The organism is Nocardiopsis sp. ATB16-24, assembly GCF_030271535.1.
Taxonomy (GTDB): domain Bacteria; phylum Actinomycetota; class Actinomycetes; order Streptosporangiales; family Streptosporangiaceae; genus Nocardiopsis.
Genome location: NZ_JASCXJ010000003.1, coordinates 112,414 through 169,348, shown reverse-complemented (window position 1 = coordinate 169,348; position 56,935 = coordinate 112,414). Strand labels below are relative to the sequence as shown.

52 protein-coding genes and 1 riboswitch (2 of these 53 running past the window's edge) are annotated in these 56,935 nt (G+C 69.5%); of the genes, 27 read left to right on the top strand and 25 right to left on the bottom strand.

Annotation, left to right across the window (positions count from 1 at the left end):
* The 8 genes in view from PFX91_RS05045 to PFX91_RS05010 are tightly spaced (at most 59 nt apart) and all read left to right on the top strand, a layout consistent with a single transcriptional unit that may run on beyond the window.
* Positions 1-34, top strand: the 3' portion of a protein-coding gene (locus PFX91_RS05045; RefSeq protein WP_285729764.1) for a hypothetical protein. 266 nt of this gene lie to the left of the window's left edge; 34 of the gene's 300 nt are visible here — the last part of the coding sequence; its start codon lies off the left edge, out of view; the stop codon is at positions 32-34.
* A 22-nt stretch (positions 35-56) separates the two neighbouring features.
* Complete coding sequence (locus PFX91_RS05040; RefSeq protein ID WP_285729763.1) at positions 57-824, top strand: DUF8175 domain-containg protein; 768 nt, start codon at positions 57-59, stop codon at positions 822-824.
* A gap of 59 nt (positions 825-883) precedes the next feature.
* Positions 884-2,383: a TrbL/VirB6 family protein gene (locus PFX91_RS05035; RefSeq protein ID WP_285729761.1), complete on the top strand. Its 1,500-nt coding sequence runs from the start codon at positions 884-886 to the stop codon at positions 2,381-2,383.
* Positions 2,367-3,872, top strand: a complete 1,506-nt coding sequence (locus PFX91_RS05030) for an SCO6880 family protein (protein WP_285729759.1) — start codon at positions 2,367-2,369, stop codon at positions 3,870-3,872. The genes PFX91_RS05035 and PFX91_RS05030 overlap by 17 nt, the downstream gene beginning before the upstream one ends.
* A complete protein-coding gene (locus PFX91_RS05025) occupies positions 3,869-5,470 on the top strand; it encodes a putative type IV secretion/conjugal transfer ATPase (RefSeq protein ID WP_285729757.1) in 1,602 nt (533 codons plus the stop codon). Before PFX91_RS05030 ends, PFX91_RS05025 begins: the two co-directional genes overlap by 4 nt.
* Positions 5,467-7,167 (top strand): type IV secretory system conjugative DNA transfer family protein, encoded by a 1,701-nt coding sequence (locus PFX91_RS05020; RefSeq protein ID WP_285729755.1) that lies wholly within the window; start codon positions 5,467-5,469, stop codon positions 7,165-7,167. The genes PFX91_RS05025 and PFX91_RS05020 overlap by 4 nt, the downstream gene beginning before the upstream one ends.
* A 24-nt stretch (positions 7,168-7,191) precedes the next feature.
* Positions 7,192-8,526: a hypothetical protein gene (locus PFX91_RS05015; RefSeq protein ID WP_285729753.1), complete on the top strand. Its 1,335-nt coding sequence runs from the start codon at positions 7,192-7,194 to the stop codon at positions 8,524-8,526.
* A 55-nt stretch (positions 8,527-8,581) separates the two neighbouring features.
* The gene (locus tag PFX91_RS05010) at positions 8,582-8,944 is read left to right on the top strand and encodes a DUF4913 domain-containing protein (RefSeq protein WP_285729751.1); all 363 of its coding nucleotides are present in this window, start codon (positions 8,582-8,584) and stop codon (positions 8,942-8,944) included.
* 54 nt (positions 8,945-8,998) lie between these two features.
* Here the strand turns inward: PFX91_RS05010 and PFX91_RS05005 are convergent, their stop codons facing one another.
* The 3 genes from PFX91_RS05005 to PFX91_RS04995 form a co-directional block, all read right to left on the bottom strand.
* Complete coding sequence (locus PFX91_RS05005; RefSeq protein ID WP_285729750.1) at positions 8,999-10,399, bottom strand: hypothetical protein; 1,401 nt, start codon at positions 10,397-10,399, stop codon at positions 8,999-9,001.
* Positions 10,400-10,473: 74 nt separating this feature from the next.
* Entirely contained in the window at positions 10,474-11,235 is a 762-nt protein-coding gene (locus PFX91_RS05000) for a MinD/ParA family ATP-binding protein (RefSeq protein WP_285729749.1), read from the bottom strand.
* Between the two features lie 1,816 nt (positions 11,236-13,051).
* Positions 13,052-14,110 (bottom strand): hypothetical protein, encoded by a 1,059-nt coding sequence (locus PFX91_RS04995; RefSeq protein ID WP_285729748.1) that lies wholly within the window; start codon positions 14,108-14,110, stop codon positions 13,052-13,054.
* Positions 14,111-14,201: 91 nt separating this feature from the next.
* Here PFX91_RS04995 and PFX91_RS04990 point away from each other — a divergent pair, with 91 nt between their 5' ends.
* The gene (locus PFX91_RS04990; protein ID WP_285729747.1) at positions 14,202-14,927 is read left to right on the top strand and encodes a 3-keto-5-aminohexanoate cleavage protein; all 726 of its coding nucleotides are present in this window, start codon (positions 14,202-14,204) and stop codon (positions 14,925-14,927) included.
* Positions 14,928-15,077: 150 nt separating this feature from the next.
* On the opposite strand, the gene thpR is transcribed toward PFX91_RS04990, so the two are convergent.
* The 3 genes from thpR to PFX91_RS04975 all read right to left on the bottom strand — a co-directional run bounded on the left by thpR (position 15,078) and on the right by PFX91_RS04975 (position 18,873).
* Positions 15,078-15,668, bottom strand: a complete 591-nt coding sequence (gene thpR, locus PFX91_RS04985; RefSeq protein WP_285729746.1) for an RNA 2',3'-cyclic phosphodiesterase — start codon at positions 15,666-15,668, stop codon at positions 15,078-15,080.
* A gap of 67 nt (positions 15,669-15,735) precedes the next feature.
* Positions 15,736-17,211, bottom strand: coding sequence for an MFS transporter (locus PFX91_RS04980; RefSeq protein ID WP_285729745.1), 1,476 nt, complete (start codon positions 17,209-17,211; stop codon positions 15,736-15,738).
* A 204-nt stretch (positions 17,212-17,415) separates the two neighbouring features.
* Complete coding sequence (locus tag PFX91_RS04975; protein ID WP_285729744.1) at positions 17,416-18,873, bottom strand: NCS2 family permease; 1,458 nt, start codon at positions 18,871-18,873, stop codon at positions 17,416-17,418.
* Positions 18,874-19,093: 220 nt separating this feature from the next.
* On the opposite strand from PFX91_RS04975, the gene PFX91_RS04970 reads away from it, so the two are divergent.
* Together PFX91_RS04970 and PFX91_RS04965 are read left to right on the top strand one after the other, a co-directional pair.
* Positions 19,094-19,348 carry a DUF2530 domain-containing protein gene (locus PFX91_RS04970; RefSeq protein WP_285729743.1) on the top strand — a complete coding sequence of 85 codons (255 nt, stop codon included), beginning with the start codon at positions 19,094-19,096 and terminating at the stop codon, positions 19,346-19,348.
* A 53-nt stretch (positions 19,349-19,401) separates the two neighbouring features.
* Positions 19,402-20,898: a DUF7059 domain-containing protein gene (locus PFX91_RS04965; RefSeq protein WP_285729742.1), complete on the top strand. Its 1,497-nt coding sequence runs from the start codon at positions 19,402-19,404 to the stop codon at positions 20,896-20,898.
* Between the two features lie 47 nt (positions 20,899-20,945).
* Here the strand turns inward: PFX91_RS04965 and PFX91_RS04960 are convergent, their stop codons facing one another.
* The 3 genes from PFX91_RS04960 to PFX91_RS04950 are packed head-to-tail and all read right to left on the bottom strand — an operon-like array spanning position 20,946 to position 22,490.
* Positions 20,946-21,587 (bottom strand): SRPBCC family protein, encoded by a 642-nt coding sequence (locus tag PFX91_RS04960; RefSeq protein WP_285729741.1) that lies wholly within the window; start codon positions 21,585-21,587, stop codon positions 20,946-20,948.
* A gap of 15 nt (positions 21,588-21,602) precedes the next feature.
* Positions 21,603-21,956 carry an ArsR/SmtB family transcription factor gene (locus PFX91_RS04955; RefSeq protein ID WP_285729739.1) on the bottom strand — a complete coding sequence of 118 codons (354 nt, stop codon included), beginning with the start codon at positions 21,954-21,956 and terminating at the stop codon, positions 21,603-21,605.
* Between the two features lie 51 nt (positions 21,957-22,007).
* Positions 22,008-22,490, bottom strand: coding sequence for a hypothetical protein (locus tag PFX91_RS04950; RefSeq protein WP_285729737.1), 483 nt, complete (start codon positions 22,488-22,490; stop codon positions 22,008-22,010).
* A gap of 127 nt (positions 22,491-22,617) precedes the next feature.
* On the opposite strand from PFX91_RS04950, the gene PFX91_RS04945 reads away from it, so the two are divergent.
* The gene (locus tag PFX91_RS04945; protein WP_285729735.1) at positions 22,618-23,481 is read left to right on the top strand and encodes an MOSC domain-containing protein; all 864 of its coding nucleotides are present in this window, start codon (positions 22,618-22,620) and stop codon (positions 23,479-23,481) included.
* An 11-nt stretch (positions 23,482-23,492) separates the two neighbouring features.
* Here PFX91_RS04945 and PFX91_RS04940 read toward each other — a convergent pair whose 3' ends face one another.
* The 4 genes from PFX91_RS04940 to PFX91_RS04925 form a co-directional block, all read right to left on the bottom strand.
* The gene (locus PFX91_RS04940) at positions 23,493-26,621 is read right to left on the bottom strand and encodes a sacsin N-terminal ATP-binding-like domain-containing protein (protein ID WP_285729734.1); all 3,129 of its coding nucleotides are present in this window, start codon (positions 26,619-26,621) and stop codon (positions 23,493-23,495) included.
* Positions 26,622-26,733: 112 nt separating this feature from the next.
* Positions 26,734-27,489, bottom strand: a complete 756-nt coding sequence (locus PFX91_RS04935) for a DUF3027 domain-containing protein (protein ID WP_285730078.1) — start codon at positions 27,487-27,489, stop codon at positions 26,734-26,736.
* A gap of 420 nt (positions 27,490-27,909) precedes the next feature.
* Positions 27,910-28,293, bottom strand: a complete 384-nt coding sequence (locus PFX91_RS04930) for a cold-shock protein (protein WP_285729732.1) — start codon at positions 28,291-28,293, stop codon at positions 27,910-27,912.
* Positions 28,294-28,848: 555 nt separating this feature from the next.
* The gene (locus PFX91_RS04925) at positions 28,849-29,640 is read right to left on the bottom strand and encodes a hypothetical protein (RefSeq protein WP_285729731.1); all 792 of its coding nucleotides are present in this window, start codon (positions 29,638-29,640) and stop codon (positions 28,849-28,851) included.
* Positions 29,641-29,804: 164 nt separating this feature from the next.
* Between PFX91_RS04925 and PFX91_RS04920 the strand changes: the two genes are divergently transcribed.
* The 4 genes from PFX91_RS04920 (at position 29,805) to PFX91_RS04905 (ending at position 35,199) form a co-directional block, all read left to right on the top strand.
* Positions 29,805-32,255, top strand: coding sequence for a helicase-associated domain-containing protein (locus PFX91_RS04920; protein WP_285729729.1), 2,451 nt, complete (start codon positions 29,805-29,807; stop codon positions 32,253-32,255).
* A 107-nt stretch (positions 32,256-32,362) separates the two neighbouring features.
* Complete coding sequence (locus PFX91_RS04915) at positions 32,363-32,770, top strand: CD225/dispanin family protein (RefSeq protein ID WP_285729727.1); 408 nt, start codon at positions 32,363-32,365, stop codon at positions 32,768-32,770.
* 222 nt (positions 32,771-32,992) lie between these two features.
* Entirely contained in the window at positions 32,993-33,334 is a 342-nt protein-coding gene (locus tag PFX91_RS04910) for a hypothetical protein (protein WP_352231628.1), read from the top strand.
* Positions 33,335-33,552: 218 nt separating this feature from the next.
* On the top strand, positions 33,553-35,199 hold the full coding sequence (locus PFX91_RS04905; RefSeq protein WP_285729725.1) for a DNA repair helicase XPB: 1,647 nt from the start codon (positions 33,553-33,555) through the stop codon (positions 35,197-35,199).
* A gap of 98 nt (positions 35,200-35,297) precedes the next feature.
* Here the strand turns inward: PFX91_RS04905 and PFX91_RS04900 are convergent, their stop codons facing one another.
* Complete coding sequence (locus tag PFX91_RS04900) at positions 35,298-35,534, bottom strand: hypothetical protein (RefSeq protein WP_285729723.1); 237 nt, start codon at positions 35,532-35,534, stop codon at positions 35,298-35,300.
* Positions 35,535-35,806: 272 nt separating this feature from the next.
* On the opposite strand from PFX91_RS04900, the gene PFX91_RS04895 reads away from it, so the two are divergent.
* Complete coding sequence (locus tag PFX91_RS04895) at positions 35,807-36,832, top strand: R2-like ligand-binding oxidase (protein ID WP_285729721.1); 1,026 nt, start codon at positions 35,807-35,809, stop codon at positions 36,830-36,832.
* 74 nt (positions 36,833-36,906) lie between these two features.
* On the opposite strand, the gene PFX91_RS04890 is transcribed toward PFX91_RS04895, so the two are convergent.
* Together PFX91_RS04890 and PFX91_RS04885 are read right to left on the bottom strand one after the other, a co-directional pair.
* On the bottom strand, positions 36,907-37,980 hold the full coding sequence (locus PFX91_RS04890; protein ID WP_285729719.1) for a zeta toxin family protein: 1,074 nt from the start codon (positions 37,978-37,980) through the stop codon (positions 36,907-36,909).
* Positions 37,981-38,154: 174 nt separating this feature from the next.
* Positions 38,155-39,471: a glycoside hydrolase family 6 protein gene (locus PFX91_RS04885; RefSeq protein WP_285729718.1), complete on the bottom strand. Its 1,317-nt coding sequence runs from the start codon at positions 39,469-39,471 to the stop codon at positions 38,155-38,157.
* A 186-nt stretch (positions 39,472-39,657) separates the two neighbouring features.
* On the opposite strand from PFX91_RS04885, the gene PFX91_RS04880 reads away from it, so the two are divergent.
* A complete protein-coding gene (locus tag PFX91_RS04880; RefSeq protein ID WP_285729716.1) occupies positions 39,658-40,080 on the top strand; it encodes an NUDIX hydrolase in 423 nt (140 codons plus the stop codon).
* A gap of 183 nt (positions 40,081-40,263) precedes the next feature.
* Here the strand turns inward: PFX91_RS04880 and PFX91_RS04875 are convergent, their stop codons facing one another.
* Complete coding sequence (locus tag PFX91_RS04875) at positions 40,264-40,458, bottom strand: hypothetical protein (protein ID WP_285729715.1); 195 nt, start codon at positions 40,456-40,458, stop codon at positions 40,264-40,266.
* Positions 40,459-41,217: 759 nt separating this feature from the next.
* On the opposite strand from PFX91_RS04875, the gene PFX91_RS04870 reads away from it, so the two are divergent.
* Positions 41,218-42,072: a DUF5753 domain-containing protein gene (locus tag PFX91_RS04870; RefSeq protein ID WP_285729714.1), complete on the top strand. Its 855-nt coding sequence runs from the start codon at positions 41,218-41,220 to the stop codon at positions 42,070-42,072.
* Between the two features lie 10 nt (positions 42,073-42,082).
* Positions 42,083-42,283, top strand: coding sequence for a DUF397 domain-containing protein (locus PFX91_RS04865; RefSeq protein WP_285729712.1), 201 nt, complete (start codon positions 42,083-42,085; stop codon positions 42,281-42,283).
* 104 nt (positions 42,284-42,387) lie between these two features.
* Here the strand turns inward: PFX91_RS04865 and PFX91_RS04860 are convergent, their stop codons facing one another.
* Positions 42,388-42,630: a hypothetical protein gene (locus tag PFX91_RS04860; RefSeq protein WP_285730105.1), complete on the bottom strand. Its 243-nt coding sequence runs from the start codon at positions 42,628-42,630 to the stop codon at positions 42,388-42,390.
* Here PFX91_RS04860 and PFX91_RS04855 point away from each other — a divergent pair.
* The 4 genes from PFX91_RS04855 to PFX91_RS04840 all read left to right on the top strand — a co-directional run bounded on the left by PFX91_RS04855 (position 42,565) and on the right by PFX91_RS04840 (position 46,744).
* Positions 42,565-42,717, top strand: a complete 153-nt coding sequence (locus tag PFX91_RS04855; RefSeq protein ID WP_285730075.1) for a Scr1 family TA system antitoxin-like transcriptional regulator — start codon at positions 42,565-42,567, stop codon at positions 42,715-42,717. The two genes, PFX91_RS04860 and PFX91_RS04855, sit on opposite strands and share 66 nt — an antisense overlap.
* Positions 42,718-42,731: 14 nt before the next feature.
* Positions 42,732-42,923 carry a DUF397 domain-containing protein gene (locus PFX91_RS04850; RefSeq protein ID WP_285729711.1) on the top strand — a complete coding sequence of 64 codons (192 nt, stop codon included), beginning with the start codon at positions 42,732-42,734 and terminating at the stop codon, positions 42,921-42,923.
* Between the two features lie 258 nt (positions 42,924-43,181).
* Positions 43,182-44,924 (top strand): ABC transporter transmembrane domain-containing protein, encoded by a 1,743-nt coding sequence (locus PFX91_RS04845; RefSeq protein ID WP_285729710.1) that lies wholly within the window; start codon positions 43,182-43,184, stop codon positions 44,922-44,924.
* Entirely contained in the window at positions 44,921-46,744 is a 1,824-nt protein-coding gene (locus PFX91_RS04840; RefSeq protein WP_502888249.1) for an ABC transporter ATP-binding protein, read from the top strand. The genes PFX91_RS04845 and PFX91_RS04840 overlap by 4 nt, the downstream gene beginning before the upstream one ends.
* A gap of 55 nt (positions 46,745-46,799) precedes the next feature.
* Here the strand turns inward: PFX91_RS04840 and PFX91_RS04835 are convergent, their stop codons facing one another.
* From PFX91_RS04835 to thrC, 5 genes are all read right to left on the bottom strand, one after another.
* On the bottom strand, positions 46,800-47,066 hold the full coding sequence (locus tag PFX91_RS04835; RefSeq protein ID WP_285729707.1) for a Uma2 family endonuclease: 267 nt from the start codon (positions 47,064-47,066) through the stop codon (positions 46,800-46,802).
* Between the two features lie 570 nt (positions 47,067-47,636).
* On the bottom strand, positions 47,637-49,268 hold the full coding sequence (gene groL / locus PFX91_RS04825; RefSeq protein WP_285729705.1) for a chaperonin GroEL: 1,632 nt from the start codon (positions 49,266-49,268) through the stop codon (positions 47,637-47,639).
* Between the two features lie 351 nt (positions 49,269-49,619).
* The gene (locus PFX91_RS04820; protein WP_285729703.1) at positions 49,620-50,105 is read right to left on the bottom strand and encodes a GNAT family N-acetyltransferase; all 486 of its coding nucleotides are present in this window, start codon (positions 50,103-50,105) and stop codon (positions 49,620-49,622) included.
* A gap of 117 nt (positions 50,106-50,222) precedes the next feature.
* Positions 50,223-50,501 (bottom strand): ubiquitin-like small modifier protein 1, encoded by a 279-nt coding sequence (locus PFX91_RS04815; protein ID WP_285729701.1) that lies wholly within the window; start codon positions 50,499-50,501, stop codon positions 50,223-50,225.
* A gap of 79 nt (positions 50,502-50,580) precedes the next feature.
* Complete coding sequence (gene thrC / locus PFX91_RS04810; protein ID WP_285729699.1) at positions 50,581-51,840, bottom strand: threonine synthase; 1,260 nt, start codon at positions 51,838-51,840, stop codon at positions 50,581-50,583.
* A 13-nt stretch (positions 51,841-51,853) separates the two neighbouring features.
* Positions 51,854-51,995, bottom strand: a riboswitch (SAM riboswitch).
* A 269-nt stretch (positions 51,996-52,264) separates the two neighbouring features.
* On the opposite strand from thrC, the gene PFX91_RS04805 reads away from it, so the two are divergent.
* Positions 52,265-53,701: an alpha,alpha-trehalose-phosphate synthase (UDP-forming) gene (locus tag PFX91_RS04805; protein WP_285729698.1), complete on the top strand. Its 1,437-nt coding sequence runs from the start codon at positions 52,265-52,267 to the stop codon at positions 53,699-53,701.
* A gap of 93 nt (positions 53,702-53,794) precedes the next feature.
* On the opposite strand, the gene PFX91_RS04800 is transcribed toward PFX91_RS04805, so the two are convergent.
* Together PFX91_RS04800 and PFX91_RS04795 are read right to left on the bottom strand one after the other, a co-directional pair.
* Positions 53,795-54,385 (bottom strand): GrpB family protein, encoded by a 591-nt coding sequence (locus PFX91_RS04800; protein WP_285729696.1) that lies wholly within the window; start codon positions 54,383-54,385, stop codon positions 53,795-53,797.
* A 287-nt stretch (positions 54,386-54,672) separates the two neighbouring features.
* Positions 54,673-55,785, bottom strand: a complete 1,113-nt coding sequence (locus PFX91_RS04795) for a S8 family serine peptidase (protein WP_352231627.1) — start codon at positions 55,783-55,785, stop codon at positions 54,673-54,675.
* Between the two features lie 298 nt (positions 55,786-56,083).
* Here PFX91_RS04795 and PFX91_RS04790 point away from each other — a divergent pair, with 298 nt between their 5' ends.
* On the top strand, positions 56,084-56,368 hold the full coding sequence (locus PFX91_RS04790) for a DUF3263 domain-containing protein (protein ID WP_285729693.1): 285 nt from the start codon (positions 56,084-56,086) through the stop codon (positions 56,366-56,368).
* A gap of 152 nt (positions 56,369-56,520) precedes the next feature.
* Positions 56,521-56,935 carry the start of a trehalose-phosphatase gene (otsB, locus tag PFX91_RS04785; RefSeq protein WP_285729692.1) on the top strand. It continues 416 nt past the right edge of the window, so 415 of the gene's 831 nt are visible here — the first part of the coding sequence; its start codon is at positions 56,521-56,523; its stop codon lies off the right edge, out of view.

Here is a 56,935-nt window from a genome sequence, read left to right as displayed (position 1 = left end):
GGCCACCAGCCTCGTGTCATTCCTCATCAGTTGATTCATCCGCAAAAGAGGCTGGCATGAGCGAAAAAAATCCCCTGGGATCGGTCTCGTTCATCGTATCGGCGACCTTTCTCGGCCTGATCACACTCGGCGCCCTGTTCATCGCCTTGTGGCCGGAGGACGAAAAGGGATCCCCGCCTTCCGAGCAGAGTCCCCCTTCCGCCTCCCCTTCCGTCGACCCGACCATCGAAACCGGGAGCGACGACGTGGACGCCGAGGAAGCCTCCCTCACTCCTTCCGCCAGTGGCAGCCTCTGCGGCCTCGAACGACACGAGACCGAGTTCCATGTGCTCTTTCCCGAGGCGGAGACCACGTGGACGATGATCAACGGCATGCAGGCCCCCGGCTCTCCTGTGAACGGGCCCGGCGTGGTGGAGGAGAACGTTCGCTACTGCTACTCCCGGACCCCGGAGGGTGCCGTGCTGGCGACCGCGAACTTCCTCGTCCTCACGAATACCGGACGCGACAGGATGACGGGAGAGTGGGAGCGACTCGTGGCGCCCGGCCCCGGCCGTTCTCCCTTCATCGAGAGCATCGAGTCCCGGGAGGGCACTTCCGAGGTTCCCGGGCAGGTCTCCGCCGCCAAAGTCGTCTCCTACTCGGAGGACGACGCACGGATCAGTATCGGTCTTCTTGCGAGTGACGGTCTGCGGGCCAGCATGACCTTCGACCTCACCTGGGCCGAAGGCGACTGGAAGATCGTCGTCGACGAGAACGGAGAAGGCGACCCCAGTTTCACTCTTCTGGACGATTTCGCCGGATTCACACCCTGGGCGGCCATCTGATGCCGGATAAAAAAGACTGTGACTGGTGGGATGCCGGCTGCCATGTGGAGAACGCAGTCATGAGCGTTATCGACCGCTGGTTGGAAGACTTCCAGGAAGCCGTCGAATCCATCGTCACAGAGATGATGACTTTTTGGATCAAGTCCGAGACGCGAAGTATCGAGACATCCGGCGACGGAACCACCATCAGCACGAGTTCGACCCCCGTCGCCCCGCACGGTACGTCCTCTCAGGTCGGCGAGATACTCGGGTGGGTCACATGGGTCGGTTTCGGCGTGGCCGTGCTGTCCCTGATGATCCTCGGCGCCATGTTGGCGATCGCGAGATCGCGAGGCGAGGGCGGTCAGTACCTGGGGAGGATCGTCATCGTCATCGGGGCGGTCATCCTCATCTCGGGTGCGGCCTCCATGATCTCCTTCCTCCTCGGCACGATCGAGGGCCCGTCCGCCGGGGGCGCCGCCGGATTCCTCCAGAGCAGACTCTTCTTCTATGTCGGCGCCATGGCGATCGTGTCGGTGATCATCGCCGGAATCAAGATGGCCTGGGAACAACGCGCCGATCCGGGCAAGGAGCTTCTCAAATCGCTCCTCACCCTCCTCGTCGTGGCGACCGCCTCGGTGGCGTTCATCAACGCCGCGATCACCCTGGCCGACGAGTTCTCGCTCTGGATCATCGAGGAGGCCGTGGGTGAGAGCGATATCGGAGTGATCGTCACGTCATTCCTCGCCGTGACCGGAATGGCTGCCCTCAAGGGCGCCCCCGGCGGCTTCGTCGTGGTCATCCTGCTCGGCCTCATCATCGTGATCGCGGGTCTCCTACAGATGGTCGTGATGATGATCCGTGACGGGATGCTGATCCTCCTGGCAGGAGTGCTTCCTCTGACCGCGGCGTTCACCAACACGCAGATGGGAAAGCAGTGGTTCCAGAAGGCGATCGGCTGGCTCGTCGCGTTCCTGCTCTACAAACCCGTGGCGGCGATCATCTACGCCCTGGTCTTCGTCCTGCTCGGCTACGACCAAGATGCGCCCACCCAGGCGGAGCTGTACGACATCGTCCTGGGTCTGACCATGATGCTGCTCGCCATCTTCGCGCTCCCCGCCCTCATGAAGTTCGTGACACCCATGGTGGGCGCCACCGCGGGCGGGGCCATGGGTGCCGGCGTGGCGTCCTCACTGGCCGACAACATGCCCTCCGGTTCCAGCGGTGGCGGTTCCAGCGGCGGTGGTGGCGGTGGCGGTGGCGGTAGTGGCGGCGGCAGGCCGACCGGTAACAGCGGCGGAGGGTTCGGTTCCAGCGCGGCGGGCGGTATGAGTGGCGGTGCCGCTGCCGGGGGCGGCTCCGCTGCGGGTGGCGGCGCCGCTGCGGGTGGTGGCGCCATGGCCGGAGGCGGTGCGGCCGTGAGCGGTGCCGGTTCCGCCGCCATGAAGTCCAATCCGAAGACCGCGGCCATCTACGCGGCGGCCAAGGCCGTGAAGGCGGTGGCGCAGAAAACCCAACAGGGGATGAACGACGCCGTGGGCGGCGAAGGTGGTGACGGCCCCAGTGGCAGCAAACGCTGACCTGGCCCGTTCAGTACGGACCTACGGCAACTGGAGACGCCCCACCTCCGCCGGGATCATGGGGCTGGGAACCATCGGAACGGCCTTCCTTCTCGGTTCTCTCATCATCATCGTCTTCGTGGTGATGATCGGCGGAATGCTGAGGGGCGCCATAGCCGCCGCGATCCTCTCCGTCGTCCTGCTGGGAGTACTGACCAAGGACAAACACGGCAAGAGCACCATGTCGAAGATCGGAGTACGGATGCTCTGGTGGAAAGCCCGGATGTTGGGGGCGCACCTGTACCGATCCGGCCCCTTGGGCCGCTCCCCCTGGGGCCGCTACCAGCTTCCCGGGATCGCCGCACCGATCCGTCTCAGTGAGCAGCAGGACTCCTACGGCCGTCCGTTCGCGTTGCTCCACATGCCGGTGGGCACCCACCACTACACGGTCGTCATCGCCACCGAGCCCGACGGCGCCGCGCTGGTGGACATGGAACAGGTCGACTCCTGGGTCGCGGAATGGGGCCACTGGCTGGCCAACCTGGGTGACGAACCCGGCATGGTCGCCGCCTCCGTCACCCTCGAAACCGCGCCGGACACGGGCACCCGTCTGAAGCGGGAGGTCCTGGGACAGATCGACGAAGAAGCCCCCGAGTTCGCCCGACAGGTCCTCCTGGAGACGGTCGAGGCCTATCCACACGGCTCCTCGACCGTTCGCGCCTACATCGCCCTGACCTTCACAGCGGGCAGGGACAAGAAATCGAACCCCGAGGAGATGGGGCGGGAACTCGCCAGCCGACTGCCGGGACTCACGCAGAGCCTCTCCGCCACGGGTGCCGGCGCGGCCCGACCTCTGGACGCCCAGGAACTGTGCGAGGTCATCAGGATCGCCTACGACCCGGCTTCCGCCGTGCTCATCGAAGAGGCCCGTGCCGCCGGAGACCCCTTCGAGATCGCCTGGCCCGACGTCGGCCCGACCGCGCACCAGGCCGGTTGGGACAAACTACGCCATGACAGCGCCCTCTCCGTGTCATGGACGATGACGAGCGCGCCACGCGGCAACGTTCAGTCGAGCATCCTCACCCGGCTTCTGGCCCCGCACGGGGACATCGCCCGTAAGCGCGTCACTCTGCTCTACCGGCCGCTCGATCCCGCCAGGACGGCGGCGATCGTGGAGTCCGACCTGCGCTCCGCGCAGTTCCGTGCCACGTCCAACGCCAAACCCACCGCCAGGGACCTCATGGAAGCCCGCTCGGCACAGGCGACCGCCGCCGAGGAGGCCGCCGGAGCAGGGCTGGTCAACTTCGGCATGATCGTGACGGCGACCGTGGACGATCTGGACAAGGAGATCGACGCCCGGGCCGCGATCATGAACCTCGCCGCGGCGTCGCGTCTACGCCTTCGCCCGGCGTACGGATCCCAGGACTCGACCTTCGCCGCAAGCCTGCCGCTGGGCATCGTGCTGCCGATGCACCTGCGGATTCCCGTGGAGATCAGGGAGCAGATGTGAAACGCCGCAAGACCGGGAGGGGCGTCTCCGACAAGCCCCCGAAGGAGTCCGCCACGGAGATCAGGCCCAAGAGACCCGGCCCACGAGGCTGGTCCATCTTCGGCGGTGGGGAGTCCACGATCGTGGAGATGGCCGACGAGTGGCGCGGCACCACCGTCCAGGTCTGCGGTCTTTGGCCGTTCTCCGTGGGCACCGGTACACCGATGGTCGGGGTTCCCATCGGACGCAACATCATGTCCGGAGCCACCCTCTGCTGCGATCCGATCTCCTGGTTCCAGCGGGCGAACCTGATCTCGAACCCGTCGATGTTCGTACTCGGCAAGCCGGGTCTGGGCAAGTCGACGATCACCCGCAGGATGGCCACCGGACTGGCCGGATACGGGGTCCAGCCCTTCATCCTCGGCGACCTCAAACCCGACTACGTCGATCTCGTCGAAGCGCTCGGTGGCCAGGTCATCACCTTGGGACGCGGTCGCGGGCACATCAACGTCCTCGACCCTGGACAGGCCGGCGACACGCTCGGGCGCCTCCCCAAGCAAGCCCGCTCACAGGTCCTGGCGGACGTCCACGGCCGACGACTCACCATGGTCACCGCCCTTCTGAGCATCATGCGCTCCGCTCCGGTGACCGACCGCGAGGAGACCATCCTCGACCGTGCTCTGAAGGTTCTGGACGACCGGCACAAAGGGACCCCCGTGCTGAAGGACCTGCTCCAGTGCATCCAGGACGCTCCCGATCCGGTGCGCCAGGTGGCGCTGGACCGTGGCGACCTGAGCAGGTACCAGCAGATCACCGACCACCTCGAAGCCTCCCTGATCGGCCTGGTCGGCGGTGGTCGGCTCGGAGAGATCTTCTCCGAACCGACCACCACTCCGATGCTCCGCGACCGACCCGTGGTGTTCGACGTCTCCAACATCGACGACTCGGAGATGGATCTCCAGGCCGCCGTCCTACTCGCCTGCTGGTCCACCGGTTTCGCCACCATCAACCTGTCGCACGCCCTCGCGGACGCCGGTCTGGAGCCCCGCCGCCACTACTTCGTGATCCTGGACGAGCTGTGGCGCGCGCTCCGCGCCGGACACGGCATGGTGGACCGCGTGGACGCGCTGACCCGGCTCAACCGCCAGCGTGGTGTGGGCATGGCGATGATCTCCCACACGATGAGCGACCTCATGTCCCTGCCCAACGAAGAGGACCGCAACAAGGCGAAGGGGTTCGTCGAGCGTTCCGGCATGGTCGTGTGCGGAGGCCTTCCTCGGGCCGAGATGCCCATGCTCTCCTCCGTCATCCCCTTCTCCGAAGCGGAACAGGAGATGCTCGCCTCCTGGCAGGACCCGCCGGCCTGGGACTCCCACAGCGGTGCGGAGACCGCTCCCCCCGGACGCGGCAAGTTCCTGGTCAAGGTGGGCGGACGTCCCGGTATCCCGGTCCAGGTTCAGCTCACCGAGGCGGAGAAGGGCATCAACGACACCAACAAGCTCTGGCACACCACCTCCCGGACCGGTCGAGCCACCGATCATGGCTCCGAAACGACCGCCGACACGGACACCCCCGACCCCGTTCCCTCGCAGGAGTCGACCGAGGAGGCCACGACATGAGCCGCGCGAGTAAAACGCCCACGGGTATGAACACCGAGGCGATCGTCATCTGGGTGGCGATCGTGTCCGTGGTCGCCCTGGTCTCCACCCTGTGCGTCTCGGTCCAGGTCGGCGCCTGGTGGAACGGGACCTCGGCCCCCGTCCCGTACAACCCCTTCGACCAGGTCTTCGGCGTCCTCGGCGGTGACATCCCCTGGACCCCGGTACACACCCTCACCATGGTCTTGCAGTGGCTGCTCATCCTCGGCCTGCTCGTCCTCGCCCTCACCTACCGGCGAGGAGGAAAGAAGGTGGACAGGTCGGCTTCGCACATGGGCACCGGTGAGGATCTGGAGAAACTCACCGAGAAGGGCGCCCGGGAGAAGGCCGAACGCCTTGGTGTGACCGGATCGCCAGGAGTGCCGATCGGCAGGACGGTGCACAGCCGCAAGATGCTGTACGGGTCCTGGGAGGACATGCACGTCGACATTTGGGGGCCCCGTACCGGTAAGACGACGTCACGGGCGATTCCGGCGATCCTGGCGGCTCCGGGCTCCGTCCTCGTCACCAGCAACAAGCGGGACGTGGTCGACGCCACCCGCGGCGTACGCGAGACCTCCGGGGACGTGTGGGTCTTCGATCCGCAGGGCATCGCCCTCGAAGAGCCCACCTGGTGGTGGAACCCCCTTTCGTACGTCACCGACGAGGTCAAGGCGGCCAAGCTGGCGGGACACTTCGTCGCGGGTTCACGTGACGCGGACGCGCAGACAGACGCCTTCTTCGACGGTTCGGCGCAGGACCTTCTCGCCGGCCTGATCCTGGCCGCGGCATTGGACGAGCGCTCCATTCTCCAGGTCTACACCTGGCTCACCCGCCCCCACGACGACGAGGCCGTGGGGATCCTCTCCCGACACGGGTACGAACTCGTGGCCGACAACGTCTCCGGGGTGGTCAACTCTCCCGAGAAACAGCGTGGAGGTGTGTACGGCACCGCCATACAGATGGTCTCGTGCCTCATGAGCCGCCAGATCGCCCCCTGGATCACCCCTCGAAAAGGCGACGGCCCCGATCCGCGCAGGCACTTCGACCCACGCGAGTTCCTCGCGGGGAAGAGCACGCTCTACTCCCTGTCGAAAGAGGGCAAGGGCAGCGCGGGACCTCTCGTCACCGCTCTGACGGTCGCCGTGGTCGAGGCCGCGGAGGAACTCGCCACCACCCAGAAGGGAGGTCGCCTGGCCACACCGCTTCTCGGTGTCCTGGACGAGGCCGCGAACGTGTGCCGCTGGAACGACCTCCCCGCCCTCTACTCCCACTACGGATCCCGCGGCATCGTCCTGATGACGATCCTCCAGTCATGGTCACAGGGAGTGGACGTATGGGGGCAGAGCGGCATGCGCAAGCTCTGGTCCGCCTCCAACATCAAGATGTACGGGGGCGGCGTGTCCGAGGTGGAGTTCCTCAACGAACTCTCGCAGCTCATCGGTGACCACGAGGTGGAACGTGCCTCGATCTCGTCCGGTCGGCAGAGCGGACGCTCCGTCTCCTGGCAGGTCGACACCGAACGCACGATGGACGTGGCCGCTCTGGGAGCCATGCCGCCGGGACGCGCGGTCGTCATCGCCTCCGGAACCCCGCCGACCCTGGTGGAGACGGTCCCCTGGATGTCGGGTCCCATGAAAGAGGCCGTGATCGCCTCCCTCGAACGCTACGAACCCTGACCCTCTCTAAAGAAAGTGGACAGCATGCGTCGTTCTCCCAGAAAAGGTTCTCTGACATCGGGGGTCGCCCTGTCCCTGGTGCTCCTGGCCACGGCCTGCGGCGGGGAAGGCGGGGAAGGCGGGGAGTCGGACGGGGGAAGCGGTGCCGGGGAGCGGTCGGCGTCCGAGCCTCTGGAAGGTGACGGCTTCCTCGCCCTTTCCTGCGGCGAGGGGTCCATCACCGTGACCCGCTTCTCCGACGAGGACGGAAGCCTCCAGGCCCAGCACGTCTTCACCGCGGCCGACGCCACCGGTGGGGGAGAGCCCGTCCTCCCGAGCGGCCGGGCCGTGGACGCCCTCAAGAGCGTGGAGCTTCCCGACTGTGAGACCGGTGCCGTCGAGGAGGCGGGTACCAGCGATATTCCGCTGACCCGTAACCAGGCCCACGAACTGGCCGGACTCGTCATCCCCGACGAGTCCCTCCTCCTTGTGACACTCGTGGAGGAGATCGACGGCGCGGACGTGACGACCATCGGTGCGATGTCGTCGGAAGGACACGTGGAGGCGCTCCTGCCCGCGGAGGACGCGTCGGGTTTCAGTGGCGCCTCCAGCAAGGCCTCACCCCGCTACCACCACTCCGACGGAACCGTCTTCTACCTGGACTCGGGCCCTGACGGCTCCCGGACGGTGATGTCCGTGGACCCCACGAGCGGCGACGTCCAGGAGGTCGGTCCCTGTGACGAGAGCTGTGAGCGCATCATCGTGGACCCCTACTCGGGCGTCGTCTACGGAACGGCCGTCGACACCGAGCAGTCGATCATGTCGGCTTCCAATAGCAACAAGTACTTCCGGTACTTCTCCCATCACGACGCCAGTGTGGTGTCCTTCGCCAGTATCGGCGACTTCGGCTGGATCAACTTCCACATCCCCGAGGGTGGGGGGACGCCGATCGTCTCTCAGCCCCTCAACTCCATGGGCCTCGGCGGCGACGGTTGGGAGGGCGTCACTCACAACTCCGGAGTGAGCAAGGAGTACCAGGACATGCGCCCGGTCTTCATGGTCGGTGAGTACGAGGTGATGCTCGACGACGCCGCCTTCACCGTCCGTGCCTTCGACCCAGAGGAGGTCTTTCCTCCTGAGGGTGGACAGACCTCCGATCACGGGCCTCAGTCCGAGGACCGACAGATCCTGCCCGGCAACACACGCACCAACGAGCACCCCGTGCTCTCCGCGGACCGTAGCCGGATCCTCTTCCGCTCGACGGACGACTCCGGCAACACCTCATGGTTCTCCGTCCCCGTCGCGGGCGGTGCGGAGCCGACGGAGATCGGCCCGGTCGGGAACGAGCATGGCCCGATGGTGCCCATCCACTGGTTCTAGGATGCGGCCGCGAACACGGCCGGACCACAACGACGACGGACGGGAGCCGTACGACGTGACCACCTCTGCCGAAGAGACCAACGACGAGGCGTCGCAAGAAGCGGTCCACGCGGACGCGATCGACTTCTTCGAACGGTATTTCCGCCACGTGTACAAGCGCCGTGTGGGCGTCCGCAACCAGTACCGCTGGTCGGCACGCTGGTGGGAGATCCCCGAAGCGCTCATCCGCGTCGACGCCATCTGGCGGGCCTGGGAGAGCCTGAGCGCGGACCCGTCCACCGGCATGAGCTCCTGGTTGAGGGATCACGCCGACTACCACATGGCGATCCTGCTCTCACCTGACGGGCCCATGGCCAATGCCGAGGACAGCAACGAACACGGCGACCCCCTGCCCCACGAGGTTCCTTCCGGAAGCTGAGCGGGCGCCTGGGGTGGGGACGCGGTCCCCACCCCAGGCGCCAGAGGTCGCGTTTCACCTACCGCCGATGCCCTCGCTCTTTCCGGCGAGCCTCTCACGCCCTGTGTTCAGATGACTCGAACGCGGCGGGCTCCCGTTCGCGGCACCGCTTCCGCCACGTGTCGGATCCCCACCACGGGCTCCCATCGTGAGCAGAGTGCCAGCATCGTTCTTCCCCTCCGGGGGTCCGGGCCGTTCCGTGCTGGCACCTTCCTTTTCCTGTGTCGGTGTCGGCGTTCCGGCATCAGGAGAAGCCGCGGTCTCCCCTACCTGCTGTTCCCCTTGCTCCTGTTCGGGACCCTCGACCTCAGAACCCTCCGCCTCAGAACCGGCATCCTCGACCTCAGCACCCTCCGCCTCGGCTTCAGGCTCCCCCACCTCAGAGCCCTTCACCTCAGAGCCCTCGACCTCAGCACCCTCGACCTCGGCTTCAGGCTCCTCCACCTCAGCGTCCTCCGCCTCAGCCTCAGAACCCTCCACCTCAGCACCCTCCGCCTCGGCTTCAGGCTCCCCCACCTCAGAGCCCTTCACCTCAGAGCCCTCGACCTCAGCACCCTCGACCTCAGAACCCTCGACCTCGGCTTCAGGCTCCCCCACCTCAGCGTCCTCCGCCTCAGCCTCAGAACCCTCCACCTCAGAACCCTCCACCTCGGCTTCAGGCTCCCCCACCTCAGCGTCCTCCGCCTCAGCCTCAGAACCCTCCACCTCAGAACCCTCCACCTCGGCTTCAGGCTCCCCCACCTCAGCGTCCTCCACCCGCTGTTCCTCCTGAGACTGCTGAGGGATCCTGTCCCTGACCGAGTGCACCAGGGCAGGGTCCAGCCAGGGGTTGAACACCTGGACGGGAACCGGCACCAGCACGAACTGCTGGTTTCTGAAGTCCTGGTTCAGCGACATCTGCGCGCGTTGGTCCTGGAGCTGGGAGATCGCCTGAGCCTCCTGGGAGTTCTGTCCCCTGAGATTCTGGATCCCGTGGTCCAGACGCTGGATCGCCTGTTCCCTGTTCGGAGCCTGCGGGCCGAAGGTGTCGAAAGTGCGGTCCAGGTCGACGCCGAAGCGCTTGTCGCACTGGCGTTTCAGACGCCAGTAGAGGAAGCGGGCCAGAAGGCTCCTCCCTCGGTGCTCACGAAGGTTCGCGGCGGCGTGGGCGACCTTTGCCGGACTGGCGTCCTGCCACCATCCGTCCCGGCCGACACCTCTCATGTTCCTTCGAGCCTGCCGCAGATGCCGTCGTGCCTCTCTTCTTCCTCCGCGCGGCGAAGGCATCGGACCATTTCCGCCATGCTCAGGGGCGTAGATCTGGTTCATGAAGTTTCGGCCGGCCGCGGAACCCAGGTTCCGCCCAAGGCTCATTCCCGCGTGCAACGCCTGGAGAACGAACTGGTCGACACCGTCATTCTGCTGTTCGATATACATACGTCACCTGTCAGTTTGCCGGGGGGAGCCCTGAGGGGGCAGGACTCTGCGCGACCGGGACACGGATTCGAGCGTCAACCCAACCGGGCCAACCCTTCGACGCTGAGCAGTGCCAGCTTCCGGTAGGACGACCGGGTTCTTTCTCGGAGTTTTTCGAGACGCACGACCCCACCCTTCGCCAGATGCTCGTCAAAGGGAACGCGCACCACGCCTCCGGCACGATCGCCGAACTGGGCCTCCAGTTCGGCGATCTCCTTGTCGCCCGCGCTCTTACGGTCGACTCGGGAGACCACGACGATCGCCTTGTCCGCCAGATGCCGGTATCCGTTCTGTGACAGCCAGGACAGCGTCGAGTGAGCGGACCGGGCAGCGTCGAGAGCGGGTTCGAGCACGATGATCACCTGGTCTGTCAAAGACAGCACGCTTTCCATCCCAGGTAGGTTCAAGCCCGTCCCACAGTCGGTGAGAGCGATGTCGTAGTACTGCTCCAGCAGTCCCGCCACCGCTTTGTAGCCGTCGGCCTCCGCCCCGATGGGACTCGTCGGGGTATCGGAACCGGTCAGGACGTGCAAGCGGGATTCGTTCACGGAGACGTACTGGCGCAACTGTGTGTAACGATCGATGCTCGCGGCACTGTCGGCCAGGTCCCGCAACGTGAGATCGCTCTGGAGCACGAGTCGGTCCCGCAACGTTCCGCGGTCCGGGTTCGCGTCGACGGCGATCACCCGGCTCTCCCGCTCGGAGGCGAGCACCGAGCCGAGGAGCACGGCCGTGGTGGTCTTACCCACCCCGCCCTTGAGGCTGAGCACCGCTATTCGCCGATGTGTCGGAATCATCGCCTGGATCCTGGAGGAGAATTCCGCTTCCCCGACATCGTTCGAACCGGAGCCCCCCGGTACCAGGCGGCGGAACACACTGACCTTGGACTCCCCCCTCCGAGACGGTCCGGTGACCGATACCGGGGAGGCCACGAGTGTGATGGCCGCGTGGGCTCCTGTCGGGTCATGCCTTTGGTTGTTCTCCTGGATCGCGGCCTTCCAGGCGTCAGCGGCCTCGGTCGGCCTCAGCATGGGCTCCGGCTTTTCTTCGTTCGGGTGCCCGGTGGGGGTTCCGGCGGGCTCCTTGGCCGAGGGAGAGGGGATGTTCCCCGAAGAAGTGGAGGAGGGCCGGCCACCCGTCCCGGGCCCCCGCCCTTCAGGAACCGTCACATCGGCGGGGGACGGAGGAGTCGTTCCCTCTTGGACGGACACCCCATGCCCGCTTCCGGGTCCAAGCCGCCCCGGAGGCGGATTCTCCGGCACCGACTGCCGCCGTGCGAATCGGCTGACCGGCGGCCCCTCCACCTCTCCCCGACCCTCGGGAGGAACGTCCCCGGCGGTGCCGACTGGTCCGAGTCCCGACTTCGGGGGGAGCACGTCACCGTCCGACTCCCCGTTTCCCCGGCCGGGCCCTGGGGCCGCGACCGCCGACGGTGTCCGGATGACTCGATCCGCCTCACGGAGAGGCCTCTCCCCTTGCCGACCTGTCGTCGCGGGCGCCGCCCGGTCCTCCCCACGTGAAGAGGCATCCTCCGGGATCTTCGTCGGGGCAGGCCTTCCCTCCATGCGAGGGGCCGGCTCCGACGGCACGGGAACCGTCCGTGCCGAAGCCGGGGGCCGCGGCTGGGGCGTGCCCTCGTCCTCTCCGGTGGAGGACACGGACTTCGCGGCTCCCCCGAACCACCTGATGACCGACCTCTTCGGCTTGTTACTCCGTGACTTCGCCGGGGTCTTCTTGCTCTTCGCCTTGGGCGGCTCCACTGACGTGTCGCTCTCCACCAGGCCGTCCTGGTAGACGATCAGGTGCCACTCGCCCATGGCGTCCACTGTTCGGACCCGCACCGGCCGGCCCAGCCTCTCGGCCGTGCCGGCGATGAAGCCGATGACCGCTGACCGGGTGTCCGACGGACCGTCCCCGGTGATCGGGTGTTCGACACCGTTGATGGTCACCGTGGCCGTTCCGTCTTCCGCTACCTTGGCGAGGACCTTTGGAAAACCCGGCACTTGTTTGTGGTCTGTTCTCATGAGATCTTCCTTTGCGGGAACAAGGCTACACGCGGTACCTAAGGTTCAATACGGTGACGGGGACCTTCCAGAGAATGCCGAGTACCTGACGACCATCCCAGTTCGGATAGACGGCTTTATGCTCTATGAGACTGCTGTCATCGGGGTTTTGGTTCTCACCGGGACAGAACATTCTCTTCCCTGTTCAGGGGCGCATTCTTCCGCCGGTCCGGCGCCTGCCCGAACCCGACACGGTGTTCTGGAGCGCACGCGAAGCATGGTCTTCGAGCTCGTCCGAGCACAGCACACACACCGACCGCCACGTCGAACCGCCCGTAGAAGAGGTGGACGCCACACGCGGCCGATATCGCCTCCGACACCCTCTCCAGGTCCTCACAGCGGAAGCACCGGATCCCGTCGATCTCGTAGAAGCCGGCCTGGGATGTCATACCGATTCTCGATGAGTCGAGCCGTTCTCTCTGAGCCGTATCGAGCAACGTCTCACCGTTCATCGGATACCCGCGCGGCCGAAATCCCGCTACTTCACGCCAACGCTCTTCCGATCGGCTCCGAAAACCTCCTCATCCGAGCAGGTCGAGGCATATCCCATTCAGCCCCGGCGGGCCAGGAGGACGATCCCGGTGATGACGAGCGCGGCCACCAGGGCACCGCCCGCGATGAGGGGCAGCGCGTTCGCGGCTTCGGACTCGCCCGTGTCCGCCTCCTTCTCCTCGGACGGTTCCTCCTCGGAGACGAGCTCCACCTTCTTCCCCTCGTCCAGATACCGCTCCTCCAGGGGGACCCGCCAGACCGGCGCGTTCACTCCCTCGGTCCCGGCCATGAGCGCGGTGCCGTCGGGGGTGAAGGCGATCGATTCGCCCTGATCGGACTCGGGAAGGTCGAAGGAGCCGAGCGTGGGGCCGGGGACGCCGTCGGTGGAGTCATGGACGGTGACACCCCAGTAGGTGCGGATCGCGTAACGCGTGCCGTCCGGCGCGAAGGCGGCGTCGGTGGCGAAGAGCGGCGCCGAGTCGATGCGCTCCAACGTGTTCTCGGCCTCCGGATCCAAGGTCTGCGGCGCCGCGTACAGCCCGCCGGCGAACTCCTTGGAGACCACGTACAGCCGTCCGTCGCGGGGGTCGATCATCATCGACTCCGCGTCACGCCCGCCGTCCTCGTAGACGAGGGTGAACGTCACGGGTTCGACCACCGCGTCGACGAGCGTCGCGGGCTCCGCGAACCGGTACACCCGCACATGGGGCCAGCTCCCTCCGAAGTTGTCGCCGATGTCGCCCACGAAGACCGACGGAGTCCCGTCGGGCGCCTCGGCGACGGAGATCGCCTCCCAGTCGCGCCGCTCCAGGGGGAGGGAGAGGGTGGCGAGCGTTCGTCCCTCCTCGTCGACCGCGTACACCTCGCTGGGATGGTCACCACTGTCGTTGTGCGTCCACCACACGCCCTCGTGGCGGAGGGAGGGCGCGATTCCACTGGACTCTGAGATGCGTGGATCCTGGAACTCGAAGGCCACCTCCGAGCCCTCCGGCCCCTTTCCTCCTCGCGGGTGGTCGAGACCACCGGACTCGCCCGACTCCTCGGGAGAGGCCTGCGCGGGAGCCGCGGGGAGGAGCGCGCAGAGCACGGCGGCGGCAGCGGCGAGAGGAGTTCTCATGCCCACATCCTGCCAGGGAAGCGCTCGGATGGCTTGTATCCGGGTAGTAACGGGCACATGGGGCTTACGGAATACCGTAAGGAGGGCCTTCATGAGGATCGTCGCCTGTCTGAACGGAGACCGCCGTCCCGAGGCGCACCCCGCCCTGCCCGTGTCCGTGGACCAGCTGGTGACGGACGCCCACGCGGTGGTGGCCGCGGGAGCCACCGAGATCCACGTCCACCCGCGTGATTCCGACGGCGCCGAGTCCCTGGAACCGCAGGTGGTCGCCCCCCTCATGGAGAAGCTGCGCGCGGAGGGCCCGTCGGTGCCGGTGTCCCTGACCACGTCGTTGTCCGCGGAGTCCGACCCCTGGCGGCGCTATGACCTCGTGCAGAGGTGGGCGGCCTCGGCCCTCCCGGACTCGGTGACGGTGAACCTGCACGAGGCGGGTTCGGTGGATCTGGCGCACCTGTTGGAGGACCGTCGTATCGCCGTGGAGGCGGGGGTGTGGACCGTGGAGGCCGCACGGATCCTGGTGGCCACCAAGCTGAACGCGGCGGCGGTCCTGGTCGAGCCCACCCAGGTCGCGTTGGAGGACGCCGAGCGCAACGCCACGGCGATCCTGTCCCTGTTGGACAGGGCGAGGGTGCGGCAGCCCCGCCTGGTGCACGGGGCGGACGCGACGGCCTGGCCGATCCTGGAGTCCGCGGTGTCGTCGGGACATGACATCCGCATGGGGCTGGAGGACACCATGCGTCTGCCCGACGGCGAGAACGCGCGGGACAACGCGGCGCTGGTCGCGCACGCGGTGAGTCTGGCCTCCACCGCGGCCTGAGTCGCGCCCGATCCTCCCTGCCGTGCCTCGTCCCCGTCCCACCGGGGGCCGGGGCTCAGCCCAGGAGCGCGCCCAGGACCACGATGAGCATGATGGAGCCCAGCACCACGGGCAGCAGCCAGCGCTGCTTGCGGTTGTTGGTGAGCATGCTCATGGCGTGTTCCACTCCGAAGACGAGATGATGTCCGATTCCCAGCCTAATGCCCATGTCCGTACGGTTCGGTAGCGGTCCGGGCTCCCCGGACGGCTCTCCACCAGGTGTACCCGGTCCACGTGCCACCCGTGCTCGGGCGGTGTTCCCAGAGCGCGCACGGTGTCGGCGAGGTCGCGTGCGGGGCGACTGCGTGCGACCGTGATGTGCGGTACGTAGGCGCGGTCCTCCACCGGCACGCCGACCCGTGCCGAGGCCGCGCGCATCCCGTGGGCGAGGGCGCCGAGGGTCTCGGTGTCCCCGGCGAGTCCCGCCCAGAGCACGGAGGAGCGGGGACCGCCGCGTGGAAAGGTGCCCCAGCCGTCGACGGTGAGGTGGAAGGGCCCATGCTCGCGGGCCTCACGGCCCAGGGCCTCGGTGATCCTCGGGAGCAGGTCCTCGCCCACCTGGCCGAGGAAGACCAGGGTGAGGTGCCACTCGTCGGGTCCCGCCCAGCGCAGGTCCGGATCGTTCCTCCGTCCCCGGGTGACGGCCGCACGCAGCGACTCCCTCACGTGGGGAGGTGGTTCCAGCGCGACGAAGAGCCTCATGTCTCCATCCTGCCCCTCCCCGGCCTCCCAGGGGGAAGGACGGTGGGGGCGTCGCCCCCACCGTCGCTCATCGGGGGCTCAGGCGTGAGGTGGCGGCTCTCTCCGAGGGGCGGGGGTCCTCTTCCTCGGCCACGATCCTGACCTGGACGGAGCCGTTCGGATGACGTCGGACCCGGGCCCGCTCGCACTCGTTCTCCGTCTCCGGGGGTCGGGGGTCCTTCGAGGCGACCGTGGCCGGGGACTCGTCGGAACGCACCGCTTCGCCCTCGTCGACCGTCTCTTCGGTCGTGCTCCTTCGCTCGGCCCTTCCTCTCGCGGGGAGAAGGTCGCGCACTCGCACGCCCTTCTCCCGGAAGAGCAGGGTGGACAGGACGGCGACCACCAGGATGGTCACCGTTCCGCCGATCACGAAGCTGACCCGTGGGCCGAACGTGTCGGCGAGCATGCCCACCACCGGTGCGCCGATGGGTGCCACGCCCATGAACACCAGCAGGAACATGCTCATGGCCCGACCACGCATCTGCGGGTCCACACTGAGCTGGAAGGTGGCGTTGAGCGTGGTCACGTAGGTCATGAAGGCCATGCCCATGGGCACCAGGACCAGGATGAACGGCACGTAGCCGGGCATGAGACCCGCGACCACCTGGCTGGCGCCGAAGACCATCGACCCGATGAGCACGAGCCTGAGTCGGGGGCGCTCGCGGCGGGCCGCCAACAGGGCGCCCGCCAACGCGCCGATGGCCAGGAAGGCCGCGGCCACGCCGAAGGCGTCGGCCCCGGTCTCGAACACGTTGTTGACCACCAGCGCGATCTGGTTCTGGCTGTTGGCTCCGAAGAACTGGGTGGAGGCGGCCAGGATCAGCAGGAGGACGAGGTCCCGTCTGCCGCCGATGTAGCGCAGGCCCTCACGGATCTGTCCCTTGCCCCGCGGTGCCCGCTCGGGGGTGTTGAGCTCCGCGACGCGGATCATCGTCAGGGCGAGGATGGTGAACCCGAACGAGGCTCCGTTGATGAGGAAGACCGGACCGCTGCCGAAGGCCGCGATGAGCAGCCCCGCGATGGCGGGTCCGGTGACCCGGCCCAGCTGGAAGCTCGCGCTGTTGAGCGCGATGGCGTTGGACAGGTCGTCGCGTCCGACCATCTCCGGAACGAAGGCCTGGCGCGCGGGGTTGTCGAGCACGGTGATCATGCCGAGCCCGAAGGCGAACAGGTACACGTGCCACACCTGCGCCGCCCCGGCCGTGGCCAGGATCCCCAGTCCCACGGCCAACACGCCCATGGCGCTCTGGGTGAAGGTCAGCAGCCTGCGCTTGTCCAGGCGGTCGACCAGCGCACCGCCCCACAGCCCGAAGAAGAGCATGGGCAGGAACTGGAGGGCGGTGGTCATGCCCAACGCGATGCCACTGCCGCCACTGAGCTGGAGGACCAGCCAGTCCTGGGCGATGCGCTGCATCCACGTGCCCGGGTTGGACAGCAGTTGCCCGAGGGCGTACAGCCGGTAGTTACGGTTCGACAACGAGCGGAACATGGTGGGAAGCCGCATCAGTCCCCTTCCTCGGGTCCATGGGAAGGGACCGGCTCGGTCCCTGACCGACCACTGCGGGGGTGACGGATCGGACGAAAAAGTAAACGGCGTTGACTCATCATGAGGGTCAACGCCGTTCACCACCCCGGGAATTCCCGGGGAGCGGGAAGGTGACGCATCACCCGTTCGGAGCCCCGCTCCCCGTCCCCCCGGGTCAGGGCCTCAGCCGATCAGGGCGTAGATCGGCGCCTCGGCGAAGTGGATCAGGAACACCACCGAGATCAGCCACAGCAGGGGGTGGACCTGACGTCCCTTGCCCAACACCAGACTGACGAAGGCGTAGGTCAGCAGGCCGAAGCCGATGCCGTTGGCGATCGAGTAGGTGAAGGGCATCATGATGATGGCCATGAAGGAGGCCAGACCCAGGGCCGGGTCCTTGAAGTCGATGCCCGTGACCTGGGTCATCATCATGAATCCCACGATCACCAGCACCGGCGTGGCCGCTTCGAAGGGCACCAGGGTCACCAGCGGGGTGAACAGGGTGGCCAGCATCATCATGGCGCCGGTGACGATCGGCGCGATACCGGTGCGGGCGCCCTCACCGACGCCCGCGGCGGACTCGGCGTAGAGGGTGGCCACCGAGGACGAGGCCACACCGCCGAGGACGGTGCCGAGGGAGTCGGCGGCCAGTACCTCGCGCGTGCCCTCGATGTTGCCGTCCTCGTCGGCCAGACCGCCCTGGTGGGCGACACCGACCATGGTGCCCATGGTGTCGAAGAAGTCGGCCAGCAGCAGCGTGAAGATCAGCATGATCACGGTGGCCAGGCCGACGTCGGACCAGCGGTCGAACAGGTTGAAGCCGCCGTCGGCGAACAGACCGATGAGTGAGAAGTCGGGGGCCGCGATCAGATCGGTGGCACCGGTCGGCAGGGTCGGAACGGTCAGGCTCCAGCCCAGGCGGTTGTCACCGCCGCCGAGCGCCACCTCCACCGCGATGGCCGCGATGGTCGAGACGAGGATGCCCAGCAGCATGGCGCCCCGCACCTTGCGCACGTACAAGGCGATGGTGACCAGCAGACCGATGACGAAGATCAGGATGGGCCAGCCCTGGAGCCCGCCGTTGCCGAGCTGGACCGGGGTGCCCTCGCCCGCCTGGACGAAGCCGGCGTTGACGAGGCCGATCAGGGCCAGGAACAGACCCACGCCGACCGCGATGGCGATCTTCAGGCCGGGCGGGATCGCGATGAAGACCGCGGTGCGGAACCCGGTGAGCACCAGGATCAGCAGGACCACGCCCTCGATGATGATCAGCAGGAAGACGTCGGCCCAGGGCATGAGGGGCGCGATGCCGTAGGCGACCACCGCGTTGAGGCCCATGCCCGCGGCGATGGCGAAGGGGTAGCGGCTGACCACGCCCATGAGCAGACATGAGATCGCCGCGACCAAGGCGGTGACCGCGGCGACCTCGGGGATACCCAGGGTCTCGCCGTTGACGTCCTCGGCCGTACCGATGATCAACGGGTTGAGGACGACGATGTAGGCCATGGCGAAGAAGGTCGCCATGCCGCCGCGGATCTCGGTGCCGAGGGTGGAGCCGCGCTCGGAGATACGGAAGTAGCGATCGAGGGGCCCGGTCGGGCGTTCGCTCGTGCTACTGGGGGATGAACTTGGAGAATTCACTTCGACAGCCTGACCTGGTCGTGTTATTGGGCAACAAGGACTTTGCGCCAGATTAGTTGCATCTTCGCACAACATCCGCCCTGTGGCTCACACCGCATTTCAGAGAAAACACCATAGGATCGGATGGTCCGACCAGGGGATGTGACGAACCTGTCTTCGGCGGACCCGGTGATTCCGAGCACACAGTCCTTCCTGGTCGGCGAGCGGATAGCCTGGGGGCGTGCGCAAACCTCGTCAGCCCGACCCGGACGTCCACGAGAGCGACTACCGCGTGCCCGCCTCGATCGGCACCCTGGCGTGGACGGTGGCACTCGTCGTCCTCCTCGCCATGGGAGACGACCTGCCCTCGTCCGAACGTTGGTGGATCGGGGTGTGCGTGACCGGGATCGCGCTGGGCGTGTTCGGCTTCCTCTACATCCCGCGTCTGCTGCGCAAGCGTCCCGCGTCCGCCGCGCCTCCCTCCGATACCCACTGAGCCCGACGAGGACCGACCGGCACGGCACATCCCTCCTGCCCGATAATGGGCGGGTGTCTGAGACGAAATTCCCTCGCGGCCTGGCCGAGCGACTCCGTGGCATCCTCGTCGACGCCGACTACACGGTGTCCGGCGTCCGTGACCGACTCGGCGACGCCGCCGCACGGGCGTTGGCCCGCGAGGAGCTCGTGCCCGCGCTGCGCGCCACCGGCGGTGAGGAAAGGCTCGGGCTCCTGCTCCGCCTATGGTGGCTCCGCTCGCCCATTCCCGTCAAGGCCGCGCGCTCCATCCTGCCCGTGGACGAACTGGCCGAGGCCGGGCTGGTCACCGTGGAGGATGGAGCGCGCGGTCCCGTCGTACGGTCCCTGGTGCACCTCGGGCCCTGGGAGATGGAGGACGGCGGCGCCGGCTTCGTGGTCTCCGACCCCAAGGTGCGTCCCGGTAGCGGTGAGGTCCCTCGACACGATCACGTGGTCGGCGCGGGCGGGGCCTCCTCCACCCTCTCCCAGTTGATCGTGGACGGACCCGTCGGACGCGCACTGGACGTGGGCACCGGGTGCGGCGTGCAGGCCCTGCACCTGGCCTCACGGGCGCGCGAGGTGGTGGCCACGGATCTCAACCCGCGTGCGGTGCGCCTGGCCGGGATCAGTCTGGCGTTGTCCGGGGTGCCCGACGTCCGTCTGGAACAGGGGTCGCTGTACGAACCGGTCCGGGGAGAGCGGTTCGACCTCATCGTCTCCAACCCGCCGTTCGTGATCACCCCCGACTCCTCCCGGTACACCTACCGGGAGTCGGACCTGCCCGGCGACACCGTGTGCGCCGAACTGGTGCGACAGGCACCGGCGTACCTGACGGAGGGCGGCTGGTGCCAGATCCTGGCCAACTGGGTCCACTCCGACGGCGACGACTGGGAGGACCGGGTCGGCGGCTGGGTGACCGGGACGGGGTGCTCGGGCTGGGTGGTCCAACGCGACGTCCAGGACCCCGCGGAGTACGTGGAGCTGTGGCTGCGCGACTCCTGTGAGCACGGCACCCCCGAGTACACGCGCCGGTACGACGCCTGGCTGGACTATTTCGAGCGCGAGGGCATCAAGGGCATCGGCTTCGGGTGGATCAGCCTGCGCAACGACGTCGCCCAGGACGCGACCGTACGCGTGGAGGAACTGCGGCACGAGATCGAACAGCCCGTGGGCCCCTATCTGCCCGACGTGGTGGACGGGGCGATGACGGCGCTGCGGCTGACCGACGCGGCCCTGCTGTCCGCGCACGTGGCGCTCGCTCCGGGCGTGGTGGAGGAGCGCGTGGGACGTCCGGGCGCCCCCGACCCGGAGAAGATCGTGCTGCGCCAGCGCGGCGGCCTGCGGAGGGTCGCACGTGTGGGAACGGTCGAGGCAGCCCTGGCCGGGGTGTGCGACGGCACGATGCCGGTGGGTCCGCTGCTGGACGTGATCGCCGAACTGATCGGCGAGGACCCCGGGCAGGTACGGGAACGCGCTCCCGACGCGCTGCGCACGCTCATCTCGGAGGGGTTCTTCACGGTCGCCCGTTGACACCGGGGCCGCCGCGTGTCGGGCGGCCCCGGACGGGCCGGGGCCCCTCAGGTCCCCGAGGCGGACCCCTCCTCCGGAGTCGCGGTGTAGGCGGCTATGGTGCGTTCGGCCGCCGCGGCGGCCTCCTCCGGGTCGGCCCCCGCGGCGGCGTGCGCCCTGCCCCACAGGCGCCCGCTCAGCTCCATGAACCTGCGGGCCTCCTCCGAGGCGGCCCACTCCTGGGCCTCCGGCGGGACGTCGACCCCCGAGGACAGGTGCTGCCGCAGGCCGAGGAGCCCCATCTCCCAGCCGATCCCGGTGGCTCCGGGGCCGAACCGCGCCCAGAAGTCGTTCAAGGGCGCGAAGTGGGTCAGCGCGAAGCGGCTGCGGGTGTCCGACAACGCGGTCAGACGCACCTCCACCTCACTGACCTCGCCCCCGTACTCCCAGGTCACCCGGAAGGAACGCGGTGGGTCGCACCTGAGCACCCTGCCTCCGGCGTTGCCCTCCAGCTGGTAGGTCCCGCCCTCACGCAGCTCCCCCGTGATCGGAAGGAACCAGCGGGGGATGCGGTCGGCGTCGGTGCACGCGTCCCACAGGTCCTCCACGGGCACGTCGTACTCCTGGGTCACCGTGAGGGCGGCCTCGTCCTCGGATCCACGGAGCTCGACCGATCGGCCGACCCCCTCGATCTGCCGCTGGACGTCCATCGTGTGCTCCCCTGGTCATCGCTTCCGCTCCTCTTCGACGGAAGCCCGGCGTTGACGCCTTCCCCGGGCGAGCTCGGTCTCCAGCGCCATCAGGTGCGGCTCCCAACGCGCGGCGAAGCGCCGCAGCCAGGTGTCGACCTCCCGCAGCGGGGAGGGGTCGACCGCGTAGAGCCTACGGGTGCCCTCCTTGCGCACGGTGGCGAAGCCGTTCTCCCTGAGTACGCGCAGGTGCTGGGAGACGGCGGGCTGGGAGATGCCGAACTCGGCCCGTACGACCTCGGTCAGCTCACCGGAGGAGCGCTCACCATCGTTGAGCAGTTCCAGCAGGCGGCGTCGGACGGGGTCCCCGAGGACGTCGAAGGCGTGCATGACTCCACCATATAAGTTATCGGTTATATAAGCCAGGGGTGATACAAGGGATCAGTGGCCTTCCTCGGTGAAGACCACCTCCCCGGCTCCATGGGGCGCCTTGGTCTCCATGAGCGTGAAACCGGGCGTGTCCACGTGCACGGTGATCTCCGTGTCGCACTCCAGGCCCACGACGTGGCTCTCTCCCGGGGCGAACTCGCTCAGCCCCTCGGGCAACTGGACGCTGCACGAGGCCGACTGCTCCTGGTGGTCGAACTCGATGACGGGCCGGTAGCCGGAGAAGAACGGGGTCAGGCGTCCTCCCTCACTGTTGGGGTACATGGTGAGGTCCACGGTGATCTGCTCGTTCACCGCGTAGACGTACTCGGTGACCTCCTCCCGTCCCTCCTCCTCGGCCACGGAACCTCCGGACCCCTCCTCCACGGAACCGCCCGACTCGGGCGGAGGAGCGGAGCCCGGACCGTCGGGGGAGTCGGTCGAACAGCCCGTGGCCGCGAGCACCACGAGGAACAGGGCGACGGGAACGTTGCGCATGTGGGGGATCCTGCCTGTTGCGTTGTGACGGAAGGGGACACAGATACTGATGCCCCTGGAACCGACGAGGTTCCCTCGGGGAAGAGCCCCCTCCTGACGGGCCCCGCCCGGGGATAGTGTTCGGCTCATGGCCCGAATCGCCGAACTCGTCCACTACCCGGTCAAGGGCTGCGCGGGCACGCCCCTGCGCACCGCCGAGACCACGCCCGCCGGCATCACGCACGACCGCACGTTCATGGTGGTCGACGGTGACGGAGTCTTCCGTAGCCAGCGCGGCGACCCCCGCATGGCGCTCGTTCGCGCCGGCGTCGAGCCCGACGGCACCCGCCTACGCCTGGAGACCGACGGAATCGAGCCCATCGAGATCGAGGTGGACCCCGAGGGACCCCGTCTGGACGTGACGATGCACAGGAGACCCTTCACGGGGGTGGAACAGGGGAAGGAGGTCGCCGCGTGGCTGACCGAGGCGCTGGGCACGCCGAGCCGTCTGGTGCGGGTGCCCGACGACCATGACCGCCGTGTGGGCGGGATGACCCCGGGGACCAGCGCGTTCGCCGACGGCGCGGCCGTGCTGATGGCGTCCTCGTCCTCACTGGACCTGCTCAACGAGCGCATCCTCGCGCGCGGAGCCGCCCCCGTGCCGATCGACAGGTTCCGACCCAACATCGTGGTGTCGGGCTGGACCGAACCGCACACCGAGGACCGGGTCCGCCGGGTACGTGTGGGCGACACCGAACTGGGCTACGCCAAGGTGTGCATTCGGTGCGCGGTCACCACGGTGGACCAGCGACGCGGGATCAGGAGCGGACCCGAGCCACTGCGCACCCTCGCGGACTACCGTCGCGCCGACACCGGCGGCGTGTCCTTCGGAGCCAAGTTCGCCGTCACCCGGCCCGGGACCCTGGCGGTCGGCGACGCACTGGAGGTCACCGACTGGGGAGATCCGGAGGAGGGGCTGGGCGCCCGCCTGGCCGCCGCCCTGCTTGGATGAGGCGGTCCCGGTCAGTCGTCCAGGTCCGCCTCGGCCAGGAGACCGGCGGCGGAGGAGGGGTCGCGCAGGGCCGCGGCGAGCAGGTGCCGGCGGGACCATTGGCCGGCACGCCAGCACAGCGCGCGAGCCAACCCCTCGGGACCGGAGGCGTGCACCGAACCGTCGCCGACGTACCACTCCAGTTCCCTCCCGTCCACGGTGAGCGTCTGATGGTGCAGGTAGGTGCGATCGGGCTCGCCGGCGGGGTCGAGGAAGAGATCGGCCTCGTCGGGAACCGGGAGGATCCGCCCGGCCGAGCCGATCTGGCCGTCGACGGTCTCGCTCGCCATGTCGAGATCGAGCACGTCGGCCAGATCCTCGACGACACCGGCGGGGGCCAGTACCAGCGCCCGGTCCTCCACCAGGGGCAGCAGGTCCGGTGAGTCCACCACCACGGTGTCCTCGGCGTCGGCCACCACGATCGCGCCGCCCCGCACCGCGCGCACCCGGGTCGGCGGGGTGACCAGGTCGGCGTCCACCGCGGCGAGGGCGGTCCAGATCCTGCGCAGCGCCGTGCGGTCCACGTGGCGGGCCGGATCAGCGAGCCGGCCGAGCAGGTCGTCGGGCCCGTCGGGATCGGCCATCAGATCGTCCAGGGTGGTGCGCACGCCCAGCGCACGGGCGAATTCGAGGTCGACGTCGACGGACACCTGGTCGTACAGACCGGTCAACGCGGGATCGGCGTCGGCGGTGCGCAGTCCGACGGGTGCGCTGTCACCGAGCAGGGCGTGCGCGCGCAACCACCAGGCGGTGTAGGAGGGCACGTCCACCACCCGACCGTCGGGAGTCAGCACCCGGGCCGGGGAGGTGACCGTCTCACGGAGCGGTCCCCTCGCGAGCATGGCCAGGGCCCGGGACCACTGATCGTCGGCCACGTACTCCAGGTCGACCACGCACACCAACTCGGGTACGACCGGCGGCAACTCGGGGTCCCCGACCCGTTCGAGCACCTCCTCGACCCATTCCTCCAGGCCGTCCGGACCGCCCTCCCCCGGGGTCCCGTCGAAGACCGCGACCAGATCGTCGCCGAGCGCGGCGTCCTCGGCCCGAACCGCCGTCAACTCCCACAGGGCGCCGACCGCGCGCAGCGCCTCGGCTCCGTACCTGTCGACGAGGTCGGCGTGCACGGTGCCGAAGGGGGCGTCGTCCACCAGCAGATCGGCCAGAGGCGCGCCGGGCACGAGGAGTTCGGCGGCGATCGAGTAACCGTCCTCGTCGTCGCGCAGGGCCAGTTCGGACAGCCAGGGGGCATCGGCGACGGTCGTTCCCGACGCCGAGACCAGGTCCAGGACCGCCTCCGCCACGATCTCGGGATCGTCGGCGTCCAGCGAGCCGCGCACCGCGGCCTCGGTGCGCGGGTCGGACAGAATGGTGGCGGCTCCGGCCTCCACCGCGCCGAGCCGGTTCAGGAGCGGGTGGACGGCGTCGGGGTGGACGACGCGCACACCGAGAGCGGACAGGCTCTCGGGAGAGAGCCGCTCGCCCCGGGCGTCCCCGATCTCGGCCCAGTCCTCACCGGGAACGAGCAGGGAGCGGGGCCCTCGCACGAGGCGTCCGTCGGCGAGCGGAACCGGAAGTGCCCCGAGCTCGTCGAGACCGGCGCCCCCGCCCGCCGCCTCTTCGAGCGCCGCGTAGAGGGCCGCCCACCAGTGCGGCGGCCTGTCGATGTCGGCCAGCAGGTCGGCGACGTCGGCCAGGCCGATGCGGTGGACCCGCAGCGCGGCCAGAGCGGGATGGCGGGGACCCCAGGCTCCGGGGAGCAGGTGCGGCACGAGTTCGGACAGGACCGCGGTCAGGTTCTCCGTCCCGCCGGACCCTCCCGTGTCGAGCAGCACGGCCTCACGCGGGGCCACGGGCGCTCCGGTGACGGTGGTCAGGAAGGGGGTCTCCTGGAGGGGCTCGGCGACGCGGGTACGGAAGACGGCGTCGACGGCGCCGCCTCCCACACGGGTGGCGGGCACCAGGTCCAGGGCGGCGCGGGCGTCGAAACGGCGCAGCAACGCGCAGTAGGCGTCGGCGGCCTCCATGAGCAGCAGGTCCGTGGCCGCCCCCGGCTGAACGGTGCGGCGGTCACTGGCGAGCGGAAAGGTGCCGATGAGGACGGCGGGCAGGTCGAGCCCGGTGTCGCTGGGCGTGGGCGCGTGGACCACGGCCTCCACGTCGGCGGGGAGCTCGGCGACCGTGCCGTCCTCGCCCACGGGGACGGCCCAGGTCAGCGACCACGAGACACGCTCCCGTTCTTCGAGGGGGCGGTCGGCGAGCAGCTCGGGCTCGAAGTCGCCCGATCGGCTGAGGACGCGCCAGGAGGTGACCCGGGAGCCCCGCGGACCCTGCTGGCCGGTGATCAGGTCGGCCGCTCCGGTGGTCTCCTCCCGGGTGAGGACGCGTTCGGTGCCCTCCACGTCCACACGGACCTCGGCGAGGCCGGGCAGGGCCAGGAGGAGCGCTTCCCCGGTACGTTCCAGGAGCCGCCGCGCCCGGTCGCGGGCGGAGTCGTCGCGCAGTACCAGGGTGACGACGGTGTCGTAGTCGGCGTCTCCCTCGCTGTGCGCGGGGAAGGGCAGGCGCAACATGGGCACGTGCCCCGAGCGGCGCGCGACCTCCTCGGCGAGGTCGCCGTGGGTGCCCTCCTGGTCGAGCAGTCCCTCGACGGCGGCACGCGCGGCCTCGGCGCTGAAGCGGACGGCGGAGCCACCGGAGTCGATGGTGACGTCGTCGCTGAGCGCCGCCACGGCGGAGAAGCCGACACCGAAGCGCCCGGCGGTGCCGTGTTCGTCTCGTTTGGTGGAGGCTCGCAGCGTGGACAGCGACTCCACGCCCTCGGACGTCAACGGGGCGCCGGTGTTGGCGGCGGTCAGCCGATGGCCGGCCAGGGCCAGGCGCAGTCGTCCCCGAACGCCCGCGCGAAGGGCCGCGTCGGCGGCGTTCTGCGCGAGTTCGACCACGACCCGGTCACGGTAACCGCCGAGCGCGAGGTCCTCCTCCGCGTTGGCGTCCTCCCGGAACCGGGCGGGCGCATCGGCCCACGCGGCGAGTACGCGCCGACGTAGTTCGGCGGTGTTGTGGGGATCGGCCACCGGAACGGTCAGCGGTTCGGCCATGGCGTTCTCCTCCTGCGCTGCGGGCGAGGCCCGGCACGGTGCACCCGGGGGGATGTCACCGACACTAGTCCCCCAGGGGACCGAAGGCCGACCGTACGGCGCGACGACGTGCTCAGGAGTCGGAGGAGATCAGTTCGAGTTCGGCCGTGTCGTCGAAGACGATGTGGTCGTAACCCATCTCGTCGATGACCGGACCGACCGGTTCACTACGCGCCTCGGGTCGACGCACCTCGGAGTGGGCTCCGCATCCGTGGTCGAGGGAGACCACCTTACCGTCGTCGGGCGCGTACTCGTTGGCGCACACACCGAACATCTGACGTAGCCCACCGGCCAGGGGGGTCATGAATCCACAGGTCGCGCAGCGCGCGGGCGCGGCGGCGGCGATCGGGCTGTAGGGTCCGGCGTCGCCGTTGTACCAACGTTCGGCCGCTCGCTCCCGCCCCGTCTCGGAGAGGACCTGGCGTCGTCCCAGGCCCGGCTCCCACAGCATCTGGCGGTCGGTGCCCTCGTCCTCCAGTTCGTTTCCGGGGACCTGGGCGTGACCGGGGACGAGCCGCTCGTCGTCCTCCTCGGTGGGGAGCAGGTCGCCCACGCCGAGGTCACCCGGACGCAGCCGATCCTTCCAGGGGAGCCACTCGGGCGCGACGAGGGCGCCCTCCCCGGGCAACAGGACGGCCTCGTTGACCGTGACCCTCTTGGCGCGTGCGGCGCGGACCACGGTGACGGCGTAGTTCCATCCCGGATACGAGGGGTCCAGGCAGGTGAAGTAGTGGGTTACCAGGCGTGTGTCCTCGACGTGGGGGGTGAGGTGTTCGCCCACCCACTCGGGTCGCCCGATCTCGGCAGCCGACGACCGGGCCAGTTCCACCGCCTCGATACACGCCTTGTCCGGTACAGGAGAACGTCGAGAAGGTCTCACGTCTCCCATTCTCACTGATCTCAAGCACCGATTTGACCACAACGAGGGTCAAGGTTCGCCCGATACCCCCGCCTTCGGCCACGTCCTCCGAGGGCTCCGCTCCACTTCGCCCTGTTCGGACGCCCCCGGAAGGGGGGCTCCGGCACCTACGAGGCGTCGGTTCGTGCCCGCGAACCGGCTTCCCCTGTCCTCGGGCGGCCGGGAGCGTCCGAACGGCGTCCTCCTCGGGCACCGCTCCGTCCTCGGTGCGTGTTCGTACGCCCGAGGACGGAGGGACCCCGACGCCGGGACGATCCCGGGCGGTTCCGGAGAACGGCCCTGTCGGACCGTGCGGGATCAGGTCTTCGAGGTCGAGGGCGCAGGCGCCGTTCAGGCCTCCAGATCGTCGGCGACCGCCCTCAACACCGCGGCCGTCTTGGCGGCCTCCCGACGTTCGGGGTGCCGTCCTCGGCGATAACCGTTGGACAGGCCTTCCAGGAGTTTGATGAGGTCCTCGGTGATGATCACCATCTCGTCGGGCTTCTTCCGCCTCGCCTTGACCACCGAGTGCTGGGTGTCCAGGAGTTTGACCTGGAGTGCCTGCGCACCCCTGCGTCCCTCGGCCACGCCGAACTCGACCCGCTGGCCGGGGCGTAGCGACGTGGTGCCTGCGGGAAGCGAGGAGGAGTGCACGAACACCTCACCGCCGTCATCACGAGTGAGGAAGCCGAAACCCTTTTCGCCGTCGTACCACTTGACCTTGCCGGTGGGCACCTGGTGACCTCATGCTTTCAGTGACGTGCGCCCGGAACGGCGACCGGGAGGGCGCGGTGGGTGCGCGCTTCCCGCCCGTTCCCCGAGCGCCCCTGGTTTCCATGGGTACCTCCAAGGTAGTACCAGGGACCTGGGCGCGCGAAGGTGTGACCGTCTCCTCGCGTCGTGCGCGGTGTGCGCACACGTGGGCATGAAACGAGGCCCGGATACGGATCACCCGGGCCTCGCGTCGGAGGCGGCCCCTCACCGCTGGGTGCGGAGTGTGGGACGGGAACTCGGCGGAGATCAGGGGCCGTCCCGACGGTGTGCGGTGCCCGGACTGGACGCCGGGTCGCCTGTACCTGTGCGGCCTCCTCCACGGGGAGGAGACGGTGTACCGCCATGACTACCCGCATCCGTGTGTGCGGACCCGCCGGAACGGGCCGATCGGAAAAGGTTATTCCCCAGCGTTTGCCAAGCAATGACCGAAGGGGACGTGTGCGGGGCGGAAACGGCCTCCCGGGGACGTGCGCAGGTCCGCGGGGTCAGACACGGTCGCCTCGTGCCGGGGCGCCCTCAGAACCCCCTCGGGGTCTCGGCGTCCTCCATGGCCCGCGCCGAGCGCAGGGCCCTGGCGTAGAGGTGGACCGCGCACCCCAGGGAGGCCGCACCGAGGCCGATGACGCCGGTGGCGCTCAGGGACTCCTGGATGTACTGGTCGATGAATCTGGCCTCGCCCGTCCACAGGGTCATGCCGAGCACACAGGCCGCCAGGGGCAGGCCCACGCCGATCCACTTGTCCCGCGTCCTCCACACCGAACTGAGCAGGATCAGTGCGGCGCCGAGCACCCAGAGGAACGACAGGCCCCACCACCAGGGGACCGCCGCCAGGAGCAGCAGGAGGGCCACTGCCTCGGCCGGGGCGCGGCGAACCAGGATGACCGGGCCGTGCAAAAGACCCGGACCGCGCTCGTCCCCTCGATCCTCCGTCCCTCGTCCTCGGACGCGCAGCTCCGTCCGGCCGGGGCCCTCCACCAGGGACAGCAGGCCACGACTGGGTCCGCCCCGCCAGGGCGGTGGCGGCCGGTCGGCGTGGTGGGGCCTGGGCGGAAGCAACTCGGCGTCCTCGATGTCGAGGTCGCGGCCGTCGAGCTCCCGTTCCACAAGGTCGCCGGGGGTCCCCAGTCCCCGGAGGATGCCCCGGACGGTCTCCACGTCGTCCCTGCCCGCGGCGGCTCGTCGCGCCTCGATGCGCGCACGCACATCCGTGAGGTAGGCGGTACGTTCCCTCGCGGTCATACGACCGTGCAGCACCAGACCGACCTCGGACAGATAATCGAGTACCAATTGTTCCGAGCGCTGGGTCATGCCCCCATAGTGGCCCATCGGGATCCGGCTTTTCAGCCCTCTTTCCGATTTCGGTCATCGAATCGGCTTCGAATACGGTCTGCGATCGCGTGGCCGAGGAGAGTGGTGGGAACGGGTCCGGCCCGGGCGAACATCGGGCCGAGAATCGCTTAGCGTTGACCTCGATGACCGACAACGCACAGTCCGACGAACACGAACCGGGCGCGGAAACCGCCTCCGGCCGTCCTCCCACGTTCACCTCCTGGCTGCGCGGTCGGTCGGACACCGAACTCACCACGCTGCTGCGTGCCCGTCCCGACCTGGCGCGGCCGGTACCGGCCGACATCGGCGCGCTCGCCTCCCGGGCCACCAGCCGCAACGCGGTGTTGCGGACTCTGGAGCGTCTGGACCGGTTCACCCTCCAGGTTCTGGAGGCGGTGGTGGCGCTCGGCGACGACCGCCTGTCCGAGCCCGTGGGGGTGGTGGCCTCCGACCTGTCCCAGGCGCTCGGTCTGACACCGGTACCCGCCGAGGACCCCCTCGACCGCGCCGTGGAGCGCCTGCTGGAGCTGGCCTTGATCTGGCCCGATCGAGGACGCCTGCGTCCCGTGCAGGTGCTGCGGGACCTGCTCCCCGCTCCCGCACGGCTGGGCCCTCCTGCCCGCGTGCTCTTGGCCGCGCTCCCGTACGAGGCCGTCAGGAGGCTCGCCGACGACCTCTCCCCCGGGAGCACGGCGGACACCCCGGTCGAGACCGTCGCCTCGCTCCTGGCCGTCCCCGCACGGGTGGCGGAACTGGTCGAGGAGGCCGGCGCCGACCCGCGAGCCCGCAGGCTGTTGGACGGCATGACGTGGGGGCCGCCCCATGGGACCGTCGCCGACGCCCGTCGTGGGGTCACCCTGGCCGACGCGGTCTCGCCGGTCGACGCGCTCATCGCCCGGGCCCTGCTCCTGCCCAGTGGAGACGACACCCTGACGCTGCCGCGCGAAGTGGGCCTGTTCCTTCGCTCGGGCCTGCTGTTCCGCGAGGTCACCACCGACCCACCACCCCTCTCCGGTACGGGCAACCCTTCGGAGGCCGTCACCCGCGCGGCCGCGGGGCAGGCGTTCACCGTGCTGCGGTCCGTGGAGGAGCTGCTGGAGGAGTGGTCTCGTGAACCGGCCGCCGTGCTGCGCAACGGCGGACTGGGCGTGCGCGACCTGCGCCGCGCGGCGCGGACGATGGACACCGACGAGTCCACCGCGGCGTTGTTCGTCGAGGTCGCGTACGCCGCCGGGTTGTTGGGCACCGATGACCGGCTCGGGGGAGAGTGGCTGCCCACCCGCCGGTACGACCTGTGGAGGGAGAGTCCTGCCGAGCGTCGCTGGCTACGCCTGGCGTCGGCGTGGCTCGGGTCGGACAGGGTGGCGTCGCTGACGGGCTCACGGGACGCGGGCGGTCGGACGCGCAACGCGCTCGGCCCCGGCCTGGTACGGCCGTCCGCTCCCCAGGCCCGCCGTGACCTGTTGGAGGAGCTGGGCACCGCGGAGCCGGGCCTGGCACCGCGGCCCGACTCGCTGTTCGCTCGCCTGACCTGGCGCCGGCCGCGTCGTTGGTCACCGGTCTACGCGGAGCTGTTGAAGGCCGCCTCCGAGGAGGCACGGGAGCTCGGTCTGACCGGGCGCGGGGCGCTGGCCGACCACGTCAGGCCGCTGTTGGAGGACGACGAGGACGCCGCGGCGCGCGTCCTGGCCCGTGAACTGCCCAGGCCGCTCGACTACGTGCTGGTGCAGGGCGACCTGACGGCGGTGGCGCCCGGGCCCCTGGTGACCGGGTTGGCTCGGGAACTGGCCCTGGTCGCCGACGTGGAGTCCACCGGCGGGGCCACCGTGTACCGGTTCACCGAGGGGTCGGTGCGCCGGGCCCTGGACGCCGGCCGTGGCGTCGACGACGTCACCACCCTGCTCGAACGGCATTCGCGCACCCCGCTCCCCCAGGCACTGCGCTACCTGATCTCGGACGTGGGGCGACGGCACGGGCGACTGCGCGCGGGCTCGGCGTCGAGTTACCTGCGATGTGACGAACCGGCGCTGCTGGAGGAGTTGGTCGGCGACCGGCGGACCGAGGATCTGGGGTTGTTGCGGCTGGCCCCCACCGTGGTGGCGAGTCGGTCGACCCGGTCGGTGCTGGTGGAGCGGCTGAGGCGGTTGGGTTACCACCCGGTGCCCGAGGGCGGCGACGGCCTGATGCGGTTGAGCCGCCCGGAGGTGCGGCGCGCCGACCCCGTCGACGCGCCTTCGACGGCGGAGGGGGACGCCCCCTCCCGTGACATGGCGGAGGCCGCGGTGCGCGCCCTGCGGGCCGGTGACGAGGCCTCCACCGTGGCGCGCAGACCGATCCCCCTGCCCGGAGACGGCCCGGGCTCGCGTTCGGCCGCGGTGCTGGAGGTCCTCACGGACGCGGCCCGCGAGGGGCGCAGGGTGTGGATCGGCTACACCGACACCGACGGCCGTCAGGTGAGCCGGATCGTGGAGCCCTCGGCCGTGGACGGAGGCTTCCTGACCGCCTATGACGCCACACGGGCGGCCGTTCACAGGTTCGCCGTGCACCGGGTGACCGCCGTGGCCGAACTGGCCTCGGAGCCGCCAGAGGGATGAGGGATCGGCCGCGCCGTGGACGCCTCCCGTCGTCCACGGTCCGTTTCGGGGACCGGCCGGTTAGGGTGGGGGCGAGTTGGTCGCCCACCGACAGCGAGAGAATCCCCATGAGCAACGCATCGCTGCCCCCCGGAGCCTCCTCCCCCCGTGAGCGCGGGCATGAGGGCTCCACGGACTCCGAACGCGATCGCGACGAAAGGCGTGGGGGCGAGCGCGGGGAACTCCGGGCCTCGGGTGGCTCCAGCAGCTCCACGATGGCCCTGGTCCTGCACGCACTGACGTTCCTGTGCTGCGCCAACTGGCTCTTCGGCATCGCCGGGATCGTGTTCGCGGTGCGCGCCGCGCACGCCCGCGACCGTGGACGTCCGGACCAGGCCGAGACCCTCACCCGCTATTCCTGGTACTGCCTGGGCGCGGCGGGGGTGATGGTCTTCGTGATGCTGGTATTGACCTTCGTGATGTTCACGCAAGCGGGTTCGTGGATCCAGGGGATCGTGCCGGTCACCAACTACTGAGCGGTGTTTGGCGGGTCGGCCCGCCGGGCACCGCGTCTGGACGGGGCGGGAACGGGTGCGTCGGTGGACGACGGAAAGGCGGCACGAGCGGTGATGAACGGGGGGAACGGGCCGAGGGCCTTCTGGGAGAGGGAGCCCGGCTCCACTCGCCGCTCCATGCCGTCGGGGCCACCCGCCACCCCGACCAGGCGTCCGGAGCCGGCGGAACCATGGAGGGCGTCCGTGCCCCCGCCCCTCGACCCGCTCGGTCCCTCGCAGGCGCCTCCGCCCGCCGAACCCCCGGCGAGGGTGGGCGGCGCCGTGGCCGCACTGGTGGTGGCGGTCCTGACGGTGGTCGGCCCCGGTCTGATGATCTACCTGGGTTTCTGGTTCTTCTTGCTGGCGGTGAACCTGCCCGGCATCGGCTTCGGCATCGCGACGCTGACGAAGCTCCCCGATCGGGCGGAGGTGGAGCGGTACATCCGCTACACCTGGGCCTGTACCTTCATCTACGTCGCCCTGTTCGTGGTGTTCGTCATCCCTGTGGCGGTTCTGTTCATGATGGTGCTCTTCCTCTCCCATTGAACGGATTCCTCCCAATGCTCTCGGCGCCGGCGCTCGGAAAAGACCGACCCCGAGAAGCACCGTCACGCGCACTCCCGCCCTGGTGAACTCCTGGCGCCCCTCGGCGCCCCGGGCGGAGGAAACCGGGCTCCGGACCCAGGGCCCTCCGCTCGGGCATGATCGGGGCTCCGAACGCGTTGCACCTGTGGCCGTCCCCTCCTCGCGAGATTGAAGGTCCTGTGTCCTGCCTGATCGTCCAGTCCGACAAGACGCTGCTGCTCGAAGTCGACCACGAGCTCGCCGACGAGTGCCGCCAGGCCATCGCTCCCTTCGCCGAACTGGAGCGCGCCCCCGAACACGTGCACACCTACCGGATCACCCCGCTGGCGCTGTGGAACTCCCGCGCCGCCGGACACGACGCCGAGCAGGTGGTGGACGCGCTGATCCGGTTCTCCAAGTTCCCCGTGCCGCACTCGCTGCTGGTGGACGTCGCCGAGACGATGGACCGCTACGGACGGCTGCGGATCGTCGGCGATCCCCTGCACGGGCTGGTCCTGCGCTCCTCCGACCGCGCCGTGCTGGAGGAGGTCGTCCGCGCCAAGAAGCTCAAGGGCATGCTGGGCGAACGGTTGGACGAGGACTCCGTCGCCGTACACCCCAGCGAGCGCGGAAACCTCAAGCAGGCGCTGTTGAAGATCGGCTGGCCCGCCGAGGACCTGGCCGGATACGTGGACGGCGAGGCACACCGCATCGACCTGGTCCAGGAGGGCTGGGAGCTGCGCCGCTACCAGCGGGAGGCGGCCGAGAGCTTCCACGCGGGCGGATCGGGCGTGGTGGTGCTCCCCTGTGGTGCGGGAAAGACCGTGGTCGGCGCCGCCGCGATGGCCATGACCGGCGCGACCACCCTCATCCTGGTGACCAACACCGTGTCCGTGCACCAGTGGAAGGCCGAGCTGCTGCGGCGCACCTCCCTGACCGAGGACGAGATCGGCGAGTACTCGGGGACCCGTAAGGAGATCCGGCCGGTCACGATCGCGACCTACCAGGTGATGGCGGCCCGACGCAAGGGCGTGTACACGCACCTGGAGCTGTTCGACGCCCGTGACTGGGGCCTGGTGGTCTACGACGAGGTGCACCTGCTGCCCGCGCCGATCTTCCGCATGACGGCCGGTCTCCAGGCACGACGCCGCCTGGGTCTGACCGCGACCCTGGTGCGCGAGGACGGCCGCGAGGGCGACGTGTTCTCGCTGATCGGCCCCAAGCGCTACGACGCCCCGTGGAAGGACATGGAGAACCAGGGCTGGATCGCCCCGGCCGACTGCGTGGAGGTCCGGGTGGACCTGTCGGAGTCCGAACGGCTGGCGTACGCGACCGCCGAACCGGAGGACCGCTACCGCTTCTGTGCCTCCTCCGAGACCAAGACGTCCGTGGTACGGGAGATCGTGGAGCGTCACTCCGAGGACCAGGTACTGGTGATCGGCTCCTACATCGACCAGCTGGACGAGCTGGGCGAGTCGTTGGACGCCCCGGTGATCAAGGGCGAGACACGCAACAAGGAGCGCGAGCGCCTGTTCGACGCCTTCCGCGCCGGCGACCTGCGCACCCTGGTGGTCTCCAAGGTCGCCAACTTCTCCATCGACCTGCCCGAGGCCGGTGTCGCGGTACAGGTGTCGGGTTCCTTCGGCTCACGGCAGGAGGAGGCCCAGCGACTGGGCCGGGTGCTGCGTCCCAAGTCCGACGGCCGCGCCGCCCGCTTCTACGCCGTGGTGGCCCGGGACACCCTCGACCAGGAGTACGCCGCGCACCGCCAGCGGTTCCTGGCCGAACAGGGGTACGCCTACCGGATCGCCGACGCCGCCGACCTGTTGTCGGGCGAGGAGCTCTGACTCCCGTGGCGGGAGGTGGGGACGGCCGACACCGGTCGTCAGGAGGGCCTCTCCGCCGAAGGTGAGCCGGACGGCGTCCGCGATCCGGCTCACCTCCCTCATACGGAGGGCAGACTGCCCATGACGTAGGTACCGGCCGCGATCCCCCAGGCCACGAGCGAGTAGGTGAGGGTGCGCATGCGCAACATCCGGTCGCCGCGCACCGACGGCGCGGCGAAGGCGGCCACCAGCAGTGCCATGCCGAGCAGGGCGGGGATGGCGGAGGCGAGGGCGAAGAGCTGGGTCTGAGCGGCGCACGCGCTGTAGCCAGGAGTGCCGGGATCCCCACAGAACACGTCATCCCCCGATCGTTCGGTGCCGGCTGGTTCCCCCCGACCGTACCGTTTCGTCAGGGGAGGGGCGTCCAGGAGCCCGATCCGGTCGCATGCGCGCCCTTCCCGGATTCATCGCGACGTCGTCCGCAGGCGTCCCGGCCAAGGCTCCCCCGCACAGGCCGGCGAGCGGAACAGAATCCTCTTTTCGGGCGGCCGATGCCAGGACCCTCCTTTACACGGATCCCCTGCGCGTCCAATCATGAGGGCACGGCAGCTTCCCAGGAGGTCCCCTCATGCCCCACACTCCCGCGTCCGAGAACCCCCTCTCCACCGACGCCCCCGCCACCCCTTCCTCCCCCACCGGGCGACGCACGGGTTTCCACTCCCTCCGACGAGGCGGTCTGAACTGGGAGTCGCTTCCGCTCAGGCTCTTCACCAAGGGCAACGCCAGGTTCTGGGATCCGGCGGACATCGACCTGAGCCGGGACGCCGAGGACTGGAAGGAACTGGAGGAGGAGGCCCGCACACGCGTCCTGCGGCTGTGCGCCTTCTTCGTGGCGGGTGAGGAGGCGGTCACCGAGGACATCCAGCCCTTCGTCCGGGCGATGGCCGCGGAAGGACGACTGGGGGACGAGATGTACCTGACCCAGTTCGCGTTCGAGGAGGCCAGACACGTCCAGGCGTTCCGGTTGTGGCTGGACGCGCTCGGAGTCCACGAGGACCTGCACGAGTACGTCGACACCAACCCCGGCTACCGGAGGCTGTTCTACGAGGAACTGCCGGAGTCGTTGGAGAGACTGTCGCAGGACCCCGGCCCCCGCAACCAGGTGCGCGCCTCGGTGACCTACAACCACATCATCGAGGGCTCGCTGGCCCTGACCGGATACCACGCCTGGAACCACCTGTGCACCGCACGCGACATCTTCCCGGGCATGCGGGAGATCGTCCGGCGCATCGGCGACGACGAGCGCCGCCACATGGCGTGGGGCACCTTCACCTGCCGACGCCACGTCGCCGCCGACGACGCCAACTGGGACGTGGTGCGGCAACGGCTGGACGAACTGCTGCCACACGTGACGACCATGGTCGAGCACGGCGAGCAACCCTCGGACGACCCCCGCACCCGACGCTACGAACTGCCGCCGGGGGAGCTGGTCCGGTACGCGGGGGACCGTGCGCTGCGCCGTCTGGGCGCGATCGAGTCCGCGCGCGGGGTTCCGGTGTCCCGGATCGACCTGGACACCGCCCCGGAGGAACTGGAGGAGCAGTTCGGGGAGGAGGACCGGAGGGCCATGAGCGGGGTGAACGTCGAGGAGTGAGGATTCCGTGCCCTCCGGCCGCCCGCCCCGGGAGGCGGCCGGAGGGCGTGGGACCGCGAGGGAGGCGGTCCCGGTCAGAGCGCGGCCTCCGCCTCCAGGCGATCGTTTCGCCATGCCTCGGGACGTCCGCGCTCGGCCTCCAGGGCGATCCGACCGAAGGGCTCGGTCCCCCGCCCGTCTTCCCGGCGATGGTCGGCGTAGAGGATCTCGCCGTCGCGGGAGAGCACGTAGACCGAGTCCGCCAACCGGTGGGTCTCCAGGAACTCCACCGTGTTGGGCACCCCCAGGTAGAGACGGTCGTGACGGGCCTCGGAGACCCACCTGCCGAAGCCCTGGTGGGCGCGCTCCCGCGCGTGGCGGTCGACGATCGCGAAACGGCTGTTGGAGGCGTGGGTGGCCACGAAGGCGACCTCGACCCTGTAGCCGGCGTCGCGGAACCCCTCCACCCAGGAGGCCGCCTGATCGGCGCGGCCGAGGGAAGGGCAGCACACCACGTCGACCCGGCCCGCGCGCAGGTGTTCCATGGCCAGGTCGTGCAGTCCGCCGACCTGCCCGAGCAGGGAACGGGAGGCGGCCCGGTCGTCGGCGGCCATCGCCCACTCGTAGTCGGGGGCCAAGCGCAACAGGTCGTCATCGTCGTAGCCGACCGTGCCTTCGGGCAGCAGGGGCAGGAGAAGCCTCTGCAACGTGGACTTGCCCGCTCCCGGCTGGCCGCCCAGGAGCAGCACGCGGGGATGTTCGCGGGCCGGTCCGGTGAGCCGGTCGCGCAGCGCCAGGTCGAACAGGGCGATCGACTCCGCCTTCGTCACGCTCCTGCCCGGATCCTCGGGGGTGGCGCCGTCGCGGACGCGTAGCGGCTCGGAGCGCAGGGCGGTGATGACCTCGGGCAGCGTGCGGCCGACCTCCTCGACCTCGTCGAGGGGCAGGAAGGGCAGACGCGCCTCCTCCGCCAGGAGCGCGGCGGCCTTCCCGCGAAGCCCGGGGCGGGTCTCGGCACGGCTCAGGCAGGCGCCGATGGCCGCGCTGTACAGGGTGTGGGCCCGCTCACGGGCCTCTCTGTCGGAGGGGGTCCGTGGGGGGATCCCGCCACGGACCCCCTCCTCCAGGAGCGGTCCGGGAGCCCTCCCCGCCGCGCGTGAAACCGCCATACCGTCCACCCCTCCGGAACCGGTCCGTCGTCGCCGACATCAGGAGGCTAGTACGCCGGCCCCGGCGGGGTGGGGGGTTTCACCGCGTTGGCCGAAGACGGTCAGGCGTGGAGCGGGGAGGGCACCGGGCGGCGGAGGTCGGGACCCGTCCGCCCGCCCGGTGGCCGGGGCCGGTCAGGCCGCGGAGCAGGACACCTCGGGTGTGCCGTTGGCGCCGCCGCTCGTTCCCATGAAGCCGAACTCGGTACTGGCACCGGCGTCGAGGACGCCGTTCCAGCCCACGTCGGTCGCGGTGACCCGGGACCCGCTGGTGGAGATGTCGGCGTTCCACCCCTGGGTGATGCTCTGTCCGTCGTTGTAGGTCCACGTGACGGTCCAGCCGGTGAGGGCGGAGTCCGCGGTGACCGTCACCGTCGCCTGGAAGCCGCCGTTCCACTCGTTGACGATCCTGTACTCGGCCGTGCAGCCCTCGTCTCCCACCGGAGGCTCACCGGGCTCGTCGGGTTCGGTGGGCTCGCCCCCCGGGTCGGGGTGTTCGGGGGCGTTGACCGCCATGTCGTAGGCGGCCTGCGGCACGAACTGGCCGGCGGGGGCGATGCAACCGTCGGCCTCGCCCGGCAGCTTGGTCCAGATGAAGGCGTCGATCAACGGGTTGCCTGTGGCGGTGGTGCTGGCACGGCCGATCATCCGTCCCGGCGGGTCGCACCACTCGCCGTCGGGGGCGGGGCCGTTGCCGTTGCGGCTGGTGTCGATCACCGCTTTGAGTCCGGGCACACCGGTGGCGGCGATGACGGCCTCGGCGAAGGCGACCTCGTCGGCGGTCCAGTTGTAGTTGGAGGTGTTGGTGGCGATGCCGTGGGCGCTGCCCGCGATGTCGGCGCCGTTGAGCAGGGCGGCGGCGGCCTGCGGGGTCAGCCAGGCCGAGTGGCCGATGTCGAAGTAGACCCTGGCCTGGGAGGAACCGGCCTTGAGCGCCTTGCCCGCGTGGGCCATGGAGTCCAGGAGAGCGGACGGGTCACTGCACCCGCTCACCAGGGGGAGGGCGTCGGGCTCCAGGACGATGGTGGCCGCCCGGCCGTTCAGCCCTGCGGCGACCTCCTCGACCCAGGCGCGGTAGGCGTCGTGGCTGGGCGCCCCACCACCGCTGTGGTTTCCGCAGTCACGACCGGGGATGTTGTAGACCACGAGGATGGGGGTCTTGCCCTGGGCGTCGGCGGCGCTGACCACCGCGTCGACCTCGGCGCGGACGGTGCCGGGATTGTGTCGGGTGAACCAGGTGGCCTGGGCGACCGAGGCGATGCGGTCACGGATGACGTCGGCCCTGGGGTCGTTGGGGTTCTCCCGAACCCAGTTGGCCGCGGACGTGTCGGGACTGACGTAGAACTCGGACCCGTCGGCCGCGGCGGGCGACGCGCCGAGCAGCGCCGCTCCCGTGGCCAGGGCCACTAGGGAGCCCAGAACGGCTCCGATGGCTGTGCGTGTGCGGGACATGAGTCTTCCTCCGTTGGGTGGTTCCCCCCTGTCGTGCTTCCGGGGTCCCTGGGCGGGGGGTGGGGACCCCGGGCCTGGGAGCGCTCCCAAGCGCCGCCAGGTTACCCTGTGGAGTTCTCCGCACCCAGAGGGGTAACGACTCTTTTTTCCAAAGGTGACCTCCGCATCCCGACATAGGGTGGTCGCATGTCCGCCGTCTCTTCCTCCTCCGCCCCCGTCATCGACGCCCTGGCCTGGGTCCACGTGCGCCAGGGGCGCCTGTTGTGCGTCCGCACCACCGGAGTCGACCTGTACTACCTGCCCGGCGGCAAACGCGAACCCGGGGAGAGCGACGAGGCCGCCGTGGCGAGGGAGGCCCGGGAGGAGGTCAGCGTCCACCTGAGACCGGACACGATCCGACGTGTCGCGGTGATCGAGGAGGAGGCGCACGCGCAGGCACCGGGCACCCGGGTGCGCCTGTCGTGCCACACCGCCGAGTACGACGGCGAGATCGCGGTCGACAACGAGATCGCCGACCTGGCGTGGATCGGTTTCGCCGAACGGGAACGCTGCGCGCCGGCCGTACGACGTCTCATCGAGCTGCTGCACGCCGAGGGCACCGTCCTTTGAACCCGTTCCGGGGCGTCCACCGTTCTTCCCGAGAGCCCCTCGGCAACGGAGACCGCCCCACCCGGGGCTCCGGGATGGCGAGAGAGCGGCGCTTCGCAGAAGCGTGGCCGTGCGCGCCCTGGGGTGGTGACGGTCTATGCCCGTATGACCGGACGGGTCAAGGACACCGTCCGGTCGTAGGGGCTACTGGTCCTTCTCGTCCCGCCGAGGCGAGCCGCCGCACACGCCACCGGTGAACAGTCCCGGCCCGGCCTCGGGGTGGGTGGTGCGGACCCAGGCCAGGTAGGCGCCCTGGCGTTCCACCGCTTCCTGTTCGGCGGGGGTGAGCGGCCGGTCGGCCGACGTGGCACCCGGCCGTAGCCTGCGTCGTGGGGTCACCGTGGGGTCCCCTTCCTGGGGAGCGGGACCGGTGGATGGCCGGTGTGGCGGTGAAGATCGGCCTCCAGTTGGGCGGGGTGGGTTCCACGTGGGAGCGCCAACGAGCACGCCGGTCGTGGGCGGTGGCCACCCAGTAGGTACCGGTCCAGGCGATGCGGTGGGTGCTTCCCCAGGCCTGGTGGAGCCGGGCCAGCACGGCTTGGGGTGCCTCCCACCGGTAACCGGTCACGTCCACGTGCACACCGTCGTGCCCGGCCTCCTCCACACACACCCGGCGTCGGGCGCATGTGTTGAGGGCGCTTTCCCCGCACGGGGGCGGGATCACCGGTCGCGGGTCGGGGATCATCACGCCGCCTCCAGACGGTGGAGGCCGGCCAGTACGGCGTGCAGTACATCCAGGCCAGGGCCGGCGGGGCGGGGGGTCGCGTAGCTGCGGACGCGGGACGCGCGGCGGGGGCGGGGCCAGCGCGTGGGGGATCCGGCACGCCAGCGCACATACGCCAGCTCAGTCGTGTTCAGGTATCGGGGCGCCATGGGCGCACACCTCCTACAAGGGCGCCGGGTGGGAAGCCCGGCTGTGCTTCTGGTCACTCCATCGTCGCGCTGTGTCCGTAAATTTGCAAGCCCCAAATTTCGACGGGAGCGTCTAGTGCGTGAGGGGGCAGCGAGGATTTGTGGAAGGTGCGTGAAATGTCGGGTTCCCAGAGGTCCGCCGTAAGATCAGCCCACCGGAAGACAGCGCAAAGGAGGGGCCGCGACGTGGCCAGCCCGACCCTTCGTCGGCGACGCCTGTCCCGACTGCTCTACGAGCAAAGAGAGCGCTGCGGCATGACGGCGAAAGCCGTGGCCGCTGAGGCAAAGCAGCGCAGCGGCAAGGCCCGCGGCTGGTCGGAGTCGAAGATCAACCGGATGGAAACGGGGGAATGGAAGCGTCTGGCGGTAGACGACGTGCTCCTACTCCTGGACATCTACCAGGTCACCGACCCAGCAGCCCGTGCCGCCTATGTCGCCCTGGTGCGTGAAGCCAGCCAGAAGGGGTGGTGGGCCACCTACGGCGACGTCTTGGGCAACGGCCAGTTGATCGGCCTGGAGGCTGAGGCGACCAGCATCCGCTCCTACCAGTCGATGACCGTACCCGGCCTGCTCCAGACCGAGGAGTACGCCCGCGCCATGGCGGTGGCCAGTTCGATGGGTGAGCCCTCCGACATCGACCGCCGCGTCGAAGCGCGCATGCTCCGCAAGAACGTGTTCAACCGAAGCGATCCGCCGGCGTTCTGGGCCGTGATCGACGAGGCCGCACTTCTGCACATCCCACCTTCGCTCAAGGGGCAGCTGGAGTACCTTGTTGAGGTCAGCCACCGGCCGACCATCGGAATCCAGGTGCTTCCTGTGAGCGGTGGTCTTCACGCTGCTATGACCGGCCACTTCGTGCTGCTGGAGTTCCCGGACGCCGACCCGCCTGTCGTGTACCTGGAGGCCGTCTCAGAGGAGATCTACCTGGAGTCCCCGGAGCAGGTCCGACGGTACACGCGCGTCTTCGACTTCGTACAGGCGTCTGCCCTGTCGGTGGAGGAGTCGCGTGAGCTGATCCGGAATCGCCTGTCGTCCCTGTGAGAGAGCAGCTATGCCAGACACATCCCACACCACTCACCCTCTGAACTTCCGTAAGAGCAGCTACAGCGGAGGCCAGACGCAGGACTGCGTCGAGGTCGCCGACGCCCCGGGTATGTCCGCGGTGCGTGACACCAAGCACCCCGAGGAGGGGCACTTGGCGTTCCCCTCCGGTGAGTGGGCAGCCCTGCTGTCCACCGCGTCGCGCCTGTAGAAGCAACGACAAAGGCCCCGGCTCGTGGAGCCGGGGCCTTGTCGTGCTTACCAGAAGCATCCCGCGAACACTCTACCTCGCCGAGGTGACAGCGGAAAGAGTCCCTATGCGCCGCGCATCTCGCGCAGGTGCCGTCGCACGGTGGAGGGATGCGCGCCGATCGCTGCCGCGATCTGCTCGGCGTCGTGCTCGGTGTGCGCGACGATGCGCGCGGTGGGGATGGTCAGTTGCCCGTGCTCCTGACCCTCGTCATCCTCGACTTTCCCGAACCCGATCCCGGGGTGGTCTATGTGGACACGGGGCCTGATGAGCTGTGCTTGGAGAAGCCACCACACCTGGCACGACACGAAAGCCTCTGGAGGCACGTCCAGGCCACCGCCCTATCGGTGGAAGACTCACGCGCCCTCATCCGGTCTCTGATCGACCCGACGTAGAAGGCAACAAGCCCATGAGCTTTTCCCCCACCATCCCGACCATCTGGCGCAAGTCCAGCTACAGCAGCTCTCACGGCCAGAACTGCGTCGAGGTCGCCGACCTCCCCAACGGCGCGGCTGTTCGTGACACCCAGCACCGCGAGTCGGGTCACCTGACGTTCCCCGGTGCCGAGTGGTCCGCACTCCTTGGCACCATCCGCAGGTAGCCCTGGAAAGCGAGAAGGCCCCGACCGTGGTCGGGGCCTTCCGCATGCATTACCCAATGCATTTCCCGTTGGGAAGTCCACCGGGACCCACGAACCTCCGGCCGGACCGAGACGTTCCTGGTCCGAGCAGCACCTTGAACGATGCGAACGTCCACGGCCCTTCCGCACGGTGTTCAGCGCGTATTCCCCCGTCGTCCTTCCCGCACCGCCGGAAAACCAGTGGCCCGCGCCTCCTCCCCCGGTTACAGTCCGGATACTGTGCGGACACTTCCTCAGCCACCCGGCGTTCCCGAGCACCGTTCGGCGGATCGTTTCCTGTGGTGGCTCGCCCGAAAGGAGTGGCGCTCGCTGCTGTGGGCAGGCACGGCCACGGGGACCTTCCGGATCTCCAGCGTGCTCTTCTCCGCCGCGATCGGCGCCGCGATCGACTCCGACGTCGTCCACGGGGACCTCGAAGCACTCCTGACCTGGTTCGGCGTGCTCGCCGCGCTCACCGTGGTCTCCGCCGTCCTGGTCCCCGTCGCCCACCGCGCCGAGTGCTTCAACTGGTACGCCTCCGCCTACCGCACCGTCCAGGTGGTCACCGCCCACTCGGTGCGTATGGGGCCCACCCTCACCCGCCGTCTGCCCTCGGGCGAGGTGGTGGCCGTGGGGACCGAGGACATCGACCGGATCGGCGACTTCTACGAGTCGGCCGGGGAGATCCTGTCCTCCCTGGTGGCCGTGCTGGTGATCAGCGTGCTCATGCTCAGGAGCCACGTGACCTTCGGTCTGGTCGTGCTGGTGGCGGTCCCGCTCATCATGGGCGCCATGACGCCCCTGCTGCGCCTGTTCTCCCGCCGCAGGGAACACCAGCGTGACCGGCAGGCCGATCTCACCACCCTGGCCACCGACCTGGTGGCGGGACTGCGAGTGCTCCGGGGCGTGGGCGGCGAACGCACCGCCGAGCACGGATACCGGTCCTCCTCCCAGCGGGTGCGCGCCGCCTCGGTGCGCGTGGGCCGGGTGGACGCCGCCCTGCACGCCGTGCGCGAGTTCTACCCGGGCCTGTTGCTGGTCGGCATCGTCTGGTACGGCGCCCGCCTGGCCCTGACCGGGGAGATCACCGTCGGCCAGCTCGTCGCGTTCTACGGCTACACCGGCACGCTCGCGGGAACGGTCCGCCAGATGATGCGTGTCACCTCCGCGTTCGTCTCGGCCCGGGTGGCCGCCGGGCGCGTGGTGCGCGTGCTGCGCCTGGAGCACGACCACCCCGACCCCGAGCGTCCCGCGCCGGAACCGGTCGGCCCCTGTGCCCTGCACGACCCGCGCAGCGGCGTGACCATCGCCGCACGGGGTACCACCGGCGTGGTCTGCGCCGACCCCACCGACGCGACCGCGATCACCGAGCGTCTGGGCCGCTACCGCGACGAGGAGGGCGCGGACGCGGTGCTCGTCGAGGAGTCCACGGGAAGGTCCGTGCGCCTGCGCGACCTGCCCCTCGCCCTGGTACGCCGCCGTGTCCTCGTGGCCGCCAACGACGCGCACCTGTTCTCCGGGACGCTGCGCGAGGAGCTGTCACCGGACGGGGGGATCTCCGACGCACGTCTCGCCGAGGTGGTGCGCACCGCCCACGCCGACGACGTGGTGCGCCAGTCCGCCGCGGGACTGGACGCGCTGCTCACCGAGCGCGGACGCGAGTACTCCGGCGGTCAGCAACAGCGTCTGCGTCTGGCCCGCGCCCTCGCCGCGGATCCGGAGATCCTGCTGCTGGTGGAACCCGCCTCGGCCGTGGACGCGCACTCGGAGTCGGCGATCGCGGAGCGCCTGCCCTCCGAACGCGCCGGACGCACCACCGCGCTGGTCACCACCAGCCCCCTGCTTCTGGACCACACCGACCGCGTGCAGTACGTGGAGGAGGGCCGTCTGGTGGCCGAGGGCACCCACCGTGAACTCCTGGCCACATCGCCCCGCTACGCCGCCACCGTCCTGCGCACCGTCTCCGTGGAGGACGGCCCGTGACCCAGACCACCGATCGATCCGAGCCTCTCGGCCTGCCCGGATCCCCCGAGCCGACCAGCCCCGCCGGTCTGCCGATCGCCCCGACCGGGGCGGTGTGGCGACGGTTGCGCCGCGCCGGAAGGGAGCACGGACGTCTGCTCTACGGCGTCGTGGCCCTGTACGGCCTGGCGGCGCTCAGCGCGCTGGCCGCCCCCTGGATCCTGGGGATGATCATCGACACGGTGCGCGCGCAGGGCGCCTCTTCCCGCGTCGACCTGATGGCCGTGCTCATCGTGGTGTCGCTGGTGGTCCAGGCCGGATTCACCCTGGCGTCAGTGGCGTCCTCGGCCCGTTTCGGTGAGACCGTGCTCGCGGAGCTGCGTGAGGAGTTCGTGCGCGCGGTGCTCCGCCTCCCCCTCGGCGTGGTCGAACGGGCCGGAACGGGCGACCTGCTGGCGCGCACCAGCCGCGACATCGGACACCTGAGCCACACCGTGCGCGTCGCCGTGCCCACGATGGCCGTCAGCGTGGTGACCGTGGTGGTCATCATCGGCGCGCTGACCGTCCTGCACCCCGCCCTGCTCCTGGCCTGGCCTCCCTCGGTGCTCCTGCTGTGGGTGTCCACGCGCTGGTACGCCAGGAGGGCGCCGGAGGGGTACGTGCGCGAACTGGGCACCTACTCGGACATGACCCAGAGCGTGACCGACACCGTGGAGGGCGCGCACACGATCGAGGCCCTGGGGCGGCAGGTCCGCCGGATCGTGCTCAACGACCGGCGGGTGGGGCGTGCCTACGCGGCGGAGCGGTACACCCTGTGGCTACGGTGCCGGTGGTACGCACCGCTACAGTTCGGCTACCTCTTCCCGGTCTCCCTGACCTTCCTCGTCGCGGGCCTGCTGTACGTGAACGGTTCCCTGAGCGTGGGCCAGATTGCCACCGCGGTCTTCCTCAGTCGGCAGATGGTCCGGCCGGTCGACCAGCTGTTGGAGCAGGTGGACAGTCTGATGATGGGGTTCACGAGCATGCGTCGGCTGCTGGGCGTGGAGCTGGCCGAGGAGGACGTCTCCGCCACCGACGCGCCCACGCCGGGACGTCCGGGCGAGATCAGGCTGGACGGTGTGCGGTTCGGCTACACCGACCAGGAGGTGCTGCACGGCGTCGACCTCGTGGTGGAACCCGGCGAGCGGCTGGCCGTGGTGGGCCCCAGCGGCGCCGGCAAGTCCACCCTGGGCAAGCTCGTCGCGGGGGTGCATCCGCCCACGTCGGGGAGCGTCCGCGTGGGCGGGGTGTCCATGGCGGGTCTGACCCCCGAGGAACGTCGCGGGAAGGTGGTCATGCTGAGCCAGGAGAGCCACATGTTCCGGGGGACGATCACCGAGAACCTGGCTCTGGCCCTGGACCTGCCCGACGGCGCGACGAAGATCGACCGCGACCGTCTGTGGGAGGCGTTGGCCGCCGTGGGCGCCGACGCGTGGGTGCGCTCACTGCCGGACGGGTTGGACACCCTGGTCGGTTCGGGCAACACCGCCCTGGACCCCGCCCACGTGCAGCAGCTCGCCCTGGCCCGGGTCGTGCTGGCCGACCCCGACGTGCTGGTCCTGGACGAGGCCACCTCCCTGATGGACCCGCGTTCGGCCCGGCACCTGGAGCGTTCCCTGTCGGGGGTGCTGGAGGGCCGCACGGTGGTGGCCATCGCGCACCGGCTGCACACCGCTCACGACGCCGACAGGATCGCCGTGGTGGAGGACGGCCGGATCAGCGAACTGGGCTCCCACGAGGAACTGCTGGCCCGGGGCGGTTCCTACGCCGACCTGTGGCACGCCTGGCACGGACGGAGCTGAGAGGGACGGAGCCCGCCCGTGGACCGACGCACGGGTGTGTGGCTCTTGCGCGTCCTCAGGAGGGCCACTGGTCGGGAGGAGGGAACCTGGAGGTGTCGATCTCGATGTCGAAGGGCGCTGGGAGTCGGACCTTGGCGCCGAAGTCCACGGTCGTGGCGTGGTTGTACCGGCCGTTGCCGGGCTGCTCGTAGAGGGTGACCGACGGTCCCGCCTCGTCCCGGGCGTCGATCAGCAGGTAGAGCGGAACCGGTACGTGCGCGTAACCCCACAGCTTCTTCTTCCGATCGGTGTCCCTGCTGCTCCGCGACACGATCTCGACCACGAGTGCGGCCTCGTCCGCCGGGCGGGGGGGTTCGAAGGGTCGAGGGCGATGTCCTCCGGCATGACGACCAAGTCGGGAACATACAGTCGTTCGACCGCCACGAGTTGGATTCCCAGAGTCCGACAGACGTCCCACTCGTCGGGAAGAACCCGCCCGAGCATGCGACTCACCCGGGCCGCGATGTAGTGATGGGGATCGGATGGGGGCGCCACGAGCACGACTCCGCTGTCATCGATGATCTCGGCCCGCCAACCGTCGGGCACGTCCAACTCTCGCCAGGTGCTCAGCAGGTGATTCCATCGCGACAGCCCCGCCGCCGGGGCGGCTTCTCGCACAGCCGGACCCCTTTCGCCTCGCACCTTTCGAACAAGAACGGAACGCTCCGTGCCCTCGTCCACTCGACACTTCGCAGACCAACCCCGTCTCCTCGGCGGGAACAGTGTCGACTCGGCGGCCCCGGCCTCGGGAAAAGCGAAACCGGGCGGCCTGGCAAGGCCGCCCGGTCGTCGCGGGCGAGGTCGCGTATCCGGACCTCATTCCACGGGCCCCAGAGCCCGTGGTCTCACGGACCTAGAAGTCCATGCCGCCCATGCCACCGGTCGGGTCGCCGGCGGGAGCGGCGGCCTTCTCCGGCTTCTCGGCGATGACGGCCTCGGTGGTCAGGAACAGACCGGCGATGGAAGCCGCGTTCTGCAAAGCGGAGCGCGTGACCTTGGTCGGGTCGATGACGCCGTCCTTGAACAGGTCGGTGTACTCGCCGGTGGCGGCGTTCAGGCCGTGGCCGGGCTCCAGACCCTTGACCTTGTCCGCCACGACGCCGCCCTCGAGGCCGGCGTTGATGGCGATCTGCTTGAGCGGCTCGGCGATGGCGCGACGGACGATGTCGGCGCCGATGGCCTCGTCACCCTCCAGCTCCAGCTTCTCGAACGCCGGGACGCTGGCCTGAAGCAGCGCGACGCCACCACCGGGCAGGATGCCCTCCTCGACCGCGGCCTTGGCGTTGCGGACGGCGTCCTCGATGCGGTGCTTGCGCTCCTTGAGCTCCACCTCGGTGGCGGCACCGGCCTTGATGACGGCGACGCCGCCGGCCAGGCGGGCCAGGCGCTCCTGGAGCTTCTCGCGGTCGTAGTCGGAGTCGGTGCGCTCGATCTCGTTGCGGATCTCGTTCACGCGACCGGCGATGGCGGTGGCGTCACCGGCACCGTCCACGATGGTGGTCTCGTCCTTGGTGACGACGACCTTGCGGGCACGGCCGAGCATGTCCAGCTCGGTGTTCTCCAGCTTGAGGCCGACCTCCTCGGTGATGACCTGGCCGCCGGTCAGCACGGCGATGTCGCCGAGCTGGGCCTTGCGGCGGTCACCGAAGCCCGGGGCCTTGACGGCGACGGACTTGAAGGTGCCGCGGATCTTGTTGACGACCAGCGTCTGGAGGGCGCCGCCCTCCAGGTCCTCGGCGATGACGACCAGCGGACGACCGGCCTGGAGGACCTTCTCCACGACCGGCAGGAACTCGTTGTTGTTGGAGATCTTGGAGTTGACGATGAGGATGTAGGGGTCCTCCAGGACCGTCTCCATCCGCTCCAGGTCGGTGGCGAAGTAGGGCGAGATGTAGCCCTTGTCGAAGCGCATACCCTCGGCGAGCTCCAGCTCCAGCCCGAAGGTCTGACCCTCCTCGACGGTGATGACGCCTTCCTTGCCGACCTTGTCCATGGCCTCGGCGATGGTCTCGCCGATCTGGGGGTCGCCGGCGGAGATCGAGGCGGTGGAGGCGATCTGCTCCTTCGTCTCGACGTCCTTGGAGATGTTGCCGAGCTCCTCGTTGATGCGAGCCACGGCGGCGTCGATGCCGCGCTTGAGGCCGACCGGGTTGGCGCCGGCGGCGACGTTGCGCAGACCCTCGCGTACGAGCGCCTGGGCGAGCACGGTGGCGGTGGTGGTTCCGTCACCCGCGACGTCGTCGGTCTTCTTGGCGACCTCCTTGACCAGCTCGGCCCCGATCTTCTCCCAGGGGTCCTCGAGCTCGATCTCCTTGGCGATGGAGACACCGTCGTTGGTGATCGTGGGGGCGCCCCACTTCTTCTCCAGAACGACGTTGCGACCCTTGGGGCCGAGCGTGACCTTGACGGCTTCAGCGAGCTGGTTCATGCCGCGCTCGAGGCCGCGACGGGCCTCTTCGTCGAACGCGATCAGTTTGGCTGCCATTGAGTTCTTGTCCTCCCGTGACCGGGCTGATACGCGATGGACGAGGCGTGCGCCCGCGACGGACGGCCGTGTGCGATCCGGCAACCCTGCTGCCGGACGCCGCGACCTCGCAGCCCCGTTCCGGTTAGCACTCAGCCAAGTCGAGTGCTAACCACCTCTCTTTTTAGCACTCGCACCCTGAGAGTGCAAACGACCTGATCACGATTCCCCTTCCTCCCATTTCAGCATCTACCTGCATGAACACCGCATAAAGCGAGGGTTTTCGCGGTGGGCGGACAGCGCCGCGAACTCCCGGCGAACGTTCGGGGAGGCCGCGTCCACGTGGTGGGCGACCCCGATCCGGTGCGTGTCTCAGAGCCTGCGGAAGTACCGGGCGACGGGCAGCCGGGTGTACCCCGCACGCTCGTAGGCGGCACGGGCCGGGGCGTGTCCGTCGTCCCCTCCGGTCTCGACCATGGCGACCGCCATGCCCTGGTCGCGGATCCAGTCGGTGGCGACCTCGGTCAGCGCGGTCCCCGTCCCCCGCCCCTGGTGGGCGGGATCGACCGCGAGAAGACGGATCTCCCCCATGTCGTCCTCGGGAAGCAGCCTGGCCGCGGTGAACCCGACGACCACGCCGTCGACCTCGGCCACCCACACGCGCTCCTCCTCGGCCTCCAGGCTCCCGGTCACCTCGTCGCGTTGGGCACGTCGCCAGTCCGGGACGAGGGTCCGATAGAGCTCCTCGCCCAGGACCTCCCGCAGTGAGGCGTGCACGGGTTCCCATGCCCGCAGCGCCAGGGCCGTCACCGCCTCCCTGTCGCGGTCCTCGAAGGGTCGGATGTCCATGGTGGTCATGTGCTCCAGGGTAGGAACGCCGCGTCCTTCGGGCACGGGAGTCCCCGGACCCATGAGGAAGGGGCGGTCCCGGCCCCTCCCGGGACCGGGACCGCCCCGAGTGCGGGCCGACGCGGCTCAGCAGCCCCCGGCGACCGCCGGGATGATGGAGACCTGGGCGCCCTCGGCGACCTCGGTCTGTAGGCCCTTGTCGAAACGCACGTCCTCGTCGCCGACGTAGACGTTGACGAAACGGCGCACCTTGCCGTCGTCATCGAGGATGCGGGCACGGATGCCCGGGTAGTTGGCCTCCAGGTCGTCGATGACCTCGGCCAGGGTGGCGCCCTTGGCGGTGACCTCGGCGGCGTCGTCGGTGTAGGTGCGCAGGATGGTGGGCACGCGGACGCTGGCGCTCATACGGATTTCCTTCCGGTGGAGAGTGAACGGGGCCGGTTTCCCGGCCGACACGGGTTCGGCGGCGGGGTCGTGGGCGCGGTCAGGCCAGGCCGGCGCCGGTGAAGGCGCTCAGGGAGGGCTTGATCGTGGCGCTCACGTCGGCGTCGACGGCGTTCAGGGTCTTGAGCCCGTCACCGGTGTTGAGCACGACGGTCTCGGCCTCGGGGTCGAGTCGGCCCTCGCGGACGAGTTTGCGCAGCACACCGGTGGTGACCCCGCCGGCGGTCTCGGCGAAGACGCCCTCGGTGCGGGCCAGGAGCTTGATGGAGTCGACGATCTCGTCGTCGTCCACGTGCTCCACCGATCCGCCCGTGCGCCTGGCGATGTCCAGGACGTAGGGGCCGTCGGCCGGATTGCCGATGGCCAGCGACTTGGCGATGGTGTCGGGCTTGACCGGCTGAATGACGTCGATGCCCTCGTCCCAGGCCCGCGCGACCGGAGAGCAGCCGGTGGCCTGGGCTCCGAAGATCCGGTACGGGCGGTCCTCCACCAGGCCGAGCCCGACGAGCTCCTGGAAGCCCTTGTCGATCTTGGTGAGTTGGGACCCCGAGGCGATCGGGACGACGATCTGCTCGGGCAGGCGCCAGCCCAGCTGCTCGGCGATCTCGTAGGCCAGCGTCTTGGAGCCCTCCCCGTAGTAGGGGCGCAGGTTGACGTTGACGAAACCCCAGCCCTCTCCGACGGGGTCGCCGATGAGTTCGGAGCAGAAGCGGTTGACGTCGTCGTAGTTGCCGTCGATCGCCACGACCTTGCCACCGTAGACGGCGGCCATGACGACCTTGGCCTCCTCCAGGCCCGCGGGGATGAACACGCAGGACTCGAAACCGGCCCGCGCGGCGGCGGCGCCGACCGCGCCGGCCAGGTTGCCGGTGGAGGAGCAGGACAGGGTGGTGAACCCGAAGGTGCGGGCGGCCTCGACGGCGATGGCGACCACGCGGTCCTTGAAGGAGTGCGTGGGGTTGCCGGAGTCGTCCTTGACGTACAGAGAGGTCAGACCCAGTTCGGCGGCCAGACGGTCGGCCCTCACCAGCGGGGTCAGTCCGGGGGCCATGTTGGGCAGCTCGGCGACGTGGGCCGGAACGGGCAGGAGGGAACGGTAACGCCAGATGTTCTTGGGGCCGCTCTTGATGTCCGCGCGGGTGACGGTTCCGAAGTCGTAGGCCACTTCCAGGGGGCCGAAGCAGAATTCGCAGGCGAAGCGGGGCGTGAGTTCGTAGCGCCGGCCGCATTCGCGACAGGAGAGCGCGGTACCGGGGCCGAAGGCGCGTACGGAGGTGGGTTCGGTGGCGGCAATCGCCATGGCGAGGCGTCTCCCCTCATCTTTCCTGGTGGACACCTTGTCCCCAGGCCGGAGTTGGCACCTGTCCCAGCCGCCTCGCGGGTTCGCGAGCATCGCGTGCCGGGATGGTTGCCGGGGCTTCGCAGGGCCGGTCCCTCCACCCCTCTGGATGAGCAATGTGAAGTTGTGGGCGGGTCCTCGGGGGATCCGCACGGTCACTGTAACGGACGGGTCGGCCGCTTTTCCACGGCCCGTGACCGGGGTAACACGAAGTGGCTCACATGCTGAGACGGCCCCATCGGACCCGAGGCCGTGCGGCCACTGGTGTGACAAGTGCCCCCGTTGACCCGAAGAGGGTTTGGGACCGTTGCCGGCAGGCGAGACATTAGGGTGCGCTCCCGCGTTCGCCCCCGTTCTTCAGCAGCATCTTCGAGAGGACCATCACGTGGACAAGGCACAGATCCTCATCGCCGCCAACAGAGGACCCGTGTCCTTCTCGATCGCCGACGACGGTTCCCTGGAGCATCGGCGCGGCGGAGGTGGTCTGGTGTCGGGGATGATCTCGGTGGCCACCGAGATCGACAGCATCTGGGTGTGCGCCGCGCTGTCGGACGCCGACCGGCGGGCGGCGGCCGAGGCCCCGGGGGCCCGCCTGGACCGCACCCACGACCTGGGCGGCATGCGGGTCCACATGCTGGACATCCCCCGAGAGACCTTCGAGGGCGCCTACACCGGGGTGGCCAACTCGGCCCTGTGGTTCGTGCAGCACATGCTGTACGACACCCCGAACAAGCCGTCCTTCGGATCCCACTTCCGCAAGCTGTGGGAGGACTACACCGCCTACAACAACGCGTTCGCCGAGGCCCTGGTGGCGGGTGCCGCCGAGGGCGCGCGCGTGGCCGTGCAGGACTACCACCTGGCCCTGGTCCCGCGCATCCTCCGTACCCGACGCCCCGATCTGCGCATCGCGCACTTCTCGCACACCCCGTGGGCGCCCCCGGAGTACTTCGGGATGCTGCCCGGCCAGGTCGCGCGCGAGCTTCTGGAGGGGATGCTGGGCGCCGACCGGCTGGGTTTCCACAGCCCGCGGTGGGTGGAGGCGTTCCTGCGTTGCTGCGCGAGGATCCTGCGGGCGGACGTGGACTTCGGTCGCCGCACCGTGGAGTACGGCGGTCGGGTGATCGAGCTGGGCGTGCACGCCCTGGGCGCGGACGAGGAGGAGTTGCGGGAGAACGCCTCCGGTCCGACCGTGGCCGCACGCCGCGCCACCCTGGAGGAGGCCGTCGGCGACACCAGGCTCATCGTGCGGGTGGACCGCACCGAGCTGTCCAAGAACATCGTGCGCGGCCTGGAGGCCTATCGGGAGCTTCTGGTCACCCGCCCGGAGTGGCGGGGTCGGGTGACGCACCTGGCGTTCGCCTACCCGAGTCGGGGGGACGTGCCGGAGTACCGCGCGTACACCGAGACGGTCACGCGCAAGGCCAAGGAGATCAACGCCGAGTTCGCGACCGCCGAATGGACCCCCGTGGTGTTGGAGGTCAACGACGACTACCCGCGCTCGCTCGCGTCGTACCAGCTGGCCGACGTCCTGCTGGTGAATCCGATCCGGGACGGCATGAACCTGGTGGCCAAGGAGGGCCCGGTGCTGTCGGAGCGCGACTCCGTGCTGGTGCTCTCACACGAGGCGGGTGCCGCCGACGAGCTGGGCGAGCACGCTCTGCTGGTCAACCCCTACGACACCGTGGAGACGGCGGAGGCCCTGCACCGGGCGCTGTCGATGCCCGAGGCGGAGCGGCGCAGGCGCAGGGAGCGTCTGGTCGAGGCCGCGGTGGCGCTGCCGCCGCGACGGTGGTTCCAGGAACAGCTGCGTTCGCTGGACTGAGGACACCGGTCGGGGCGCGCACGGTGTGCGCGCCCCGCTTCGTTGCCGTCCGGAAACGCCCGCGCCCGGCCTGGGCGCGTACGGTCCCCGGGGTCAGTCCCCGGAAGCCGCATCGGCCTCGGCCAGGAGCCGCTCCACGATGTCGGACTTGGCCTCGGAGTAGTCCTGGATGCGGTCCCAGGTGCGTTCGGCCAGCTCGCGTTTGACCGCGAGGTAGCGTTCGCGCGCGTCGGCGTCGGCGACGAGGAGGTCGCGGAACCGACGCATCCGCTCCGCCTCCTCACAGCCCCGGCTGAACACGTGCAGGTTGAGGTTGACCTCGGCGCCCTTGAGCACCCGGTGTTCGTACCAGTCGGGTTCCCGGATGACCAGGGAGTACCCGGCGGCTTCGAGGTCGGGCAGATAGGCGGGTTCGTCGGAGGAGTCGGCGACGACCAGCAACAGGTCGACGCAGGGTTTGGCCGCGAGGCCGGGCACCGCGGTGGAACCCACGTGCTCGAAGAGCAGGACGCGGTCGCCGAGGGCCGCACGCACTCTGGTGGCCTCTCGCTCGAAGAGGTAGGGCCACTTGGGGTCGTACTCGGAGAGGCGGACACGTCCGTTGACGAGGTTGCGGAACTCGGGTGCGGGCTCGGTCCTCGACTCGCCTCGTGAGGGCAGAGGAGACGCTTCGACGGGTGACATTCTCCAAAGCCTTGTCTCCCGAAGTGCCCACGTCAAGACCGGTCACCGTTCCTTACATATGCACGCGCACATACGGCGACACGGTCCGTGAGAGGCCCATGACGTGCAGCGACGCCGTGGAGCCTCCACCCCTTGCCCTGTCGGGTCGGGGTCGCCGAGGCCATGGCCCCTCGGGCTCGGGGAGCCCGCGCGGCGGGCCGAGGCGACGCCCCCGGTTCGGAGGGTCCGGGCGGGGAGGGAGATCGGGCTCCGAGGTCCTCCGCTTCGCGCCAGGGCTCCCTCCGGTCCTATCCGCCGCGGGGCTTGCGTCGCCGGCCGCCCTTCTTACGGCGGCCGGAGGACGCTTCCTCCGCGGCGCGTTCGGCGGCGATCCTCTGCTCCTCCTCCTTGCGCACGGCCTGCACGCCGTAGGGGTCGGCGGTGGAGCGACGCACCCACATGATCAGCAGCAACAGGCCCAGGACCAGGACCGCGCCGATCGCGACGAACCACGCCCATACCGGTACGTTCCCGGACTGCTCACGCTGGTCGATGAGGTCCTCGTCGATCACGGGGATGTCCTGGGCCGCACCACTGGCCCGCTGCTGCGCGGAGGGCACGTGCAGGGCGGGCAGACCGTCGGGGCCGGGCAGTGCCCCCTCCACGAGGGCTTCGCGTACCTGTTCGGGGCGCAGCTGGGGGTGCTCCGCGCGCAGGAGGGCGGCGGCACCGGCCGCCAACGCCGCCGCGTACGGGGCGCCGGTCACCTCGGTCTGCCCCAGGTCCTCGTTCGCGGTCACCAGGTCGGCCCCGGGAGCGGTCAGCTCGATCTCCTCGGAGTCGGGCGAACCGGAGACGAGTTCCCCGTCCTCGTCGGTCCCGGCCACGGTGAGCACGTTGGGGTCCTCCCGTCCACCGGCCGGGCCGACGACCAACGCGCCTCTGCCGACCGCGTCCTGTGTGGCTCCGGTCAGATCGACCTCATCGTCGGTCTCGGGCAGCAGGATGACCTGGGCGCCCTCCTGCGCGGCGAAGCGCACGGCGGAGGCCAACCGCCCTCCGGTCGGCAGGACCAGCAGGGTGGCCCCGGGCACCACTCCGAGCACACCGCCCTCGGCGTCCCTCCCGTGCCCGTGTGCCGCGACCAGGGCGGCGGCGGCGTTCCCCTTCTCGATGTCGCCGTCGTTGTCGCCGAACTCGGTGTCCAGCAGGATGTTGTCGACCAGGTCGGGGTGCTCCTCGTTGACCGAGGCGCCCGGGAGGGCGACGGTGATCCCCTGGCCGAGGTTGTCGTCCCACAACTCCTGTGCGGCGATGGCCTGCAAGCCCCACTGCTCGGGTCGGAAGTCGGGGATGGCGTCGGCCGCGACCGGAGCCTGCGTCGGACCGAGAAGTACGGTGGCGGCGATGGCGACGACCACCCAGGGTGGAGCGGTTCCGCCACCCGCGTGGCGTGTATGTGTCCTGTTACGGCTGTTGCCCCCGAGCACGTCAGGCTCCCTCGAACGATGCGGTCGACGTTCCACCCGGCCCTCCCCGGACCTTCGTAATTCTGTCATGAGCACAGGATTCCGGCGTGGACAAGTGGCCCGGGAGTAGGAAACGCAACTGTATCTTCGGTGTTAGTCCTGCGGTTTCGACCCCGCATCCGGCATGTCGACTCGCTAGCATGAGTCAGGCCGATCCGGACAAACCAATTTCCCGTTCAGGGGGTGTCCCATGCCGAATATCGGTCCGACCGAGGACGGTCAGTCGGCCCTCGCCGAGCGCGAACAGCGCATCCTCGCCTTCGAACGCCAGTGGTGGAAGTTCGAGGGGTCCAAGGAGCAGGCGATCCGTGACGAGTTCGGGTTCTCCGCGACCCGCTACTACCAACTGTTGAACGGTCTGGTCGACCGGCCCGAGGCCCTGGCCTTCGATCCCTTGACCGTCAAACGGCTGCGCCGCCTGCGCGCCGACCGCCGTCGCCAACGCAACGCCCGCCGACTGGGCATCCGGCTCTGACCCGCCGCCCACCTTCTCCCCTCGCGCCCCGAGGGAACGATCGCAAGGAACCCGACCACACGCGCGTGCGGCGTCCCCTCCGGGCGGGAAGGCCTCGGTAGTCTGGCGGCCCCGCCCGGTCCGCACCCGCGGCCCCACCGGAAAGGTCCTCCATGTTCCTGCCCCAGCCCGAGACGAACGCCGGACGCGCCGCGCTCGACGCCCTCCTGAAAGCGCCCCGGCAGGCGATGGCCGCCTTCGACTTCGACGGCACGCTCGCGCCCATCGTCGCCGACCCCCGCGCGTCCGCCCCCTATCCGGGCATCGTGGAGAAGGTCGTCGACCTGGCCGGCCTGCTCGGTTCGATCGCGGTGGTCACCGGACGCCCGGCGGAGACGGCGGTACACCTGGGCGGGCTGGACCGCGTTCCCGGCATCACCGTGCTGGGGCACTACGGAGCCGAGCGTTGGGCGGACGGTCGTGTGGTCGCCGCACCCGCCCCGCCGGGGGTGGACGTGGTGCGCGAGGAGCTGCCGGGTCTGCTCGACCGGTTGGAGGCACCGGAGGGCACCTGGATCGAGGACAAGG

What these genes read in the sequence shown, in the direction of transcription:
- PFX91_RS04850 (WP_285729711.1), top strand. Translation starts at nt 42,732, where the DNA reads ATGAGCTTTTCCCCCACCATCCCGACCATCTGGCGCAAGTCCAGCTAC.
- PFX91_RS05000 (WP_285729749.1), bottom strand. Translation starts at nt 11,235, where the DNA reads ATGATTCCGACACATCGGCGAATAGCGGTGCTCAGCCTCAAGGGCGGG.
- PFX91_RS05005 (WP_285729750.1), bottom strand. Translation starts at nt 10,399, where the DNA reads ATGTATATCGAACAGCAGAATGACGGTGTCGACCAGTTCGTTCTCCAG.
- PFX91_RS04945 (WP_285729735.1), top strand. Translation starts at nt 22,618, where the DNA reads ATGGCCCGAATCGCCGAACTCGTCCACTACCCGGTCAAGGGCTGCGCG.
- PFX91_RS04955 (WP_285729739.1), bottom strand. Translation starts at nt 21,956, where the DNA reads ATGCACGCCTTCGACGTCCTCGGGGACCCCGTCCGACGCCGCCTGCTG.
- PFX91_RS05020 (WP_285729755.1), top strand. Translation starts at nt 5,467, where the DNA reads ATGAGCCGCGCGAGTAAAACGCCCACGGGTATGAACACCGAGGCGATC.
- PFX91_RS04940 (WP_285729734.1), bottom strand. Translation starts at nt 26,621, where the DNA reads ATGGCCGAACCGCTGACCGTTCCGGTGGCCGATCCCCACAACACCGCC.
- PFX91_RS04990 (WP_285729747.1), top strand. Translation starts at nt 14,202, where the DNA reads ATGAGGATCGTCGCCTGTCTGAACGGAGACCGCCGTCCCGAGGCGCAC.
- PFX91_RS04920 (WP_285729729.1), top strand. Translation starts at nt 29,805, where the DNA reads ATGACCGACAACGCACAGTCCGACGAACACGAACCGGGCGCGGAAACC.
- PFX91_RS04950 (WP_285729737.1), bottom strand. Translation starts at nt 22,490, where the DNA reads ATGCGCAACGTTCCCGTCGCCCTGTTCCTCGTGGTGCTCGCGGCCACG.
- PFX91_RS04915 (WP_285729727.1), top strand. Translation starts at nt 32,363, where the DNA reads ATGAGCAACGCATCGCTGCCCCCCGGAGCCTCCTCCCCCCGTGAGCGC.
- PFX91_RS04790 (WP_285729693.1), top strand. Translation starts at nt 56,084, where the DNA reads ATGCCGAATATCGGTCCGACCGAGGACGGTCAGTCGGCCCTCGCCGAG.
- PFX91_RS05035 (WP_285729761.1), top strand. Translation starts at nt 884, where the DNA reads ATGAGCGTTATCGACCGCTGGTTGGAAGACTTCCAGGAAGCCGTCGAA.
- PFX91_RS04880 (WP_285729716.1), top strand. Translation starts at nt 39,658, where the DNA reads ATGTCCGCCGTCTCTTCCTCCTCCGCCCCCGTCATCGACGCCCTGGCC.
- PFX91_RS04820 (WP_285729703.1), bottom strand. Translation starts at nt 50,105, where the DNA reads ATGACCACCATGGACATCCGACCCTTCGAGGACCGCGACAGGGAGGCG.
- PFX91_RS04800 (WP_285729696.1), bottom strand. Translation starts at nt 54,385, where the DNA reads ATGTCACCCGTCGAAGCGTCTCCTCTGCCCTCACGAGGCGAGTCGAGG.
- PFX91_RS04895 (WP_285729721.1), top strand. Translation starts at nt 35,807, where the DNA reads ATGCCCCACACTCCCGCGTCCGAGAACCCCCTCTCCACCGACGCCCCC.
- PFX91_RS05015 (WP_285729753.1), top strand. Translation starts at nt 7,192, where the DNA reads ATGCGTCGTTCTCCCAGAAAAGGTTCTCTGACATCGGGGGTCGCCCTG.
- PFX91_RS04865 (WP_285729712.1), top strand. Translation starts at nt 42,083, where the DNA reads ATGCCAGACACATCCCACACCACTCACCCTCTGAACTTCCGTAAGAGC.
- thrC (WP_285729699.1), bottom strand. Translation starts at nt 51,840, where the DNA reads ATGGCGATTGCCGCCACCGAACCCACCTCCGTACGCGCCTTCGGCCCC.
- PFX91_RS04995 (WP_285729748.1), bottom strand. Translation starts at nt 14,110, where the DNA reads ATGAGAACTCCTCTCGCCGCTGCCGCCGCCGTGCTCTGCGCGCTCCTC.
- PFX91_RS05040 (WP_285729763.1), top strand. Translation starts at nt 57, where the DNA reads ATGAGCGAAAAAAATCCCCTGGGATCGGTCTCGTTCATCGTATCGGCG.
- PFX91_RS04885 (WP_285729718.1), bottom strand. Translation starts at nt 39,471, where the DNA reads ATGTCCCGCACACGCACAGCCATCGGAGCCGTTCTGGGCTCCCTAGTG.
- groL (WP_285729705.1), bottom strand. Translation starts at nt 49,268, where the DNA reads ATGGCAGCCAAACTGATCGCGTTCGACGAAGAGGCCCGTCGCGGCCTC.
- thpR (WP_285729746.1), bottom strand. Translation starts at nt 15,668, where the DNA reads ATGAGGCTCTTCGTCGCGCTGGAACCACCTCCCCACGTGAGGGAGTCG.
- PFX91_RS04980 (WP_285729745.1), bottom strand. Translation starts at nt 17,211, where the DNA reads ATGCGGCTTCCCACCATGTTCCGCTCGTTGTCGAACCGTAACTACCGG.
- PFX91_RS04890 (WP_285729719.1), bottom strand. Translation starts at nt 37,980, where the DNA reads ATGGCGGTTTCACGCGCGGCGGGGAGGGCTCCCGGACCGCTCCTGGAG.
- PFX91_RS04815 (WP_285729701.1), bottom strand. Translation starts at nt 50,501, where the DNA reads ATGAGCGCCAGCGTCCGCGTGCCCACCATCCTGCGCACCTACACCGAC.
- PFX91_RS04960 (WP_285729741.1), bottom strand. Translation starts at nt 21,587, where the DNA reads ATGGACGTCCAGCGGCAGATCGAGGGGGTCGGCCGATCGGTCGAGCTC.
- PFX91_RS04925 (WP_285729731.1), bottom strand. Translation starts at nt 29,640, where the DNA reads ATGACCCAGCGCTCGGAACAATTGGTACTCGATTATCTGTCCGAGGTC.